Source organism: Dyella sp. 05T440, from assembly GCF_056395965.1.
Window position 1 is genome coordinate 112,526 of record NZ_JBFTKN010000007.1, and the last position, 55,243, is coordinate 167,768.

Annotated in this window: 56 protein-coding genes (2 of these 56 cut by a window edge); 33 read left to right on the forward strand and 23 right to left on the reverse strand. The window is 64.8% G+C overall.

The window, feature by feature from the left end; all coding sequences use genetic code 11:
- Nucleotides 1-573, forward strand: the end of a protein-coding gene (locus AC1DE1_RS11310; protein WP_477176064.1) for a carboxyl transferase domain-containing protein. Its footprint begins 1,035 nt before the window's first position; the window shows 573 of its 1,608 coding nt (coding positions 1,036-1,608); the start codon falls outside the window, past its left edge; its stop codon occupies nt 571-573.
- A 60-nt stretch (nt 574-633) separates the two neighbouring features.
- Here the strand turns inward: AC1DE1_RS11310 and AC1DE1_RS11315 are convergent, their stop codons facing one another.
- Complete coding sequence (locus AC1DE1_RS11315) at nt 634-819, reverse strand: hypothetical protein (RefSeq protein ID WP_441604264.1); 186 nt, start codon at nt 817-819, stop codon at nt 634-636.
- 134 nt (nt 820-953) lie between these two features.
- Here AC1DE1_RS11315 and AC1DE1_RS11320 point away from each other — a divergent pair, with 134 nt between their 5' ends.
- The 3 genes from AC1DE1_RS11320 (at nt 954) to AC1DE1_RS11330 (ending at nt 3,307) form a co-directional block, all read left to right on the forward strand.
- Nucleotides 954-1,301 (forward strand): ArsR/SmtB family transcription factor, encoded by a 348-nt coding sequence (locus AC1DE1_RS11320; RefSeq protein WP_477176063.1) that lies wholly within the window; start codon nt 954-956, stop codon nt 1,299-1,301.
- Nucleotides 1,302-1,307: 6 nt separating this feature from the next.
- Nucleotides 1,308-2,261 (forward strand): SRPBCC domain-containing protein, encoded by a 954-nt coding sequence (locus AC1DE1_RS11325; protein ID WP_477176062.1) that lies wholly within the window; start codon nt 1,308-1,310, stop codon nt 2,259-2,261.
- 137 nt (nt 2,262-2,398) lie between these two features.
- The gene (locus tag AC1DE1_RS11330) at nt 2,399-3,307 is read left to right on the forward strand and encodes a tetratricopeptide repeat protein (RefSeq protein ID WP_441604267.1); all 909 of its coding nucleotides are present in this window, start codon (nt 2,399-2,401) and stop codon (nt 3,305-3,307) included.
- Nucleotides 3,308-3,311: 4 nt separating this feature from the next.
- Here the strand turns inward: AC1DE1_RS11330 and AC1DE1_RS11335 are convergent, their stop codons facing one another.
- The 3 genes from AC1DE1_RS11335 to AC1DE1_RS11345 are packed head-to-tail and all read right to left on the reverse strand — an operon-like array spanning nt 3,312 to nt 5,694.
- Nucleotides 3,312-3,611, reverse strand: coding sequence for a DUF6587 family protein (locus AC1DE1_RS11335; RefSeq protein WP_477176061.1), 300 nt, complete (start codon nt 3,609-3,611; stop codon nt 3,312-3,314).
- Nucleotides 3,608-5,452, reverse strand: coding sequence for a ferrous iron transporter B (gene feoB / locus AC1DE1_RS11340; RefSeq protein WP_477176060.1), 1,845 nt, complete (start codon nt 5,450-5,452; stop codon nt 3,608-3,610). Before feoB ends, AC1DE1_RS11335 begins: the two co-directional genes overlap by 4 nt.
- The gene (locus AC1DE1_RS11345; protein ID WP_441604270.1) at nt 5,449-5,694 is read right to left on the reverse strand and encodes a FeoA family protein; all 246 of its coding nucleotides are present in this window, start codon (nt 5,692-5,694) and stop codon (nt 5,449-5,451) included. The genes feoB and AC1DE1_RS11345 overlap by 4 nt, the downstream gene beginning before the upstream one ends.
- A gap of 266 nt (nt 5,695-5,960) precedes the next feature.
- On the opposite strand from AC1DE1_RS11345, the gene AC1DE1_RS11350 reads away from it, so the two are divergent.
- The 15 genes from AC1DE1_RS11350 (at nt 5,961) to AC1DE1_RS11420 (ending at nt 18,834) form a co-directional block, all read left to right on the forward strand.
- Nucleotides 5,961-7,007, forward strand: coding sequence for an MBL fold metallo-hydrolase (locus tag AC1DE1_RS11350; RefSeq protein ID WP_477176059.1), 1,047 nt, complete (start codon nt 5,961-5,963; stop codon nt 7,005-7,007).
- A 74-nt stretch (nt 7,008-7,081) separates the two neighbouring features.
- On the forward strand, nt 7,082-7,876 hold the full coding sequence (locus tag AC1DE1_RS11355; RefSeq protein ID WP_477176058.1) for an enoyl-CoA hydratase-related protein: 795 nt from the start codon (nt 7,082-7,084) through the stop codon (nt 7,874-7,876).
- Between the two features lie 43 nt (nt 7,877-7,919).
- Nucleotides 7,920-8,312: a VOC family protein gene (locus tag AC1DE1_RS11360; RefSeq protein ID WP_477176057.1), complete on the forward strand. Its 393-nt coding sequence runs from the start codon at nt 7,920-7,922 to the stop codon at nt 8,310-8,312.
- 36 nt (nt 8,313-8,348) lie between these two features.
- Complete coding sequence (locus tag AC1DE1_RS11365) at nt 8,349-8,867, forward strand: cupin domain-containing protein (protein ID WP_441604274.1); 519 nt, start codon at nt 8,349-8,351, stop codon at nt 8,865-8,867.
- A 174-nt stretch (nt 8,868-9,041) separates the two neighbouring features.
- Nucleotides 9,042-11,030, forward strand: a complete 1,989-nt coding sequence (locus AC1DE1_RS11370; RefSeq protein WP_477176056.1) for an ATP-binding protein — start codon at nt 9,042-9,044, stop codon at nt 11,028-11,030.
- An 84-nt stretch (nt 11,031-11,114) separates the two neighbouring features.
- Complete coding sequence (locus AC1DE1_RS11375) at nt 11,115-11,825, forward strand: hypothetical protein (RefSeq protein ID WP_477176055.1); 711 nt, start codon at nt 11,115-11,117, stop codon at nt 11,823-11,825.
- 37 nt (nt 11,826-11,862) lie between these two features.
- A complete protein-coding gene (locus AC1DE1_RS11380; protein WP_477176054.1) occupies nt 11,863-12,759 on the forward strand; it encodes a hydroxymethylglutaryl-CoA lyase in 897 nt (298 codons plus the stop codon).
- Nucleotides 12,760-12,900: 141 nt separating this feature from the next.
- Entirely contained in the window at nt 12,901-14,157 is a 1,257-nt protein-coding gene (locus tag AC1DE1_RS11385) for a sensor histidine kinase (protein ID WP_477176053.1), read from the forward strand.
- Complete coding sequence (locus AC1DE1_RS11390; RefSeq protein ID WP_477176052.1) at nt 14,154-14,918, forward strand: LytR/AlgR family response regulator transcription factor; 765 nt, start codon at nt 14,154-14,156, stop codon at nt 14,916-14,918. Before AC1DE1_RS11385 ends, AC1DE1_RS11390 begins: the two co-directional genes overlap by 4 nt.
- Nucleotides 14,919-14,960: 42 nt before the next feature.
- Nucleotides 14,961-15,335 carry a hypothetical protein gene (locus AC1DE1_RS11395; protein WP_477176051.1) on the forward strand — a complete coding sequence of 125 codons (375 nt, stop codon included), beginning with the start codon at nt 14,961-14,963 and terminating at the stop codon, nt 15,333-15,335.
- Nucleotides 15,336-15,447: 112 nt separating this feature from the next.
- Nucleotides 15,448-16,722: a metal-dependent hydrolase family protein gene (locus AC1DE1_RS11400; RefSeq protein WP_477176191.1), complete on the forward strand. Its 1,275-nt coding sequence runs from the start codon at nt 15,448-15,450 to the stop codon at nt 16,720-16,722.
- Entirely contained in the window at nt 16,719-17,204 is a 486-nt protein-coding gene (locus tag AC1DE1_RS11405; protein WP_477176050.1) for a GNAT family N-acetyltransferase, read from the forward strand. The genes AC1DE1_RS11400 and AC1DE1_RS11405 overlap by 4 nt, the downstream gene beginning before the upstream one ends.
- A 9-nt stretch (nt 17,205-17,213) precedes the next feature.
- The gene (locus AC1DE1_RS11410; RefSeq protein WP_477176049.1) at nt 17,214-17,813 is read left to right on the forward strand and encodes a YdeI/OmpD-associated family protein; all 600 of its coding nucleotides are present in this window, start codon (nt 17,214-17,216) and stop codon (nt 17,811-17,813) included.
- Nucleotides 17,807-18,271: a GNAT family N-acetyltransferase gene (locus AC1DE1_RS11415; protein ID WP_477176048.1), complete on the forward strand. Its 465-nt coding sequence runs from the start codon at nt 17,807-17,809 to the stop codon at nt 18,269-18,271. Before AC1DE1_RS11410 ends, AC1DE1_RS11415 begins: the two co-directional genes overlap by 7 nt.
- Entirely contained in the window at nt 18,271-18,834 is a 564-nt protein-coding gene (locus tag AC1DE1_RS11420) for an N-acetyltransferase family protein (protein WP_477176047.1), read from the forward strand. The genes AC1DE1_RS11415 and AC1DE1_RS11420 overlap by 1 nt, the downstream gene beginning before the upstream one ends.
- A gap of 31 nt (nt 18,835-18,865) precedes the next feature.
- On the opposite strand, the gene AC1DE1_RS11425 is transcribed toward AC1DE1_RS11420, so the two are convergent.
- On the reverse strand, nt 18,866-21,961 hold the full coding sequence (locus tag AC1DE1_RS11425; protein WP_477179088.1) for a hypothetical protein: 3,096 nt from the start codon (nt 21,959-21,961) through the stop codon (nt 18,866-18,868).
- Here AC1DE1_RS11425 and AC1DE1_RS11430 point away from each other — a divergent pair.
- From AC1DE1_RS11430 to AC1DE1_RS11450, 5 genes are all read left to right on the forward strand, one after another.
- Nucleotides 21,960-22,367 (forward strand): hypothetical protein, encoded by a 408-nt coding sequence (locus tag AC1DE1_RS11430; RefSeq protein ID WP_477179089.1) that lies wholly within the window; start codon nt 21,960-21,962, stop codon nt 22,365-22,367. The two genes, AC1DE1_RS11425 and AC1DE1_RS11430, sit on opposite strands and share 2 nt — an antisense overlap.
- Before the next feature lie 194 nt (nt 22,368-22,561).
- Entirely contained in the window at nt 22,562-23,323 is a 762-nt protein-coding gene (locus AC1DE1_RS11435; RefSeq protein ID WP_477176045.1) for an SDR family NAD(P)-dependent oxidoreductase, read from the forward strand.
- Nucleotides 23,324-23,495: 172 nt separating this feature from the next.
- Nucleotides 23,496-24,059, forward strand: a complete 564-nt coding sequence (gene efpL, locus AC1DE1_RS11440; protein ID WP_121878629.1) for an elongation factor P-like protein EfpL — start codon at nt 23,496-23,498, stop codon at nt 24,057-24,059.
- 114 nt (nt 24,060-24,173) lie between these two features.
- Entirely contained in the window at nt 24,174-24,971 is a 798-nt protein-coding gene (locus AC1DE1_RS11445; protein ID WP_477176044.1) for an N-acetylmuramoyl-L-alanine amidase, read from the forward strand.
- A gap of 808 nt (nt 24,972-25,779) precedes the next feature.
- Nucleotides 25,780-27,864: an FUSC family protein gene (locus AC1DE1_RS11450; protein ID WP_477176043.1), complete on the forward strand. Its 2,085-nt coding sequence runs from the start codon at nt 25,780-25,782 to the stop codon at nt 27,862-27,864.
- 581 nt (nt 27,865-28,445) lie between these two features.
- Here the strand turns inward: AC1DE1_RS11450 and AC1DE1_RS11455 are convergent.
- A complete protein-coding gene (locus AC1DE1_RS11455; protein WP_477177221.1) occupies nt 28,446-28,820 on the reverse strand; it encodes a YciI family protein in 375 nt (124 codons plus the stop codon).
- A gap of 196 nt (nt 28,821-29,016) precedes the next feature.
- Between AC1DE1_RS11455 and AC1DE1_RS11460 the strand changes: the two genes are divergently transcribed.
- Genes AC1DE1_RS11460 through kynU form a run of 3 tightly spaced genes read left to right on the forward strand, consistent with a single transcriptional unit; the run spans nt 29,017 to nt 31,890 of the window.
- Entirely contained in the window at nt 29,017-30,051 is a 1,035-nt protein-coding gene (locus AC1DE1_RS11460; protein ID WP_477177222.1) for an amidohydrolase family protein, read from the forward strand.
- Nucleotides 30,048-30,554, forward strand: a complete 507-nt coding sequence (locus AC1DE1_RS11465) for a hypothetical protein (RefSeq protein ID WP_477177223.1) — start codon at nt 30,048-30,050, stop codon at nt 30,552-30,554. The genes AC1DE1_RS11460 and AC1DE1_RS11465 overlap by 4 nt, the downstream gene beginning before the upstream one ends.
- A gap of 55 nt (nt 30,555-30,609) precedes the next feature.
- Nucleotides 30,610-31,890 carry a kynureninase gene (gene kynU, locus AC1DE1_RS11470; RefSeq protein WP_477177224.1) on the forward strand — a complete coding sequence of 427 codons (1,281 nt, stop codon included), beginning with the start codon at nt 30,610-30,612 and terminating at the stop codon, nt 31,888-31,890.
- On the opposite strand, the gene AC1DE1_RS11475 is transcribed toward kynU, so the two are convergent.
- On the reverse strand, nt 31,891-33,150 hold the full coding sequence (locus AC1DE1_RS11475; protein WP_477179090.1) for an MFS transporter: 1,260 nt from the start codon (nt 33,148-33,150) through the stop codon (nt 31,891-31,893).
- Between the two features lie 116 nt (nt 33,151-33,266).
- Between AC1DE1_RS11475 and AC1DE1_RS11480 the strand changes: the two genes are divergently transcribed.
- The gene (locus tag AC1DE1_RS11480; protein ID WP_477177226.1) at nt 33,267-34,238 is read left to right on the forward strand and encodes a LysR family transcriptional regulator; all 972 of its coding nucleotides are present in this window, start codon (nt 33,267-33,269) and stop codon (nt 34,236-34,238) included.
- A gap of 27 nt (nt 34,239-34,265) precedes the next feature.
- The gene (locus tag AC1DE1_RS11485; RefSeq protein ID WP_441604295.1) at nt 34,266-34,757 is read left to right on the forward strand and encodes a nuclear transport factor 2 family protein; all 492 of its coding nucleotides are present in this window, start codon (nt 34,266-34,268) and stop codon (nt 34,755-34,757) included.
- Between the two features lie 92 nt (nt 34,758-34,849).
- Here AC1DE1_RS11485 and AC1DE1_RS11490 read toward each other — a convergent pair whose 3' ends face one another.
- The 11 genes from AC1DE1_RS11490 to AC1DE1_RS11540 form a co-directional block, all read right to left on the reverse strand.
- The gene (locus tag AC1DE1_RS11490; RefSeq protein ID WP_477177227.1) at nt 34,850-36,115 is read right to left on the reverse strand and encodes a glutamate-5-semialdehyde dehydrogenase; all 1,266 of its coding nucleotides are present in this window, start codon (nt 36,113-36,115) and stop codon (nt 34,850-34,852) included.
- Nucleotides 36,112-37,284, reverse strand: a complete 1,173-nt coding sequence (gene proB / locus AC1DE1_RS11495) for a glutamate 5-kinase (protein ID WP_477179091.1) — start codon at nt 37,282-37,284, stop codon at nt 36,112-36,114. The genes AC1DE1_RS11490 and proB overlap by 4 nt, the downstream gene beginning before the upstream one ends.
- Nucleotides 37,285-37,328: 44 nt before the next feature.
- Nucleotides 37,329-38,624 carry an argininosuccinate lyase gene (gene argH / locus AC1DE1_RS11500; RefSeq protein WP_477177229.1) on the reverse strand — a complete coding sequence of 432 codons (1,296 nt, stop codon included), beginning with the start codon at nt 38,622-38,624 and terminating at the stop codon, nt 37,329-37,331.
- A gap of 65 nt (nt 38,625-38,689) precedes the next feature.
- A complete protein-coding gene (gene argC, locus AC1DE1_RS11505; protein WP_477177230.1) occupies nt 38,690-39,646 on the reverse strand; it encodes an N-acetyl-gamma-glutamyl-phosphate reductase in 957 nt (318 codons plus the stop codon).
- Nucleotides 39,647-39,649: 3 nt separating this feature from the next.
- Nucleotides 39,650-40,966, reverse strand: a complete 1,317-nt coding sequence (locus AC1DE1_RS11510; protein WP_441604300.1) for an acetylglutamate kinase — start codon at nt 40,964-40,966, stop codon at nt 39,650-39,652.
- 7 nt (nt 40,967-40,973) lie between these two features.
- On the reverse strand, nt 40,974-42,068 hold the full coding sequence (locus tag AC1DE1_RS11515; protein WP_441604301.1) for an acetylornithine deacetylase: 1,095 nt from the start codon (nt 42,066-42,068) through the stop codon (nt 40,974-40,976).
- A 77-nt stretch (nt 42,069-42,145) separates the two neighbouring features.
- The gene (locus AC1DE1_RS11520; protein ID WP_477177231.1) at nt 42,146-43,339 is read right to left on the reverse strand and encodes an argininosuccinate synthase; all 1,194 of its coding nucleotides are present in this window, start codon (nt 43,337-43,339) and stop codon (nt 42,146-42,148) included.
- Nucleotides 43,340-43,380: 41 nt separating this feature from the next.
- Nucleotides 43,381-43,860 carry an OsmC family protein gene (locus AC1DE1_RS11525; protein ID WP_477177232.1) on the reverse strand — a complete coding sequence of 160 codons (480 nt, stop codon included), beginning with the start codon at nt 43,858-43,860 and terminating at the stop codon, nt 43,381-43,383.
- Nucleotides 43,857-44,480 carry an FMN-binding negative transcriptional regulator gene (locus AC1DE1_RS11530; protein ID WP_477177233.1) on the reverse strand — a complete coding sequence of 208 codons (624 nt, stop codon included), beginning with the start codon at nt 44,478-44,480 and terminating at the stop codon, nt 43,857-43,859. The genes AC1DE1_RS11525 and AC1DE1_RS11530 overlap by 4 nt, the downstream gene beginning before the upstream one ends.
- A 2-nt stretch (nt 44,481-44,482) precedes the next feature.
- Entirely contained in the window at nt 44,483-45,490 is a 1,008-nt protein-coding gene (locus tag AC1DE1_RS11535) for an N-acetylornithine carbamoyltransferase (protein ID WP_477179092.1), read from the reverse strand.
- Between the two features lie 326 nt (nt 45,491-45,816).
- Nucleotides 45,817-46,353 carry a glycine zipper 2TM domain-containing protein gene (locus AC1DE1_RS11540; RefSeq protein WP_441604306.1) on the reverse strand — a complete coding sequence of 179 codons (537 nt, stop codon included), beginning with the start codon at nt 46,351-46,353 and terminating at the stop codon, nt 45,817-45,819.
- 231 nt (nt 46,354-46,584) lie between these two features.
- Between AC1DE1_RS11540 and cysS the strand changes: the two genes are divergently transcribed.
- Both cysS and AC1DE1_RS11550 read left to right on the forward strand, forming a co-directional pair.
- On the forward strand, nt 46,585-47,973 hold the full coding sequence (cysS, locus tag AC1DE1_RS11545) for a cysteine--tRNA ligase (RefSeq protein WP_477179093.1): 1,389 nt from the start codon (nt 46,585-46,587) through the stop codon (nt 47,971-47,973).
- A gap of 682 nt (nt 47,974-48,655) precedes the next feature.
- Entirely contained in the window at nt 48,656-49,096 is a 441-nt protein-coding gene (locus AC1DE1_RS11550) for a SufE family protein (protein WP_441604308.1), read from the forward strand.
- Nucleotides 49,097-49,207: 111 nt separating this feature from the next.
- Here AC1DE1_RS11550 and dksA read toward each other — a convergent pair whose 3' ends face one another.
- On the reverse strand, nt 49,208-50,314 hold the full coding sequence (gene dksA, locus AC1DE1_RS11555; protein WP_477177236.1) for an RNA polymerase-binding protein DksA: 1,107 nt from the start codon (nt 50,312-50,314) through the stop codon (nt 49,208-49,210).
- Between the two features lie 125 nt (nt 50,315-50,439).
- Here dksA and yidD point away from each other — a divergent pair, with 125 nt between their 5' ends.
- Nucleotides 50,440-50,700, forward strand: a complete 261-nt coding sequence (gene yidD, locus AC1DE1_RS11560) for a membrane protein insertion efficiency factor YidD (RefSeq protein ID WP_441604310.1) — start codon at nt 50,440-50,442, stop codon at nt 50,698-50,700.
- Entirely contained in the window at nt 50,690-52,027 is a 1,338-nt protein-coding gene (locus AC1DE1_RS11565) for a dihydroorotase (protein ID WP_477177237.1), read from the forward strand. The genes yidD and AC1DE1_RS11565 overlap by 11 nt, the downstream gene beginning before the upstream one ends.
- 162 nt (nt 52,028-52,189) lie before the next feature.
- On the opposite strand, the gene AC1DE1_RS11570 is transcribed toward AC1DE1_RS11565, so the two are convergent.
- The 4 genes from AC1DE1_RS11570 to gph all read right to left on the reverse strand — a co-directional run.
- Nucleotides 52,190-52,651, reverse strand: a complete 462-nt coding sequence (locus AC1DE1_RS11570; protein WP_477177238.1) for a YbaY family lipoprotein — start codon at nt 52,649-52,651, stop codon at nt 52,190-52,192.
- A 70-nt stretch (nt 52,652-52,721) separates the two neighbouring features.
- Nucleotides 52,722-53,675, reverse strand: coding sequence for a GTP cyclohydrolase FolE2 (gene folE2 / locus AC1DE1_RS11575; protein WP_477177239.1), 954 nt, complete (start codon nt 53,673-53,675; stop codon nt 52,722-52,724).
- A gap of 117 nt (nt 53,676-53,792) precedes the next feature.
- Complete coding sequence (locus AC1DE1_RS11580) at nt 53,793-54,632, reverse strand: squalene/phytoene synthase family protein (protein ID WP_477177240.1); 840 nt, start codon at nt 54,630-54,632, stop codon at nt 53,793-53,795.
- On the reverse strand, nt 54,629-55,243 hold the 3' portion of the coding sequence (gene gph, locus AC1DE1_RS11585) for a phosphoglycolate phosphatase (protein ID WP_477177241.1). Its footprint extends 57 nt past the window's final position; 615 of the gene's 672 nt are visible here — the last part of the coding sequence; its start codon lies beyond the right edge, outside the window; it ends in the stop codon at nt 54,629-54,631. The genes AC1DE1_RS11580 and gph overlap by 4 nt, the downstream gene beginning before the upstream one ends.

A 55,243-nucleotide genomic window follows, 5' to 3' on the forward strand; every position in this document is an offset into this window, starting at 1 on the left:
GGCATCCTGTTCTCCGAGTCGGCGCTCAAGGGCGCGCACTTCATCGAACTGTGCAACCAGCGCAACGTGCCGCTGGTATTCCTGCAGAACATCACCGGCTTCATGGTCGGCAAGAAATACGAGAACGCGGGCATCGCCAAGGACGGCGCCAAGATGGTGACCGCGGTGGCGTGCTCGCACGTGCCCAAGTTCACCGTGGTGATCGGTGGCAGCTTCGGCGCCGGCAATTACGCCATGTGCGGCCGCGCGTACGGCGCACGCTTCCTGTGGATGTGGCCAAACGCGCGCATCAGCGTGATGGGCGGCGAGCAGGCCGCCTCGGTGCTGGCGACGGTGCGCCGTGACGGCATCGAAGCGAGCGGCAAAAGCTGGAGCGCGGAGGAAGAAGAAGCGTTCAAGGCGCCGATCCGCGACCAGTACGAACGCCAGGGCCACCCCTACTACGCCAGCGCGCGCCTGTGGGATGACGGCATCATCGATCCAGCTGATACCCGCCGCGTGCTCGGCCTGGCGATTTCCGCCTCGCTCAATGCGCCGATCGAACCGCAGCGCTACGGCGTGTTCCGCATGTAAGCGTCAACGTTCGCCTGGCCACAAGGGCAGGCGAACGAGTTTAGGTCACGCTTGAGGCATTCAGCGCGGAACGCGCAACGAGGACTCGCGCAAGGCGGTCTCGTGATCCACTTCGTCGTGTCCGGCGATGTCCAAGGTGTCGACCACGTTGTGGCCGGCCGGATGGTGGACATGCGTCGGCGAAATGATCACATCGGAGAGATCGCCGTCGGGCACGGCCGTCTCGGTGTTGGGCGTGTGCTGCATGGGTGGCTCCTGAGTAACCGCGCGAGTTTAGCGATCTGTCGTCTCATCCGCACCGAGGGCACGCACAAGGCCTGGTCGGCCCACATTCAACCAAACGGTTGACATTCGACTGAGCGAGGTGGATATTCAACTCCATGGTTGAATATCCGATGCCCACCCTGGACACCGTCTTCCAGGCCCTCACCGACGGCACCCGCCGCGCCATGTTGCGCAGCCTGGCCAACGGCGACCGCAATATCGGCGAACTGGCCGCGCCGTTCGCGATGTCGCTGGCCGCAGCCTCCAAGCATGTGAAGGTGCTGGAGCGCGCGGGCCTGGTGCGCCGTCTGGTCAAGGGTCGCACCCATATCTGTCGTCTGGAACCGGGGCCGCTCGCTGCCGCCGATGAATGGCTGCGCTTCTACGAGCAGTTCTGGAACCGCAAACTCGATGCGCTCGAGGCCTTGCTCAAGGCCGAGGACAGCGCCCTGCCCAAAAGGTAATTGTCGATGAGCACGCTACGAACCCTGCGCATCTCCCGCCATTTCGACGCCAGCCCGGAACGCGTCTTCGATGCATGGCTCGATCCCGCCACCGCTGGCCGCTGGCTCTATTCCGCGCCAAACGGCGAGATGGTGAAAGTGGATATCGACGCGCGCGTCGGTGGCCATTTCAGTTTTATCGACAGGCGCGATGGCGAAGACGTCGAGCATGTCGGCGAGTATCTGGAAATCGATCGGCCGCGGCGGCTCGTCTTCACCTTTGCCGTGCCCAAGTATTCCCAGGCCACTACGAAGGTCAGCATCGACATCGTCCCGTCCGGGTCCGGTTGCGAACTGCGCATGCTGCATGAAGGCGTGCTGCCGGAATGGGCCGAAGCGACGCAGGAAGGCTGGGGTGGCATCCTCGCGAAGCTCGCACAAAAGCTGCAGCGCGATCCCCCGCGCCAGTTGCTTGCCGCAGACACGGCGCGTTTCGAACGCCTGCTGCCGGGACCGATCGAGCGCGTGTGGTCCTACCTCACCGAATCGGACAAGCGCGCGCAATGGCTGGGCAGCGGCACGATGGAACAACGCGTGGGCAGCGAATTCCAGCTGCGCTTCGATCACGCCCAACTGTCGCAGACGCCGCTGCCGCCGCCAGCCCGATTCGCATCGATCGCTGCTGGCAAGACCACCCATCACCGCGTCATCGCCTGCGAGCCGCCAACCCTGCTGGCGATCTCCTGGGGCGATGCACAGGAGCCTTCGGAAGTCAGCTTCGAGCTCGCACCCGCTGGTGAACAGGTTCGCCTCACGGTGACGCACAGCAAACTCAAGGCCGCCGATATCGCCGGCGTCAGCGGCGGCTGGCATACCCACCTCAATATCCTGGAGGATCGTCTGGACGGCCATTTGCCGCAGCCGTTCTGGCCGGTCTTCAGCCATCTGCTGGCGCGCTACGAACAACTCCCCCATCGCTGACGGGGTGGGCGATCGAGCAGGTTGCCGGCGCGCATTCCTGCGATGCGCCACCGGCAACCATGCGATTGAATGGCGCCACGGTTGGGAGTAATTTCGACTCGCTGCTCCACCCCAGGCAGACGATGCGAGGTGTCGCCATGACCGTGCGAAATCACCTGTTGCAAGCGCCGTTCTCCGCCATCCTGCTGGCCGGGTTATGGCTCTCCCCTGCCCTGCATGCCACGGACACTGCGCTGCCCACCATCCCCATCGACACGAAGGCGCCGCCGCCGAAAGTGGTGAGCTACCGGGCCACGCCGGACGTTCCCACCAGCCGCACCGATCCGTTCAATCGGCCCGAGGACGATGGCCGTCCGGGCGAATACTTCTTCTACCTGGGCGCGCTGGCCAACCAGAAACATGACTACGAGCACGCCATCGCGATGTACAAGGTGTCGGCCTCTTGGGCGTACAAGCCGGCCGAATACAACCTTGGCGTGATGTATCTCAACGGCCACGGCTCGCCGGTCGACCTGCCGCGTGCCATGGCCTGGTTCGCACTGGCCGCCGAGCGCAACGAAACGCAGTACGTCTACGCCAAGCAATTGCTCTACGCGAACATGACGCCGGAGCAGTTCGAACAGGCGAATGTGATATGGCGCGAACTGTTGCCGACTTATGGCGACGCCACCGCACTGGTGCGGGCCAAGGCGCGCTGGCGTGAGGTGCTGATGTCGGCGACCGGCTCGCGCGTGGGCTCGGCAGCGCCACATCTGGTCGTGGGCGGCACCACCGGCAGAAACAGTCACGAGTCGCCGATCAGCTATGACGTTGGCAACGGTGGCATGCAAGCCTTCACCGCCGGTGAAGTCACCGGCGTGCATCAGACGGATGGCGTCATCGCCTATGAACAGTTGCGCGCCAGCGATGACCCGTACGATCCGAAGTTCGCCTCTTACCTGCTCTCGGGCACGGTGACGGTGGGCATTCTTACGCCGGTCAAGTCGGACGACCCGGCAACGCACAAGATCAATCCGCCGATGGAGCTGCCGGGGAACCGTCAGTAAGTTGCTACTTGCCGCGCGGACGGAAATGAAGAGGCTGCACGTCGCGCGCGGCAGCCGGCGGCTTGGGACCGCAAGAGCCACAGGTATCGCAACCATCGCTGCAATTGCCGCTGGACTGCTTGGGCTGCAGGCGGTGTGCCAGCGCACGCTGCCATGCCGCGCTGCCCTGCCGGTCAAGACGCAGCGCCAGCGATGCCAGCCAGCGGCTGGTCAACTTCGGCGCCAGTTTACGTAGCGTGATCCATGCGCTGATCAGCACGATCGCGCCGATGATCACGTATTGCACGAGCAACCCAGTACTCATGTCAGCCAGCTTGTGATCTGGTAAGTGAGGAACGAGGCGATATACGCCACCACGAACATGTAGCCAAACGAGATGCCCACGTTGCGCCACGAGTTGGTCTCGCGGCGGATCACCGCCAGCGTGGACATGCACTGCGGCGCAAACGCGAACCACACCAGCAAGGACAACGCGCTGGCCAGCGAGAAGTTGGCCGCCAGCGCCTGCGCCAGGCCGGCGCCATCGGCACCGTCGCCACCGACCGCATACACCGTGGCGAGCGCGGCCACGGCGGTTTCACGCGCGGCAAATGCGGGAATCAACGACACGCTGATCTGCCAGTTGAAACCCAGCGGCGCAAAGATGAATTGCAGGCCGCGACCCATGTAACCAGCGAAGCTGTAGTCGATCGCGGGACCGGTGGCGCCTGCCGGCGGCGACGGGAACGTGGACAGAAACCACATCAGCACGGTCAGGCCGAGGATGATGCCGGTGAGTCGCTTGAGAAAGATCGTGCCGCGCTCCCACAAGCCCAGTCCCACATCGCGCAGCTTGGGCAGCCGATACGACGGCAGCTCCATCAGCAATGCGTGCTCACTGCGATCGCGGCGCAGCTTCTTCATCACCCAGCCCACCAGCATCGCGCCAAGAATGCCTGCCGCATACAACGCGAACAGCACCAGGCCCTGCAGGTTGAAGATGCCCAGCACGCGATGAGTGGGTATGAACGCACCGATCAACAGCGCATAGACGGGAAGACGCGCGGAACACGTCATCAACGGCGCGACGAGGATCGTCGACAGGCGATCGCGTGGGTCGGTGATGCTGCGCGTGCCCATAATGCCGGGAATGGCGCAGGCGAAGCTGGAAAGCAGCGGAATAAAGGAACGCCCGGTCAGCCCCACCGACACCATCAGGCGATCGAGCAGGAAGGCTGCGCGCGGCAGGTAGCCGGACTCCTCCAGCACCAGGATGAAGAAAAACAGCACCAGGATTTCCGGCAGGAAGCCGATCACCGTGCCGAGGCCGCCGAACACGCCGTCGACCAGCAGGCTCTGCAGCGGACCGGCCGGCATCCACGCGGTGGCGTGCTCGCCCAGCCAGCCGAAGCCGTCGCCGATCAGATCGGTCATCGGCTTGCCGGCGGCATACACCGCCTGGAACACCAGGAACATCACCAGGGCAAGAATGGCCAGGCCGAACACGGGATGCAGCGCCCAGCGGTCGAGCGCGTCGTCGATCTCCGCCGTGGCGCGCGGCATGGTCACGGTGGCTGTCATCAGCTCGCGCACCTGCACATGCAGATCGGCGCGGCTTTCGGCGTCATCGGACTGCGCGGGCGCGGCCTGCGGAATCTCACCGTCCACCTGGGCGATCAGCGCTCTTACGCCGTCGCGTTTCACCGCAACGGTTTCCACCACGGGAATGCCCAGGCGTCGCGCCAGTTCCGGCACGTCGATGACGATGCCGCGACGACGCGCGGCATCCATCATGTTGAGCGCCAGCACCACAGGGCGACCGAGCCGCTTTACTTCCAGCACGAAGCGCAGGTGCAGGCGCAGGTTGGTGGCATCGGCCACGCAGACGATCAGATCGGGAACGGCCTCGCCCGGATAATTGCCTTCCAGCACGTCGCGCGTGATCTGCTCATCGGGGCTGGTGGCGTCAAAGCTGTAGGTGCCGGGCAGGTCGAGCAGCTGCAGCACGCGGCCGGAAGGCGCCGTGAATCGGCCTTCCTTGCGTTCCACCGTGACGCCAGCGTAGTTGGCCACCTTCTGGCGACCGCCGGTGAGCTGGTTGAACAGTGCGGTCTTGCCGCAGTTGGGATTGCCGACCAGGGCGATACGCAGCGTGCCCGCACTCATCCAGCGTTCTCCGACTGGACCTGCACGCGCTCCGCCTCTTTGCGGCGCAACGCGAAGCGCGTCGAGCCGATCTGGATCAGCAAGGGATCTGCCCCCAGCGGGCCCTGCGCCACCACGCGAACCGGCTCGCCCGCCACGAAGCCCAGGTCGCGCAGGCGCTGCGCAATCGGGTCGGAAGCGTGAGCATCATCCACTCGGTCCACCACGGCAGTAGCCCCTTTCGGAAGATCGGACAGGCGCACTGGTCACCAACTTAAATAAGAATGGTTCGCATTGTACATGAGCCATCCGGGTACTGCAGCGCGGCCGGATGCCGCCTATAGGCCCGTTAAGCCGCAAGAACATGGGGCTGAACCGCCACCATCGCGGCCGCCTTGGAACTGGCAGCCACCGCCCCGATAGCAGTGAGGCAGGCCATCGCAAGCCACTGCGACGCCGCTACCCCATGGATACCGAGGTTCACATGGCTCTATTCGCCAGACACGCAAGCGGGTTACGTCTCGAACGCATGCAAGCTTCCTCGCAGTACGCCGGCGAAGCCTTTGCCAATACCTATCCGTCCAGCACACCGCGCGTGGCCGACGACAAGCCTTCGCTGGTCGATTTCATTTTCCACGGCGAAGGACGCACGCCACCCCGGCCACTGCCCTCGCTCGATCCGCGTGCCGCGTGGACGCGCCCGGTGGAAACCGGCCTGCGCAGCACCTGGCTTGGCCATTCCACCGTGCTGCTGGAAATCGACGGCGCGCGCGTGCTCACCGATCCGGTCTGGGGTGAGCGTGCCTCGCCGTTTTCATTCATGGGCCCAAAGCGCTTCCAGCCCGTGCCGGTGGCGATCGACAAGCTGCCGCCGCTGGATGCCGTGCTGATCTCGCACGATCACTACGACCATCTCGATTACCCGAGCATCCGCGCGCTGGCGAAGCTGGACGTGCCCTTCATCACCTCGCTGGGCGTGGGCGTGCACCTGGAAGCCTGGGGCGTGCCGGCCGCGCGCATCACCGAGCTGGACTGGTGGGAAAGCACCACGCTGCCGTGCGGACTGACGCTCACTGCCGCGCCCTCGCACCACTTCTCTGGCCGCAGCCTGCACGACCGCAACGCCACGCTGTGGTCGTCCTTCGTGTTGCGCGGCGAACGCCATGCGGTGTTCTTCAGCGGCGACACGGGCCTGTCGCCGCATTTCAGCGAGATCGGCGAGCGCCTCGGGCCCTTCGACCTGGTGATGATCGAAGTGGGCGCGTTCCATCCTTCGTGGGGCAGCGTGCACCTGGGTCCCGACAATGCCATCAGCGCGTGGCGCCAATTGGGCAGCGGCCGCTTTCTGCCGGTGCACTGGGGCACCTTCAATCTGGCCATGCATCCATGGGCCGAGCCGGCCGAGGTCTTGCTGGCCCGGGTCCCGGAGGGCCTGGTGATGCCCCGCCTGGGCGAGGCGATCGAACCTGCGCAGTTTGAAACGGTGCAACCGTGGTGGCGCGAACTGAGCGCCGAACACTCCAAGGGATGCGCACGGCAAGCCGCCGAATTCCTGGTGCTGCCGGCCAAGGACTAAGCCCCGCATCCCCGGCCCACGAGATGGTCGGGGATGGTTCGGTTTACGATAGCGCTCCCCAGCAGGAGCTTTCCATGGCCAGCAGCATCCAGATCGCCGATCACGGCAGCGTGCGCCGCATCGCACTGAATCGCCCGCAGGTGCACAACGCCTTTGACGATGGCCTGATTGCGGAGCTTACCGACGCGCTGCAGCAGGCCGGCGCAGACAGCGCGGTGCGCACGGTGATTCTGACCGGCGAAGGCGCCAGCTTTTCCGCCGGCGCGGATCTCAACTGGATGCGCGGCATGGCGAGCGCGAGCGAAGCGGAGAATCGCGAAGACTCGCTGCGCCTCGCAGCGCTTATGCGCACGCTGCAATACCTGCCCAAACCCACCATCGCCCGCGTCAACGGCGCGGCGTATGGCGGCGGCGTGGGCCTGGTGGCGTGCTGCGATATCGCCATCGGCGTGGACAGCGCGCGCTTCGGCCTTACCGAAGTGAAACTCGGCCTGGTGCCGGCGGTGATTTCGCCGTACGTCATTCACGCGATCGGCTTGCGACAGGCGCGTCGCCTGTTTGTCACGGGCGAGTTGTTTGATGCCGCCACGGCGCTGCAGATCGGCCTGCTTCATCAGTGCGTGCCAACCGATCAACTGGATAGCGCGGTCGACGCTGCGCTTGCGTTGCTTTCAAAGGCCGGACCGGTGGCGCAGGCGCAAGCCAAGCAGCTGGCATTGCGCATGGCCGGCGCCGATGAGGCGCAAGCGGAAACCACCGATCGCGAAAACGCTGCACTGATCGCACGCCTGCGTGTATCGGCAGAAGGTCAGGAAGGGTTGGGCGCGTTCCTGGCCAAACGTGCTGCTGCATGGTGTGCGGCAGACTGATACGTCATCCCCGTTGACCGATTCTTTCGTCAGGAGCGACACGATGATCGACCATGTCGGATTGCAGGTTTCCGGCTACGAACGCAGCCGCGAGTTCTACCGCAAGGTGCTCGCCACGCTGGGCGGCGACTTGGTGATGGAGGTAACCGAGGAGCAGACGGGCGACGGTTCGCACGCCGGATTCGGCATCGCCGGGCGCCCGACGTTCTGGATTGGCACCTCGCAGACCGCCCACGCCAGCGGCGCCGTGCACGTGGCATTCACGGCCCCCGACCGCGCTGCCGTGATGGCTTTTCATCGCACCGCCATTGAGGCGGGCGCCACCGACAACGGCGCGCCGGGCCTGCGTCCGCATTATCACGAGCACTACTACGGCGCCTTCGTACTCGACCCCGATGGCCACAATATCGAAGCGGTCTGCCACCAGCCGGGCTGACGCCGCAGACAACGACCACTCCATGGAGACCACGCCATGACGCATCCGATCATCAATATCGCCGACGTCCAGCTGCAGCCGTTTCCGCCGGGCATGGGTCCCACCGGCGACACCGCCGAGCGTTTCGAAGCGCGCATGGGTCGCTTCGGTCCACAGATCGGCGCAAAAAAACTGGGCTATAACATCACCGCGGTGCCGCCCGGCAAGCGTGCGTTTCCGCTTCACTGTCATCGCGTCAACGAGGAAATGTTCTTCATCATCGAAGGCAGTGGCGAAGTGCGCTTCGGCGAGGAGCGCTATCCGATCCGCGCTGGCGACGTCATCGCCTGCCCGCCCGGGGGCCCGGAGAAAGCGCATCAGATCATCAATACCGGCGCGACCGAGATGCGCTATCTCGCAGTGAGCACCAAGGAGTCGCCGGAGATTTGCGAATACCCCGATACCGGCAAGATCGGCATCCTGGCGGAATATCCGCCGGCGGCCGATGGCACGCCGCAGGGCTTTCGCATGGTGACGCGGGCCGATATGCAGGTGGGGTACTGGGACGGGGAGTAAACCCCTCAGTCCTGTGGGAGCGCACCCTGTGCGCGACGGGCGAACGGTGAGGTGACGGCCGTCGCGCACAGGGTGCGCTCCCACAAGGGTTTTGGCGGACATGTTGCGCCGCGCATCGGCTCCCGCGCCCCAATCTGGTAGTTTTGGCGGCTCCCAGCCTCCCCCGGAAGCCGCATGTTCGAGCGCGTACTCATTGCCAACCGTGGCGAGATCGCCTGCCGTGTCATCCGCACCTGCCGACGCCTGGGGATCCATACCATCGCGGTGTATTCGCAGGCCGATGCCAATGCGCAGCATGTGCGCCTGGCGGACGAGGCCTGGCCGATCGGCGGCCCGCGCCCGACGGAATCCTATCTGCGTGGCGATGCCATCCTCGAGGTGGCGCGCAAGAGCGGTGCGCAGGCCATTCACCCGGGTTACGGCTTTCTTTCCGAAAACACCGCGTTTGCGCGCGCCTGTGCCGATGCCGGCATCGCTTTTATCGGCCCGCGCCCGGAAAGCATCGACGCGATGGGTTCCAAGGCAGCCGCCAAGGCGCTGATGGAACGACATCAGGTGCCCCTGGTGCCGGGTTATCACGGTGACGACCAATCTGCCGACGTGCTCGCCGAGCAGGCGCGTCGCACCGGCTTCCCGTTGATGATCAAGGCCGCGGCCGGTGGCGGCGGCAAGGGCATGCGCATCGTCCGCAGCGAGGCGGAGTTCGTCGATGCCTTGGCGTCCGCGCAGCGCGAGGCGGCCAGTTCGTTCGGCGACACGCGCGTCATCCTCGAACGTTATGTGGAGCATCCGCGCCATATCGAATTCCAGGTGTTCGGCGACACGCAAGGCAACGTCATCCATCTCAACGAGCGCGAATGCTCGGCGCAGCGCCGCTACCAGAAGGTGCTGGAGGAAACGCCCTCGCCCTTCCTCGACGACGCACGCCGCGCTGCCATGGGCGCTGCCGCTGTCGCCGCGGCGAAGGCGGTGAACTATGTCGGCGCGGGCACGGTGGAATTCATCGTCGCCCAGGACGGCGAGTTCTTCTTCATGGAGATGAATACGCGCCTGCAGGTCGAGCATCCCGTCACCGAAGAAACCCTGGGCCTGGACCTGGTGGAATGGCAGCTGCTCATCGCCGCCGGCCACCCGCTGCCTCTCGCGCAGGAACAAATCAAGGCGCATGGCCATGCCATCGAAGTGCGCCTGTATGCCGAAGATCCGGACCAGAACTTCCTCCCCGGCTCCGGCAAGCTGGTGAAGTTGCGTCTGCCTGCGCCGTCGCGCCACGTGCGTCTGGATGGCGGCGTGATTGAAGGCGACACGGTCACCATCTTCTACGACCCGATGATCGCCAAGCTCATCGTGTGGGACGTCGATCGCCCGCAAGCCCTGCAGCGCTTGCGCGATGCGCTGATGGCCAGCGAAATCGTGGGGCCGAAATCCAATATCGCCTTCCTCGAACGACTCTCGCGCCACCCGGTGGTGGTCGAAGGACGCATCGACACCGGCTATCTCGACCGTCACCTGGACCAATTCCTGGCGGGTGATGTGGCGCCGGCGGCATCCGTGCTGTTTGCCGCGGCCGTGGCCGCACTGATGCACGAAGAGACCAGCGTGACCTCCAACGCCAGCGATCCGCATTCGCCCTGGTCGCGCGCTGACGCATGGCGCGTCGGTCATGCCGGCAAGCGCATCGTTGCCTTGTCGCTGCATGGCCAGCGCCATGAAGTGGAAGCGCATGGCCATGACGGCAACTATCAGCTGCGCTATGCCGACGCATCCTGCGACGTGCAAGGCGCTCGCCTTGATGCGGACGCATTGAGCGCACGTTTCGACGGTGAGGCCATGCGCGTACCGGTACGCGCGGACGCCTCCCGCGTGACCGTGCACGACACGCAAGGCTATCGCTATGCGTTCGAGCGCGCGCCCGCCTTCGCCTGGGAATCGAAGGAAGCCGCCGGCGGCAACCAGATCACCGCACCGATGCCAGGCCGTATCGTGCTGGTGAAGGCCAATGCGGGCGATACCGTCGAAGAAGGCCAGGAATTGCTGGTGATGGAGGCGATGAAGATGGAGCTTGCCTTGAAGGCGCCGCGCAGTGGCAGCATCGCCAGCGTGCACGCGACCCAGGGCGACTTCGTCGAAGCGGATACGGTGTTGCTGCGCTTCGCCGACTGAAAGCGCGGATTGACGCCGCGTCGACAACACAATCTCGACGCTTGCCCCATCGCCCGGGTCCTTGCCCGGGGCTGGGGAGAATCCATGCTCGCGCCTTTTCGTTGCTTGCGGTCGACGTTGTTGCTTACCCTGATCGCCATCCCGCTGCTGGCTGCCTGCGGCAAACACGAAGGTGAGGCCACATCCGGCGCCGAGAACAGCCAGGCAGACGCCGCGAAGCAGGCACGGGAAGACGCTGCTTCCACGGCCAAATGCGCCGACAATCCCCTCGCCCCGTCGCTACCGCCCAAGGACGAGATCGGCGGCCTGCCGTTCCGCTTGTGGGATTGCACGCCCACCAGCATTCGCGCGGTCTACGGCAAGAACGGAAGCAAGCAGGTTGAAATCTCGGTGACCGACACTCGCCCCGCCGATACCGGCGCTCCCGCGGGTACGGAAGACGTCAACGGGCGCACGCGCGACATGCAACGCTCGGTGACGCGGCAGGCCGTCGAAATGCTCACCGTCATGACCGATCCGATGCAGACCAACGCCGAATCTTTTCGCGCCCTGGGCGGCCCGGACTACGCGCCCGTGCTGGTGCGTACCTCGACGCCGGACTCGTTCGTCATCCACGTCACGGCGCAGTCGGAAGTCGGCCCCGCCCAAGCCATCGCGCTGTTCAGCGATCGGTACGTAGTCACATTGCAGTCCACCGACCACGGCAGCGCCCTGACCGGCCTGACCACACCGCAGGCGCAGGCGTTGTATCTGCCCTTTATCCAGCCATTCCACCCCGAGCGACTGCCACATTGATGCGCCGCCCCGGCGCCAACGCGCTATGCTGATCGGCATGAGCACGAACCATGTCCGCATTGTCGAAGTCGGCGCACGCGACGGCCTGCAGAACGAGAAAACCCTGCTGCCCGCCGACGTGAAGATCGCGTTGATCGATCGCCTGTCCAGCACCGGCCTGAAGACCATCGAAGCCACCAGTTTTGTCAGCCCCAAGTGGGTGCCGCAACTGGCTGACGCCGCCGAGGTGTTCCAGGGCATCCGCAAGGTCCCCGGCGTGAGCTATCCGGTGCTGGTGCCCAACGAGCAGGGCTACGAGCGCGCCCGCGCCGTGGGTGTCACCGAGATCGCGATCTTCACTGCCGCTTCCGAAGCGTTCAACCGCAAGAACATCAACGCCTCGATCGATGAATCGATCGAGCGTTTCCTGCCAGTGATGGCTCGCGCGAAGCAGGACGGCGTGAAAGTGCGCGGCTATGTCTCCACCGTGCTGGGCTGCCCGTATCAGGGCGATGTGCCGGTCAGCGAGGTGGTACGCGTGGCGCGTCGACTGCACGAGGTGGGCTGCTACGAAGTCTCGCTGGGCGACACCATCGGCGTCGGCACGCCGGCCAAGGCACGCGCCATGCTGAAGGCAGTGGCACAGGAGGTACCGATGTCGGCCCTCGCCGTGCATTTCCACGACACCTATGGGCAGGCGCTGGCCAATATCCTCGCCTGCCTGGAAGAAGGCGTGCGCGTGGTCGACAGCGCGGTATCGGGTACGGGCGGCTGTCCCTACGCCAAGGGAGCCACCGGCAACGTCGCCAGCGAGGACGTGGTCTACATGCTGCACGGCCTGGGCATGGAAACCGGCATCGATCTGGACATCCTGGTGGCCACCGGCGCCTGGCTGGCTGGCCAGCTGCACAAGGAAACCGCCAGCCGCGTGACGCGGGCGCGCACCGCGGCCTGATCCGTCGGCGCCTGCGCGGCGCCCTGCTTCATCCCGGCCCCGGCCCGTTTCGTCGCCCCAAGGGCCGGTTCCGTCGAAAACCACGCGCCAGCGCCAAAGCAGCTGGTTATGCTCCGACGCATCCCAATCAAGGACGTCGTGATGAAGAGCGTTTTCTTCGTAGCCCGCCTGGTCGTGTTCTGGTTCTTCGTGCTGCTGTTTGTGGCCTTGTTGCTCGCCAACAGTCCGCCGCTGCGCTACAGAGATACCGGGGCCATGTTCGTCCTGCTTATCTTCCTCACCCTGGTGATGGTAGTGACCAGCGCAGTGACCCATCTGCGCCGCGTGCGTCTGATCGCCGGGCATCTCGACGACAGCACCATGGGCAACCGCCAGCGGCGGCAGATCGAGATACCGCTGGAAGCCGGCGAAGCCTTCGACCTGCTCGACGCCGCCATCCGCGAACTGCCGCGCAGCGAAGACGTGGAAAGCGCCCGCGACAGCCTGCAGATCCGCGCCAAGGTACAGCGCCCCAAGGCCTATGGAACCAATCCGTTCGAACGTCTCGACCCGTCGCTGTGGTTCGGCCATGTGCGCAACCAGATCTTCGCCACGGTCACGCCGCGCGAGGGTTCGGGCAGCGTCACGCTGATCTGCGAGCCGGAAGCCGGCGCATGGACCGACTGGTTCCGCGTGGACGACGGCACCAACCTGGAGAACGCCGAGGCCATCACCCGCGCCATCACCCGCCGCATCGCCGAGAAGCGTCGCCAGGAACAACGCCGCGCCACCCAGACTGAAAACGAGAAGGAACGCACCGTGGCCCGCCTCAACCTGCTGCATGCGCAGGTGGAGCCGCACTTTCTCTACAACACGCTGGCCAGCGCGCAATACCTCACGCGCACCGATCCGCTGCAGGCCGATCACATGCTCGGGCATCTGATCCACTATCTGCGCCACTCCCTGCCGCAGCGCGACGATGCGCTGTCCCTGCTGGGCGATGAGCTGGAACGCACCCGTGCTTATCTGGAAATCATGCGGCTGCGCATGGGGCCGCGACTGTCCCTGCAGATCGACGTGCCCGATGCGCTGCGCGCCATCGCCATGCCGCCGATGATGCTGCAGACGCTGGTGGAGAACGCGATCAAGCACGGCCTGGAGCCCAAGCCCGGCGGCGGCACGGTGTGGATCCTGGCGCGCCGCGACGACAACACAGTGTCCATCACGGTCGCCGACGATGGCCGCGGTTTCAGCGACGCCAGCGGCGGCACCGGCATCGGCCTGAAGAATGTGCGCGAACGTCTGCGCCTGATCTATGGCACGGACGCTTCGCTCTCGGTGGTCAGCAATGCGCCCGAAGGCGTGGCCGCCACCATCACCCTGCCCCTGCGCAACGAGACCACGGAACACGCGTCGTGACCACTGCCATTCTTGCCGAAGACGAAACCCTGTTGCGCACGGCGCTGCGCGATCTGCTCGCGCGCGTCTGGCCGGAATTGGAGATCGTCGCCGACTGCGAAGACGGCGCCAGCGCCCTGGAAGCGATCAGCGAGCATCAACCCGACATCGCCTTCCTCGATATCCGCATGCCGGGGCTCAGCGGACTGGAAGTCGCCGAGGCTGCCGCCGAGGCAAGCCCGCAAACGCAGGTGGTGTTCACCACCGCCTACGACCAGTACGCGATCGATGCATTCGAACGCGGCGCCGTGGACTATCTGCTCAAGCCCATCACCGAGGCCCGGCTCACCGCCACCATGCAGCGCCTGCAGACGCGCGCTGCGCCCCGCGCGACGGATGCAGCCGCGCTATCGCAGCTGCTGCGCGATGTGATGCTGCAACCTGGCACGCGCGCCGAGCCGCTCACCTGGATCACCGCCAGCAACGGACGCGAAACGCGCCTGGTCATGGTGGACGACGTCGCCTATTTTCGCGCCGACAGCAAATACACCATCGCCATGACGGCCGACGGCGAGGCGCTGCTGCGCAAGCCCATCCGCGAACTGGCGGCGGTACTCGACCCCGCCGTGTTCAAGCAGATCCACCGCTCCACCATCGTCAACCTGCGCGCGGTCGCCTCGATCGTCCGCGACGACACGGGCAAGGGCACGCTGCGGCTCAAGCAGCGACCCGAAACACTGGTGGTGAGCCAGCCTTTCATGACGCTGTTCCGAAACATGTAAGTACCGGAAACCTTCCCCTGCCGAGCATCACAAGAGGTCACCATGGAAAAGCTGATCCTTTTGTTCTATCTGGTGTTATCCCTCACCGGTTTCGAACCCACACGCACCGTCGTCACCCACGAACTGACCCACGGGATCGACCTGGTCTACAGCAAGATCCAGATCTCCGGCGAGCTGGCCACGTTCCGCTGCCTGCGCAGCCAGAGCGGCCTGTGCCACTTCACCGTACTGCCCGGCTCGTGCAGCACCAGCCACGTCGCCTGCGAACCACCGATCACCGTCTTCACCATGCGCCAGGGCGATACGTTGTTGTTGACGCGTCTTCCCGACGATTTCGCCAGCTGCGTCACCTCGGCACCGACCGCCGAAGGCGCCTGCGCGCAGCAGCTCGCCAGCGCGGGTCGCCCCGCCCTCTGAACCGCGGTCTCGCGGCGCAGTGCCCAGCCTCGCTAGAATCGGCAGGAGCGACGGGCGGGAGCGAGCAATGCGGTGCAAACAGCGTCAAGGTTGGATCGGCCTGCTGACGGCCATGGCCATGGCCAGCGCCACGGCGGCGACCGCGGTGCCACCCAAGGGCGATGTGCTGCTGGTGCCTGATCGCGTCTGGACCGCTGACGGCGACGCTGCGCATGCGGGATGGGCCGTGCTGGTGCATGACGGCGCCATCGCCGCCGTGGGACCGGTGGACAGCCTGAAGGCACCGGCCAGCGCCCAACGCATCGCCCTGCCCGGCGCCACGCTCACGCCCGGCCTGATCGACCTGCACTCGCATGTCTTCCTGCATCCGTACAACGAGACACTGTGGAACGACCAGGTCCTGAAAGAACCGCAGGACTACCGCACACTCGAAGCCGCCGCCCATGCGCGCGCCACCCTGATGGCGGGCTTCACCACGCTGCGCGATCTGGGCACCGAAGGCGCAGGCTTCGCCGATGTGTCGATCAAGCGAGCGATTGACGAAGGCATGATTCCGGGCCCGCGCATGTTCGTCGCCACGCGTGCCATCGTAGCGACGGACAGCTATGGCCCCGGCCCACGCGGCTTTCGCCCCGATATCGATCTGCCCGGCGGCGCGCAGGAAATCAGCGGCGTGGACGAGGCCATCCGCGCCACCCGCGAACAGGCCGGCCATGGTGCCGACTGGATCAAGCTCTACGCCGACTACCGCGTGGGCGCCGACGGCAGCACGCAGCCCACGCTGTCGCTGGCCGAAATGAAAGCCATCGTGGATACCGCACATCTGTCGGGAAGGCCGGTGGCTGCGCATGCGTCCAGCGACGAAGGCGTACGCCTCGCGGTGGAAGCGGGCGTGGACAGCATCGAGCACGGCTATGGCGCGAGCGAGGCTACGTTCCGCCTGCTCAAGCAGCACGGCACCGCGTACGAACCCACGCTTACCGCGGTGGAAGCCACTGCGCAGTATTTCGAGCACTACGTGCCCGGCCAGAGTGAACCCACCGCGCGCATGAAGGAAGCCGAGCGCGCCTTCCGCACCGCGCTCAAGCTGGGCGTCACCATCGGCAACGGCAGCGACGTGGGCGTATTCACCCATGGCGACAACTGGCGCGAGCCGGCCAATATGGTGCGCGACGGCATGACGGCGCCGCAGGCTTTGCATGCCGCCACCAATATCGCGGCACGCATTCTGCGTCAGCAGGACAAGTTCGGCCGCATCGCGCCCGGCCTGCGTGCGGACCTCGTCGCTTTCACGGGCGATCCGAGCACGCATATCGACGATCTCCAGCATCCCGTCTTCGTGATGAAAGACGGCAGCCTCTACCGCACACCACAAGCCACGCCATGACCGACTTCCTGATCCGCCCCATCGAAGCACGCGACAACGCCGCGGTCGCCGACATCATCCGCACCGTGATGCCGGAATTCGGCGCCGACGGCCCGGGCTTCGCCATTCACGATGCCGAAGTGGGCACCATGTACGAAGCCTATACGCGCCCACGCAGCGCCTACTTCGTGGTGGAACGCGATGGCAAGGTGATTGGCGGCGGTGGCGTCGCGCCGCTGGAGGGCGGCGAAGCGGATGTGTGCGAGCTGCGCAAGATGTATTTTCTACCCGAGGCGCGCGGCATCGGCGCCGGCAGCGCCATGATGCTGCGCTGCCTGGATGCCGCCCGCGAACGCGGCTTTCATCGCTGCTACCTGGAAACGCTCACCGGCATGGATGCGGCCCAGGCGCTGTATCGTCGGCACGGCTTCCGCACGATCTGCGCGCCGATGGGCGGCACCGGACACTTCAGCTGCGACCAGTTCTATCTGCGCGATTTGTAGGAGTACCTCATGGCCCACGATCACCGCATCGATGCCTACATCCTTCAGGCGCCGCCGTTCGCCCAGCCCATCCTTGAGCATCTGCGCGACGTGGTGCACGAGGCCTGCCCGGAGGTCGAGGAAGGCATCAAATGGAGCATGCCGTTCTTCAGCCTCAACGGCTCGCCGATGTGCCAGATGGCGGCGTTCAAGCAGCACTGCGCGTTCGGCTTCTGGCGGCACAAGGAGGTCACCGGCAGCGATCGGGCGGATGGCATGGGCCAATTCGGCAAACTGACCTCGCTGAAGGATCTGCCCGCGAAGAAGACCCTGATCGCGCTGATCCGCAAGGCCAGGGCCTTGAACGAAACCGGTGTAAAGGTCTCCCGTCCCAAGGCCGCACCCAAACCCGCACCGACACTCCCGGATGATGTCGCCGCGCTGCTGGCGATGAAGAAGCACGCTGCCGCCCGCAAGACCTACGAGGGCTTTCCGCCCAACGCGCAACGCGACTACGTCGAGTGGATCACCGAGGCGAAGACCGAGGCCACGCGCCAGAAACGCATCGCCAGCACGCTGGAGTGGCTCGCCGAAGGCAAGCGGCGCAACTGGAAGTACGAAGCATGCTGAAGGCGCCGCTACTGCATTTTGAGCTCGACGACCCCACGTCGCCGGACGTCGCCCTGTTGATCCGTGAATTGGACGGCTATCTGGCCGAGCTCTATCCCTCGGGCAATATCCGCCACATGACGACCGAGGAACTGAGCCAACCCAATGTCAGCTTCCTCACCGCCCGCGTGGATGGCACGCCGGTGGCATGCGGTGCCTTCGTGGCGCACGAGGACTACGTGGAAGTAAAGCGCATGTACGTGCTGCCCGCCTGCCGTGGATTGGGGCTTGGCAAGCAATTGCTCGAAGCACTGGAAGTGGAAGTCGCGCGCTCCGGAGGACGCATCCTGCGCCTGGAAACCGGCACGGCGCAAACCGAGGCGCTGGAACTCTACGCACGCGCCGGCTATCGTCGCTGCCCACCGTTCGGCGAACACCAGTCCAACCCGCGCAGCATCTGTATGGAGAAGGTTCTCTGATGATCCGCATTGCCCACGCCGACGATGCGGCGGCTGTCCACGACATCTATATGCCCTCGGTTCTCCATGGAGTAGAAACCTTCGAGACCGAACTGCCCGGCATCGACACGATGCGCGAGCGCATCCTCACTCGCCTTCGCCACTACCCGTGGATCGTCTGGGAAGAGGAAGGCCGCGTGTTGGCCTATGCCTATGCCAGCCGCTTCCGCGAACGCGCCGCCTACGACTGGATCGCGGAGACCTCGATCTACGTACACGCCGATGCACGGCGTCGCGGCATCGCGCGCAAGCTCTACGGCACGCTGCTCGACGTGATGCGCCTGCAAGGCATCAACCAGGCTGTCGGGGTGATCACCCTGCCCGGCCAAAGCAGCGTGACCATGCACGAAGCCATGGGCTTCACGCCGGCTGGCGTGTGGCGTAGCTCCGGTTACAAGCTCGAGCAATGGTGGGATGTGGGCGTATGGCAAAAGGAACTGCAACCGACGCAGACGCCGCCGCAGCCCGTGACGCCATTCCCCGCGGTAGACGCTGAGCAACTGAAGGCTCTTTTCACGGCATAAGCCGTCGGCCAGTACCGGGCCCGTTTTGCGCTCATCGCAGCGAGTTGATCGCCTTCACCGCGCTGTTCAGCCAATCCCAGGCATCGGGCAGAAACACGGTGATCAGAATGGACCCCATCGCCAGCAGCTTTGGCCACAAGGCGGACAACGCCCCGCCAAAGGTCAAATGGTCCTCATCGTTGGTGAACATGCGTCCCAGCAAATAGTCCTTCTCCAGCGTCAGCACGCCGTAGGTGATGGCGGCAAAGCCGAGCACCATCAAAATGGCCGCCGCCGTCGTCTGCAAACGCTCGTAAACCGGTGGATAGACCTGGATCAACATCAGCGTCACGGTGGCGCCCAGCACCGCGCACCACGCACTGGACCTTACCGCCGTACCGGCCAGTTTCATCTGCGCTACCAGGACGGCCTGCCATTGGCGAAGCTTTTCCTTGTCAAACAAGGGATCGATCGTGCCGTCGAGCAAGGCATTCGTCTGCCGCACCCAGGCGGCAAAATCTGGCCTGCGCAGCGCGTTGTAGTTGTCGATGCGCATGACAGCGTTGAACGGGCTGCGCGGTCGCTCATCCAGCAGCTTGGGCGTTGGCCATTCCTTGACTGTCGTGGATTCCTGCACGGCAGTCACCGTCCTGCTGAGCTCCAGGCTCATGCAGCGCCAGCGGTCCAGGCCTTCCAGGTAGAGAACCAGGAAGAAGCCACTGCTGCCCAGCACGAACGCGCCGGCAAACGCGGAGAGCCAGACCGAATGGGCCCCGCTTGGCCGGTAGTCGTTGACGCAAAGCACCAGCACGAGCAACAGCAGTGCCGTGGCGATCGAAGCGCGGTAGTACGGGCGGTGCCGGAGGCGAACCTTGAGACGCGACGAGGGGTTCACATGCTCAGCGATAGCAAGGCAATAGGCATTCCACACCCTCATCCGAACGCAACAGAACGCCATGAAACACGCATAGGCAAGACACAGGCAGATCAACGCCCAGCCATCCGTGCCATGCGCCAGGTCCGTGTCGCCGGGCGTCGCCGGAGGAAACATCACGATGATCTTGTACGCGGCAATGAGGATGCCGAACGCGGCAAAAGCGATCCAGGGCACCAGCCAGATCCAGCTTGTCCTTGGCTCGCCTGCCAGCTTCGATGATGCTTGCGCGCCGTTTTGCGTCTTCAACATGTCCATCCAGCGCATGGCGTGGCGGCTGAGCGGGAGCGTCGCCAGTTCGGGCGTGCGCCCGTTGCGAACCAGCCATATGGCCGTGACCAGCAGGATGCCAAGCACGATGCCCATCGACAGGTAGACCGGCTGCTGCAGTTGCATGCGGGTATCGGCAACGATGGGAATGTCGCCGAATCTCCTGCTTGTCCGCTGGGCTTTACTCTCGTTTTGTTGCTTGCCCTGGACTTTGCTCTCGGTTACTTCATCGCCCTGGACTTTGCCCGCGTTTTGTTCGTCGCCACGGCCCAGACCCGACTCGTCGACACGCTGGAAGCCTGCCAATGTCGCCACCAGCATATTGGGTCGGTTGGGCGAGGCGTCACTGGGGCAAATCAGACCCACGACCGCGCGAAACATGTTGGCCGCGTAATCCGTCGGAAACGAGAAGAAGCGTCGATTGCCAGACTGGCTGCATTCGTTCGAAGACACCCCTGGCGCGTTGCCCACTGAACGATGCGCCGCCTGCTCGAGCGGCGGCGCATCGGGGTCATCCTTGGGGAAGCAGTCCAGCCCTGAAGCGTTCAGGCAAAGCAGGCTCTTGCCGGCCGGCATGATGATGCTCCCGCGGCTCATGGCGCGGTAGTCGGGATGCACCATCAGGTTGTCCTGCTCCAGCACCACCGGGAGCGCGCCAGGAAATGCATTGCGTATCTCGCTCAGCAGGAACAGGCGATCGCGCACATCGGTGGCCACGATGACGACCGCCGCAGGCGTGACATAGCGCTGCAGGGCGTCGAAGGTCTGGTAAAGCATCAGCTCGTCCGAACGCGAGCTCAAGCTGGGCTGGTACGTCGGCGGTTGATCGACTCCGGTTTCCACACCGGTCAGATCCAGCTCGAGCAACCGCTCGGGGAGCAAGCTGCGACGTTGCTTGCTCTCTTCCTGTTTGAGCTGGACATGCTCGGAGCGAATAGCGGCGATGTTCGGCGGAAACTGCACGCTGATGAACTGCACCTCGCCTTTCTTCGCCGATGAGGACGCCGGCGCCGGCGATGACGAGGGCGGCGATGGCGATGACGGCGAAGCCGATGAGGACGGCGGCGATGGCGATGATGACGGCATCGCCAGCTTGGAAGCGCCCAGGCCAAAACTGGATTCTTCGCTGAGTATGACTACTTTGTCGTTGTCGTGAATCCGGCTTTCCAGATAGCGCTTCACGCGTTTCAACTGATCCCCGACGCTGTAGGCCAGCGGCGTATAGGCCAGCGTGACGAATGGTTTCAAATCGTTCGTGGCGAGGTAAGCGTTCTGTACGATCTGATCGTTGCTGTCGACGCTTGCGGAAGGTGCCCTGAGGAGGATGTTCAGGTGGCCGACGCCCTGGCATCCGGCCGTCGCCGTTTTCGCGGCCTCCATCGCATGTTCCCTTGCGTCCGTGGCGACCTTGCTCAGTGCCGATGCCATCGATTCCATGGCCCCGGAAAAGGTGGGACCGATCACGGCAAGGTTCGCATCGCACGACCAGGAGACGCCCTTGGTCGGCGCCTTCCAGGCAATCTGGTCGCAATCGATCTGGTTAAGCGCCTCGGGCAGCGAGTTCGTCTCCTGGCGATTGCTCGCGTCCAATGCCATCGCACAACGTGCAGCGCGAATGAATGACTCCGGATGAATGCCAAAGCTCGGTGTCTCGCCTACCAAAAACAGCGCGTAATAGGTCGACTCACAGGCATCGGCGTTTGCTTGCGTGTCCGTTCTGGATTTGCAGTTGCGCCAGTTGTCCTTGCGAAAAAGCATCACGCTGGGCAGCGTGCGGCGGCTCGCCTCCGTTTCATTGGCAGTGGACTTGCCGTCGGGTGATCGGGGCGCCCAGGTGAAAGCAAAACCGTCCAGCACGAATTCCTTGGCCTGAAACGCAGCCACGAGTGCGGTCAGCTCGGTGTCAAAGGACCGGCCAAGCCGCGTCTCCACGGGATCGGGCATGGTCACCACGGCGGCGTGCACATTGATGGCGGCATTGCTGGGCAGATGTTCGAAAGGCCGCAATGGATGCGGGAGCTCGGACGCCGCCACGAAATACGATGACGAAGTCACTGCGGGCGGCGCGACCGACGAAGCGGCCGCGGCAACGACGCTGGCTTCCCCCGAAGCTTTCGCTCCGATGGCCGGTGCAGCGCCGATCAATGTGGCGACGAGCAGCCATCGCGCCAACAGCGCCACGAAAGAGCCCTTCGACACCGCTGCCGAGGCCACCGGTATTCCCACTGATACAGCAGCTCCCTGGGCGGGATGGATCATGGCGACTCTCCCTTTTGCGATCGCGCCACTCATCTCACTGCGCTTGTTCTACGCCACAAATCAGCCAAAAACCCTTGGAAGCATGGCTTAAGCCGCGGCACCAAAGGACATACGTATAACCAACTACGTACCGTGTCGAAGCGACGCGGTGGCTCCTGCAGGCATTGCCCGGCACGCACCGCCCGGGGTCTCTCTATGGCCAAAAAGCGCCACGGAGCAAGGGGTGGCGTCTGATGCGGCCTGCTGCGCTACCATTGGCGTTTTCCACCGCGTTTTGGACTCCCTATGCAGCTCAATCAGGTCAAGGCGATCATCACCGGCGGCGCCTCCGGTCTCGGCTACGCCGTAGCCCAGCATCTGGTCGCCAATGGCGCCAAGGTGGCCCTGTTCGACGTCAACGAGGAAAAGGGCCAGGAAGCCGCCACGGCGCTGAAGGGCCACTTCTTCCGCACCGACGTCACCTCGGAGGACGGCGTGTCCGCCAACGTCGCCGCTGCGCGTGATGCGATGGGTGGACTGAACGTGCTGGTCAACTGCGCCGGCATCCTGGGCGCGGGCCGCATGCTCGGCAAGGAAGGCCCGATGCCGCTCAATACGTTTGCCACCACCGTGATGGTGAACCTGGTGGGCAGCTTCAACGTCGCCAAGGCTGCCGCCTCGCTGATGCAGAACAACGATACCGGCGAAGACGGCGAGCGCGGCGTGATCATCAACACCGCTTCCGTCGCTGCGTTCGAGGGTCAGATCGGCCAGGCCGCGTACTCGGCCTCCAAGGGCGGCGTGGTCGGCATGACGCTGCCGATGGCGCGCGAACTGTCGCGCTTCGGCATCCGCGTGGCCACGATTGCCCCGGGTATCTTCTGGACGCCAATGGTCGACGGCATGCCGCCGCAGGTGCAGGAATCGCTGTCGGCCTCGATCCCGTTCCCGTCGCGCCTGGGCAAGCCGGACGAATTCGCCAGCACGGTGGCCTTCATTCTCGGCAACCGTTATATCAATGGCGAAACGATCCGCCTTGATGGCGCGGTGCGTTTGCAGCCGAAGTAACCCTACCAAACCGTCATTCCGGCGCAGGCCGGAATCCAGTGACTGTATGGCGCGGTTGTCGCGAATGGCGTGGGCGTATACGTTGGGCCGCGCGATAACCTGACACCACGCAACTGGATTCCGGCCTGCGCCGGAATGGCGATCAAGAACTCACCCATCCGGTCCTGCATCCATGAAAGCTTCCGACGTCAAGAAAGGCAACGTAGTCGAACACGACGGCACCGTTTACCAGGTGCGCGACATCGAGCGCAGCTCGCCGACCGCGCGTGGCGGCAACGTCACGTTCCGTTTCACCATGTATTCGATCCCCGGCGGTCGCAAGTTCGACCTGAGCCTGCGCGCCGATGACGATCTCAAGGAAATGGAGCTGGTGCGCCGCGAGGCGAACTTCTCGTACATGGACGGTGAGGCATTCGTCTTCATGGACAATGAAGACTTCACCCAGTACCTGCTTTCCACCGAACTGGTTGGCGATAACGCCGGCTATATCGTGGAAGGCGTCGAAGGCTACTACGTGCAGCTGATCGACGATGCACCGGTGGGCCTGCAGGTGCCGACCAGCGTGACGCTGACCGTGGTCGACACCGCCCCGGAAATGAAGGGCGCCAGCGCCACCAAGCGCACCAAGCCAGCCAAGCTCAATACCGGCATCGAAATCCAGGTGCCCGAGTACATCAGCAACGACGAAAAGGTGTGGGTGAACACGCTGACGGGCGAGTTCGCCGGCCGCGCCTGATCGGCGCTGCAGGTTGGACACGAAAGCGCCGGGGAAACCCGGCGCTTTTTGTTTGGCTTGACGCGGTGGCGCAGCTGCGGCACGTTCGCCTCTTCCCGCCCAGGAATGAATGCCGTGTCGCGTCCCCACGCTCCGCATGCTCGTTTCTTTCGTACTCGCCATCTGCTGACGCTGGTGCTGCTGGCGCTGGCGCTTTCGGCGTGTGCACCGGCGCCCGTGCGCAATCCCATCGCACAGTGGGTGCCCTCGCCCAATTTCGATGCGCGCCGTCCGGTGCTCATCGTGATTCATTTCACCAACGAGCATTCTGCCGAGCAGGCGCTGCACACGTTGCGCACGGCCAACAGCGGCGGACCGGTGAGTTCGCACTATCTGATCGGCAACGACGGCCACCTCTATCAACTGGTCGCCGATAGCGAGCGCGCGTGGCACGCCGGCGCGGGACGCTGGGGCACGATTACCGACGTCAATTCCGCCTCCCTCGGCATCGAGCTGGACAATGATGGCGACTCGCCGTTCACCCAGGTGCAGATCGACAGCCTGCTGCGCCTGCTGGCCGACCTCACCGATCGCTTCCGTATTCCACGCACGCAGATCATCGGCCACGAGGATCTCGCGCCCGGTCGCAAGGACGATCCCGGTCCGCGTTTTCCGTGGCAGCAGCTGGCGCAGGCGGGCTTTGGGCTGTGGCCGCGGGGCACGCTGGTGGACCCGCCGGCGGGGTTTGATCCGTGGGCGGCGTTGGGGTTGATTGGGTATCCGCTGGACGACCGGGCGTCCACGGTGCGCTCGTTCCATCATCATTTTCGGGGGATGGATGGGGATGCGTTGGACGCGCAGGATCTGCGCATTTTGTACAACTTGTCGCAGCAGCTTGGGGCTGGTGGTGGGGTGATGCCGGTGGCGGGGTAAGCGCCCGCGCGCGACACTTCGCGCCCTCTCCCCGGAGGGGAGGGGGTTGGGGCATTGCCACCTTTACGGTGGTGAGGGGCGGGTGGTCGCGGGAACGTTTCTATCTGGTCATTCCGGCGCCGGCCGAGATCCAGAGCCTCGGTGATTGGCTGTTGCCTCTCCGCCAGCGTGCCGCCTACGCGGCGGGCGTTTCGATCGGCTGCCGCCGCTCGAGTCACTTTTCTTTTGCTGGCCCAAAAGAAAAGTAACCCAAAGAAAATGGCCTGATGACGCCCGCAGCATCGTGTTGGGATAAGCCCGAACGCTCGATGCGTCTGATGGGACAACCTCCGAGGGTACACAGGGGATACTACCAAGCGCTGCGCAACGCGCCCGAATCGCTGAGGACTTAAAGCGGGGCCTCGCTGCGCATCGGCTTTAGTCATCCCTTCTTCTGTCTGCCGTGCTGCTTGTCTGTGGGAGCGCACCCTGTGCGCGACAGCCACGCTAGGGTGTACCGCTCCGTAGGCTCGTCGCGCACAGGGTGCGCTCCCACAAAGAGCCGATCGGAACCAGCCTGCGCGATCCCTTGTAGGAGCGCACTTGTGCGCGACCGCAGCGCCGGGATGTACCGCTCCGTAGGTTTGTCGCGCACAAGTGCGCTCCTACAACAGATCCCGGCAACGCCAGTGCACTTCACTTTCCCCTCCGCCGGGAAGCTGCCCAGCCCGTGCGCCCTACCCGACCAGCCACGAATCCCTGGCCCGTCGCGTTCGCTTCAGGCTGTTTGAGGCAGAATCACTGCATTGACTAGGAGTCTTGTCGCGTCATGTCTTCGACGGGTTATTCGCTGCGCGCCACGGTCGTCGACAGCCTGCTCACGGCCAAGCGACCTGACGTGCCGGTGCGTGTGGTCGTGCGCAACACCGCGGCCGTGGTGCTGCCGCTGGCGATTGGCATCCTGACAGGGCATCCGGGCATCGGGCTGGGTATCGGCGCCGGCGCGCTGGACACCATGTTCTCGGACCAGCCGGGGCCTTATCGCCAGCGCATGACGCGGCTGCTGCTGGCGTCGCTGGCGGCCGGGCTGGCCTCTTTGATCGGCTTTCTGATCGGCGACCAGTTGATACCCATCCTGGTCGCCACGGCGGCGTTCGGATTTTTCGGCGGCCTGCTGGTGGTGTTTGGTCCGGACATGGCGCGCGTGGGCATGACCAGCATGATCCTGCTGGTGGTCACGGCGGCCACGCCACGACCCTTGGCCGAAGCGCTGGGCGCCTCGGCCCTGATCTTTGCCGGCGGCCTGCTGCTGACTCTGTTTTCCGTGGCGGCCTGGCCGCTGCAGCGCTATCGCCCTGAGCGGCACGCGCTGGCCGCGGTCTATCGCGGCTTGTCGACGCTGGCGCGCCAGCAGGAACACGACGACGCCGACGTACCCGCGCTCACCGACGCCATGACCACGCTGCAGCACACGCTGCTGGGGCGACACCACGCGCGTGGCCGCGCGATGGAGGCGTTCGGCGTGCTGCTGGAACTTGCCGAACGCATCCGCCTGGAACTCACCGCGATGGCGGAGTTGCGCGCCAATGCCACCATCCACGCCATGTTCCGGGGCGACGCCGCGCGCGTGCTCGCAGCCATTGCAGACGCCCTGGAGCTTGCCGAATCGCCGCGCCAGGCCGAGCACGCCCTGCAGACCTTGCAGGCGAGCGAGAACGCTCTGCTTGGCAACGGCGGCGACGCCGATGGCCTGGCCACGCATATCCATGCCTTGTCCGGTCAGCTGGCTGCCGCGGTGCGTAATGCCAACTGGGCGGGCAGTCGTGGCGAATTGCGTGCAGCCGCGGCGGAAACGCCGCTGCCGACGGCACTGCGCAGCAGTTCGGCGCGCGCCACGCTGCGTGCCAATCTCACGCCGCATTCGGTGGCATTCCGGCATGCCGTGCGCACCGCCGTCACGCTCACCGCCACGCTGTTCGTCTCGCGCGAGCTCGGCCTGCCGCATGGCTATTGGCTGCCGATGACCGCGGCCATCGTGCTGCGTCCGGATTTCGCCGCCACTTTCAACTTTGGCCTGTTGCGCGTGGTCGGCACCATCCTGGGCCTGTTGCTCACCACCGCCCTGCTGCATTTCACGCCGCATGACATGTGGGCGCATCTGCTGTTGATGGCTGTGCTGTGCATGGGTTTTCGCTATCTGGCCACCGCGCACTACGGCATTGCCGTGGCAGCGCTTACCGGCACGGTGGTGATCCTGCTGTCGTTCGAGGGCGTCAACTCCAGTGATGCGGTGCTGGATCGCGTGATCAACACCGCGCTCGGCAGCGGCATGGCCTTGCTCGCCTATGTGCTGTGGCCCACCTGGGAACGCGCGCGTGCGCGTGCGGCGCTATCGGACATGCTCGATGCCTATGCCGATTACCTCAACGCGCTCGCCCATCCCGAACGCCGCGATCACCGCCGGGAAGCACGCACTGCCGCACGCACGGCACGCAGCAATGCGCAGGCCTCACTGGACCGCATGCGCGCGGAACCCGCCACACCGGCGACCCTGCTGGAACTGGCCAACGCGCTGTTCGCCAACGGCAATCGCCTGGCGCGCACGGCGATGACGCTGGAGGCGCTGATCGATGATCACCACAGCCTGCCGGAAACGGCGGAAATGTGCGCGTTCGTCGACCACAGCGCCAAGGCCTTGCATGAAGTCGCTTCGGCCTTGCGCACACAGCGCGCGCCGGAACAGCTACCGGATCTGCGCGGCCTGCAACGCACCCTGGCGGCGCTGCTCAGCATGGCGGAAGACCGTCAGGCCGCCGAGCTGCTCGCGCGCATCAGTGATCGGCTGGTGGATAACGTGAATACGGTGGCGCATATCACCGGGCGGAGCCATAGCAAGTCGACGGCGACGGCCTGATCGCGCGAACCACCTCTTGTGGGAGCGCACCCTGTGCGCGACGACCCAGCGAAGAGGTAGCGGCGCAGCTCCGCGGTCGCGCACAGGGTGCGCTCCTACAAGGGCTCCGTAAACGCCAGGCGCCACGCTTTCATTGTGGGAGCGCACCCTGTGCGCGACGGCCCAGCGAAGAGGTAGCGGCGAGGCTCCGCGGTCGCGCACARGGTGCGCTCCTACAAGGGCTCCGTAAACGCCAGGCGCCACGCTTTCATTGTGGGAGCGCACCCTGTGCGCGACGGCCCAACGAAGAGGTAGCGGCGCAGCTCCGCGGTCGCGCACAAGGTGCGCTCCTACAAGGGCTCCATAAACGCCAGGCGCCACGCTTTCATTGTGGGAGCGCACCCTGTGCGCGACGGCCCAGCGAAGAGGTAGCGGCGCAGCTCCGCGGTCGCGCACAAGGTGCGCTCCTACAAGGGCTCCGTAAACGCCAGGCGCCACGCTTTCCTTGTGGGAGTGCACCCTGTGCGCGACGGCCCAGCGAAGAGGTAGCGGCGAGGCTCAGCGGTCGCGCACAGGGTGCGCTCCCACACGGGTTACGCTTTTTACGCCCCGACGCGCCGGCGCACGGCATCGATATCCCGCACCGGCCGCACTTCGATGCGACCCGTGCGCGCCCACGGAAATTCCGCGGCGATGCGCACAGCCTCGGCCATGTCGGCCGCTTCGATCAGGTTGAAGCCGCCGAGGTATTCCTTCGCTTCGGCAAACGGGCCGTCCACCACACTCATGATGTTGTCGCGCATGCGCAGCGATTTCGCCTGGGCCGGCGGTTCAAGCTGCATGGAATCGAGCAGATGGCCCTCGGCGCGCAGTTCGTCGGCGTGGACGAAGCAGCCGTGCATCATCGTGTCGAACTCACCCGGCGGCAGGGCCTCGAGCAGGCTGTCGTCGTTATAGATCATGACCAGAAACTTCATGTTGCCTCCGATGGCTGCGGACGTCGTCGCGCTCGCCATCATGCCGCCAGCCGTGACGGCTTGCATGTGCAATCGGGCCTAAGTTCAGCTGGCAGGAATCTCGCCACAGCTGAGTCGGGCCGCCCGAACCCCCCGGACGGCATTTACGCTGCACCGCGCCGAGACGGCACCGCGCCCCTGACTTACACTCGGCGGCATGCTCAAAATCGACACGCACGCCCATATCCTCCCCCGCGACTGGCCCAACCTCGCCGCCAAGTTCGGCGACGAGCGCTTTCCGGTGATGATCCACAACGACGGGCGCCATCGCATCTACAAGGATGGCAAGTTCTTCAGAGAGGTATGGGACTCGGCGTTCGACGCACAACAGCGCATCGACGACTACGCCCGCTTCGACGTCAGCGTGCAGGTGGTCTCCACCGTACCCGTGCTGTTCTCGTACTGGGCGCCCGGCTATCAGGCGCTGGAACTGCACCGTCATCTGAACGACGAGACGGCGCGCATCTGCAACGACCATCCGCGTCACTACGCCGGCATCGGCACGGTGCCGCTGCAGTCGCCCGACCTGGCCATCCGCGAGCTCGAGCGTTGCATCGACGAACTGGGCCTGCAGGGCGTGCAGGTCGGTTCGCACTGCAACGATTGGAACCTGGACGCCCCCGAACTGTTTCCCTTCTTCGAGGCAGCCGCCGACCTGGGCGCCGCGGTGATGGTGCATCCCTGGGACATGATGGGCGCTGCCAGCATGCCCAAGTACTGGCTGCCCTGGCTGGTGGGCATGCCGGCCGAACAGTCGCGCGCGGCCTGCTGCCTGGTATTTGGCGGCGTGCTGGAGCGCCTGCCGCGGCTGCGTGTGATGCTGGCCCATGGCGGCGGCAGCTTCCCGTGGACCATCGGCCGCATCGAGCACGGCTTCCGCATGCGCCCCGACCTGGTCGCCACGGACAACCCGCGCAATCCTCGCGAATACCTGCAACGCCTGTATTTCGACTCCTGCGTGCACGACCCGGCCGCCCTGCGCTATCTCCTGGATGTGACCGGGGTCGATCGCGTGATGCTGGGGACCGACTATCCTTTCCCGCTGGGGGAGCAGCATCCGGGCAGCGGCATCGAGTCACTCGGGCTCGACGACCACGACCGCGCACGACTCTTCCACGGCACCGCCCTGGAATGGCTGGGGCTGCCGCTGCAGCGTTTCGAACCTCACCCTCACGCACAGGAAAAGGCATGAGCTTGTTCCGCACTTTGGTTATCGCCGGCGCCCTCGTGTTGGCCGGAACCGCCCACGCCGCTGATGTCAGCATGGCCGGCGGCAGCGTCACCTTCAGCACGCCCGACCAGTGGATGGGCATCATGGAAACGCAGGGCGATCCGGAAGTACGTGTGTTCCAGGTACCCGATCCCTCGCCCAACGGCAGCAGCAGCCTCGCCCGCATCAGCGTCACGGTGAAGCAGGTGGGCAACGCCGGCGAATTCCAGCAATACGTGAGTGGCGCCATGGGCAAGGCCAAGGCCCTGACCGGCTACCAGGCTGCCAGCGGCGGCACGCCGGACGACTTCGTCTATACGGCGCAGGAAAACGGCGCGCCGTACAGCTATAGCGAGCGCTACTGGTTCAAGGACAGCCACGCCATCCAGCTGCGTTGCGTGCGTCCCGCGCAAGGCCAGGCCGGCGCCGCGTGGCGCGCTGCGTTCGACAAGGGCTGCGACGCCATCGCCGCACGCATGAAGTAAGTCGTCATCCACGTCGTGCCCGCGCTGGGCACGACGCCTCTGCAAGAGATTCCCGATGTCCGCTCCGTTTGAAGCCACCCTTGCCTGGGCGCAGTCCCAGGATGCCGCCGATCCGCTGCGCGGCTTCCGCGACGAATTCCTGATACCCCGGCACGAGGGCCGCGACGGCCATTATTTCTGCGGCAATTCGCTGGGCCTGCAGCCGCGCGCCGTGCGCCCCGCGCTGAGCGCCGAACTCGACTCGTGGGCCGATCAGGCGGTGGAAGGCCACTTCCGCGGCGACTTGCCGTGGATGGATTATCACGAGTTCGTGCGCGACGACCTCGCCAGCGTCGTGGGTGCGCAGCCGTCCGAAGTGGTGGCGATGAACACCCTGGGCGTGAACCTGCACCTGATGATGGTGAGCTTCTATCGGCCCACACCGGAGCGGCACGCCATCCTGATCGAAGCGGGCTCGTTTCCCACCGATCGTTATGCGGTGGAATCGCAGGTGCGTTTCCATGGCTACGATCCGGCCACCTCGCTGATCGAGCTGCAGGGCGACGAAGCCAACGGCGTGATCTCGATGGACGCCATCGAACGCGTGCTGGCCGAACATGGTTCGCGCATTGCGCTGGTGATGCTGCCGGGCGTGCAGTACCGCACGGGCCAGGCCTTCGACCTCGCTGCGATCACGCGCCTGGCCAATCGCCACGGCTGCATGGTGGGTTTCGACCTGGCGCATGCCGTGGGCAATCTGCCGCTGCAGTTGCACGACAGCGGCGCGGATTTTGCCATCTGGTGCAGCTACAAATACCTCAACAGCGGCCCGGGCGCGGTCGGCGGCGCGTTCGTGCATGAGCGCCACGCGCGCACCACCCTGCCGCGCTTCGCCGGCTGGTGGGGGCACGACAAGATATCGCGCTTCCAGATGGGTCCGCAGTTCGTGCCCACTTATGGTGCGGACGGCTGGCAGCTGAGCAATCCGCCGATCCTCGCGCTGGCGCCGCTGCGCGTGTCGCTGGAAATTTTCCGTCGCGCCGGCATGGGCAGGCTGCGCGAAAAATCGCTGCGGCTTACCGCTTATCTGGAATGGCTGGTGCAATCCCAGTTGAGCGACGTGCTGGAAGTGGTGACGCCGAGCGATCCGTCGCGTCGCGGGTCGCAGCTGTCCATCCGCGTGCTCGGTGGCCGCGCGCGTGGTCGCGCACTGTTCGATGATCTGGTGGAGCACGGCATCATCGGCGACTGGCGCGAGCCCGATGTGATCCGCATTTCGCCGACGCCGCTGTACAACCAGTTTGCCGACTGCGTGGCGTTCGCCGAAGCCACGCGCCGCTGGGCGCAGCGCGGCTGATCAGGCGGCGCGGCGCATGCCGCGCCATGTCGTCGCGTCGAGCGCAAAGGCCAGCGCGCACAGGACCAGGGCGACGCAGCACACGCCTGTCCATCCCGCCGCAGCCCATGCGCTGCCAGCAACGACTGCGCCCCCGCCACCACCGATGAAGAACACGCCGACGAACAAGCCATTGAGTCGGCTGCGCGCGGCCGGATCAAGCATGTTGATCGCACGCCGCCCCAGCGTCTGATCACCGATGGCGCCGGCATCGATGACGATGGCGGCAAGCACCAACAGGCCCAACGCCAACAGCGGATGTTGCATCACATCCATGCCGAACCAGCCCGCGCCAGCGATCCCCGCAAGCACAAAGCCTGCTGTCGCCACGGCATGGGAAATCGGCATGCCCACCACGCTATGACCGCGATCGCCCGCCTTGCCTGCCAACGGTGCCACCACCGTGCCGGCCACACCGGCGAGAGCGAACCACGCCAGGCTGCGGCTATCGAGTAGAAACGGTGCCTGCACCAGGCGCAACGCAATGCCGGTCCAGAATGCACTGAAGGCCGCCATCATGATCGCCGCCGAGACAGCGTAGCGACGCAACACCGGTTCATCGCGCCACAGCGTCCACAGCGACGCGATCAGCCCGCGATACGAGGTATGCACCGGCGGCTGTCGCCGCGGCAGCGCGAACCACAGCGCCAGGGCGAGCAAGCCGTCGAACACGCCTAGCAAGCCGTAGCACGCACGCCAGCCCCACGCGCCTTCCACCAGGCTGGCGAACGGACGCGACAACAGAATGCCGAGCATCACGCCGATCATTACATTGCCCACGGCGCTGCCGCGATGCTCAGGCCTCGCCATCGCTGCGGCCAGCGGGACCAGAATCTGGATCGCGCACGACGTGGCCCCGGCCAGGCACACGGCCAGCAACAACCACCACGCCTGCTGCGCCAGCGCCGCAGCGCCCAGCGCCAGCGCGCAGGCCAGCAGCGTGATCGTGGTCAGGCGACGGTTCTCGAACAGATCCGCCAAGGGCACCAGGAACAACATGCCGACGGCGTAACCCAGCTGCGGCAGCATCGCGACCAGGCCGGTGAGCGACGGGCGCAGGTGCATCGCGCGCGCCACCGGGCCAGCCAGGGGCTGCGCCGCCGTGAGGTTGATGATGATCACGCCCACCGCGAAGGCGAACAGCAGGGTCAAGGGCGTGGTGAGCTCGGCCGGCACCTCGTTCGGTACGGCATCGATACGGCGTCGGGAGAGGTATTGCATGTCTGGGCCTTGCCAATCGATAGGCCTGCGATGCTAAATACCCTGGCATCATGATGACAGTGAATAATCATCATATTTTTCATGCGCAATTCGCATACTAGGCAAGATCATCGGGCATGAACACGCGGGATGTCAGGGCGTTTATCGCGGTCGTGGACACCGGCTCCATTGTCCAGGCGGCAGCACAACTGCACCTCACCCAACCCGGCGTGACGCGTCGCGTGCAAAGCCTGGAGGCCTTGCTGGGCATCGAGTTGCTGGATCGCCAGTCCAAGCCGCTGCGCCCCACTGCGGCGGGACGCGAGATCTACCAGAAGGGTCGCGACCTGCTGCACGCCGAAGCCGACCTGCTCGCGCTGGCACGCGCCGACACCGAGCCTTCCGGCGAATTGCGGCTGGGCATGCCACCGTTCCTGGCGGAGCGCGCACTCACCACGCCCATCGACCTGCTCCGCTCGCGCTATCCCGGCCTCGCGCTGCGCATACATTCGGCCTGGTCGCCCGGCCTGGTTGAGCAGGTGGAAACAGGCTTGCTGGATGCTGCTGCCGTGGTGCTGTCCGAGCACACGCCGCCACCGGCGAGCATGACCACCCACGCCTTCGATCGCCAACCCTTGCGCATCGTCGCCGCACCTTCGCTGGGCCTGCGTGCGCGCGCCACGCTCAAGGATCTCGCTGAGTTTCCCTGGGTGCTGAGCCAGAACGGTTGCGGCATGCGCTCCACCCTGCGGCGAGCCATGGAAGAACGCGGACTGCCGTGCAACGTGGGTGTGGAAGCATTCGGGGCGGATCTGCAGCTATCCCTGGTCGCGCGTGGCGCAGGTATCGGCATCATCACGCCCGATCTGCTGGCCGCGAGCAGTTATCGCAGTCAATTGAAGCTCGTCACCGTGACCGACTTCCAGCTGGACATGATCGCCTGGCTGGTTCACCGCGCCCTGCCGCCCCGCCTGGAAGCCCCCGTTGCCCTGTTGCTGGAGCAGCTCAAGGCGGTGATGTCGCGGCGGCCGAAATCGCGTCGAACGCCAAGGGCAGACGGACGTCCATCCATAAGGCATGGATGCGAGGACTGGCTGGTTGGTCCATGATGGCCGCATCCACGACAAGGAATGGCCATGCGCAACGCACTGCTTGTCCGTCTGATCGGCCTGATCGCCCTACCGATGGCCGCTTGCCTGGCCTATGCCCAAACACCAGCCGCCATCCCCTCTGGCGACGAACTGACCCGCACCATCGCTTCGCTCGACAGCAAGGTCTTCGACGCCTACAACCACTGCGACCTGAAGACCTTTGGCGAGTACTTCAGCGATGACGTCGAGTTTTACCACGACAAGGGTGGGCTGATGACCTCGCGCGACGCCATCGTCGATGCGACCCGGCGCAATATCTGCCACAAGGTGCGCCGAGAACTGGTCGGCAGCATCGAGGTGTATCCGATCAAGGATTACGGCGCGATCGAGATCGGCACCCACAAGTTCTGCCAACTTGAGTCCGGCAAGTGCGAAGGCATGGGCAAGTTCTTCCATATCTGGCGCTACCAGAATGGTCGGTGGCAGCTGACGCGCGTGGTGAGTTACGACCATCGGCCAATCGAGCCGGCGAAGTAAGCGCCCCCTCTCCCCTCCCCTGTGGGAGCGCACCCTGTGCGCGACTGACCTTGCCTCAAGTCCCAGTCGCGCACAGGGCGCGCTCCCACAATTTAAGGGATACGGCTCTCCGGGTGCCGCACCTGCCCTTCCCCACGCACCACAAATCGCTCGATCGTGAGCGACTCCGCGCCCATCGGCCCGTACGCATGCAGGCGCGTGGTGGAGATGCCGATCTCCGCCCCCAGCCCCAGCTGCCCGCCATCGGAAAAACGCGACGACGCATTGACCATCACCACCGCCGAACGCAGCGACTGCACGAAACGCTGCGCCGTCGACGCATCGCTGGTGGCAATGACCTCGGTGTGATCGGAGCCGTAGCGGTGAATATGCGCGATCGCCTCATCGAGACTGTCCACCACGCGTAGCGCGATGATCAGGTCGAGAAATTCGGCCGCGTAATCGTCTTCGCCGGCAGGATTCGCTTCGGGCACCAGCGCGCGGGTCGCTTGATCGCCGCGCAATTCAACGCCACGTTCGCGCAGAGCGGCTGCAGCGCGAGGCAGGAAGGCGTCTGCCACATCGCGATGCACCAGCACCGTCTCCAGCGCATTGCACACGCCGGGACGCGACGTCTTGCCATCGATCAGCAGATTCAAGGCCAGCGCCAGATCGGCAAGGCGATCCACATACAGGTGACACACGCCCTTGTAGTGCTTGATCACCGGCACGCGCGCGTGCTCGGTCACGAAGCGGATCAGGCCCTCGCCGCCGCGCGGGATGGCGAGATCGACCAGATCGCTCAACTGCAGCAGCGACACCATCGTCTCGCGGCTGAGATCTTCCACCAAGGTGACGGCCGCCGTCGGCAAGCCGTGCGCGCCGAGCGCCTCGTGCAACGCGGCAGCGATGGCGCGATTGGAATGGATGGCTTCGGAACCGCCGCGCAGAATCACCGCGTTGCCAGCCATCAGGCACAACGCCGCAGCATCGGCGGTGACGTTGGGACGCGCTTCGTAGATCATCGCGATCACGCCAAGCGGTATGCGCACGCGCTCCACGGTGACGCCATTGGCAAGCGTCTCCTGTCGCGTGATGACGCCCACCGGATCGGGCAGCTGCGCCACGTCGCGCAAGGCCTGGGCGATACCGGCAACGCGGGCCGGGTCGAGCCGCAGGCGATCCAGCATGGCACCCTGCAGGCCTTTGTCGGCGGCGTGTTGCATGTCCTGCGCATTCGCGCCAAGCACCTCGTCGATGCGGCGCTCAAGCGCACCCGCCATGTCATTCAACAGTGCGCGCTTGGTTGGCGTATCGAGCATGGCCAACGCCGGCACCGCGTCGCGGCAGGCCAGCGCCAACGAACGGATGTCGCTCATGCGTCGATATCTCCGGTGGTCTCGATGTCTGCCGTGGTGGCGAGATCATCACGATGCACGATTTCTGCGCCGTAGCTGTAGCCCAGTACGGTTTCGATGTCGCGGCTATGTCGCCCTGCCAGACGCTTCACTTCGCCGGCGCCGTACTGGCTCAGCCCGCGCGCAATCGCACGCCCCTGCTCGTCGACGATCTCGACCAAGTCACCCCGATGGAAATCGCCGTCCACAGCACGCACTCCGCCGGGCAAAAGGGACGCTCGCCCACCCGCAAGAGCACGTACAGCACCGGCGTCCACCTGGATGCCTCCCGGGGCCGCGGGTGCATGGCGCAGCCAGTATTTGCGCGCCTGCATGCGACTGCGCCCAGCGGCAAAGAAAGTACCGTGCAGCTCACCGTTGGCGAGCGCCTGCACCGCGACCGGGTTGCGGCCACTGAACAGCGCCGTGGGGATGCCGGCAGCGCCGGCCTTGGACGCCGCCTCAAGCTTGGTGTGCATGCCACCCGTACCGACCGCACTACCGCTGCCGCCCGCCATGGCCAGGATCTCGGGGGTTAGCGCTTCCACTCTCAGGACGGGCAACGCTGCGGGATCGCGGCGCGGATCGGCCGTATAAAGCGCATCGATATCGGAAGCAATCAGCAGCAGGTCGGCGTCGACCAGGGCAGCAACGATGGCGGCAAGATTGTCGTTGTCGCCCAGCTTCAACTCATCGACCGCGACCGTGTCGTTCTCGTTCACCACCGGCAATACGTCGAGCGCCAGAAGCTCGCGTAGCGTGGTGCGCGCATTGAGATAGCGGCGACGGCTACGCAGGTCGTCATGGGTCAGCAGCACCTGCGCCACCGGCCGCGTGCTGAGCGATTGCCACAACGCAATCATGGGCGCCTGGCCCAACGCGGCAAGCGCCTGGCGCGCCGCCAGATCACCGCCACTGGGCGCATGCGCCCGCAGCTGCGCCCGCCCCGCCGCCACCGCGCCGGACGACACCAGCACCACCTGACGGCCCGCCTCGCGGCTCGCCTGGATGAAATCCGCCAGCGTTGCGGCATAGGCCGCAGTGAGACCGCCGCCATCGGCTGCGAGCAGATTGCTGCCGACCTTCAACACGGCACGACGCCAGGAAGGCAGCGCCTGCGGAGAAACCTGCGTGCGCTGCCCCTCGTTCATGGTTCGGCACTTCCCGTACTGTCGGTCTTCATGCCGCTCACCGTTTAGCCGTCCAGATGGCTGAGTCTAGCGCGCAATTCGTCCAGGCGCAGGTCATTGCCGGAACCGGGCGACACGCGAGCGGCCAGGCTGCCCTCGGGCGTGCGCCCTTCACCTGCCGAGGCGGCGGCATCGGCCGCTGCCCGATAGGCATCACGGAACGGCACACCGGCGGCGGCCTGCTCGATCGCCACGTCAGTGGCGTACATGGCCGGCTCGATCGCGGCACGCATGGCCGGCTCGTTCCACTCCATGCGGGCCAGCAGATCCGGCACCAGCTCCAAAGCGGCCAGGCCGTGACGGCAGCCATGGAACAGCGAGCCCTTGGAGAACTGCAGGTCGCGCTGGTAGCCCGACGGCAGCGAGAGCAGCTGCTCGATCTCGGTGCGCGCAGCAGCCACGCTGGCATAGCTGGCGCGCAACAGCTCGACGACGTCCGGATTGCGCTTGTTCGGCATGATCGAGCTGCCGGTGGTGTATTCGGACGGCAGCTTGACGAAGTTGAACTCGGCGGTGGTGAACAGCGACAGGTCCCACGCCATGCGGCGCACATCCAGCAGCGCACCGGCAATCGCCTCAAGCACGGCCATCTCGAACTTGCCTCGCGAGAGCTGCGCATAGATCGGCGACACCTGCATGCGGGCAAAGCCCAGCGCCTGCGTGGTGTGTTCGCGATCCAGCTTGAGGTTGACGCCATAGCCCGCGGCGGTACCGAGCGGATTCGCATCGATCAGCAGCGAGGTCTGCTTCGCACGCAGCGCGTTGTCGATAAAACCCTCGGCAAAACCGGCAAACCACATGCCGGTGGACGACACGACCGCGCGCTGCAGATGCGTATAGCCCGGCAGCGGGACCGCCGGCTGCGCGGCGCGATCGAGGCAGACGTGCGCAATGGCGCGGCAATGCTGCTCAAGCGCGGCCAGCTGTTCCTTCAGCCACAGGCGCGTGGCGACCAGGATCTGATCGTTGCGGCTGCGGCCGGTGTGTACGCGGCGGCCGGCATCGCCGAGGCGCTCGGTAAGGCGTGCCTCGATCGCCGAATGGCCATCCTCATAGCGATCGTCCAGCACGAACGACCCGGTACGGAAATCCTCAGCCAGAGCATCCAACTCACGCTTGAGCGCGGCAGCTTCGTCAGCGCTGACCACACCGATATTGGCGAGACCTTCGACATGCGCCTTGCTGGCAGTGATGTCGTGCAGGAAAAACTCGCGGTCCAGCAGCACGTCGTCGCCGGCAAGAAACGCCATGATGCGGGCGTCGATCTTGATGTTGGATTTTTGCCAGAGGGGTTGGGTCATCGGGGAATCCTGCAATCGTTGTGTGACGCTATCTTTTGCACGTCCGGAGCAAGCCGGAATGACGATCAAGTGGTCGGAATCGCGGTGTACTCATCCACGCCAATGGCGCGATTGATGTTCTGCATGGCCTGCGTCGCCGCACCCTTCAACAGGTTGTCCAGCGTCGCCACCACCACCACGCGCTTGCCGTCGTTGGACACCGCGAAACCGCCAATATCCACATGATGCTTGTTGGCGATCTGGCTGACCCAGGGCGCCTCGTCCACCACGTGCACCAGCTTCTCTTCCTCATAGGCGCCATTGAAGCGTTTGACGATGTCCTCACGCGTCACCGGACGCGCCAGGTACAGATTGGTGGTGACAGTCAGGCCACGGAAGTGCGGCGCCACGTGCGGCATGAACTCCACCGGCACGTTGAGATGGCGGCTCGCCTCCTTCTCGTGCATATGGCCGGTAAGCGAGTACGGCATCAGGTTGTCGCGCAGCTTTTCCGGATTGTTCTTGTCCGAAGGCGTGGTGCCCGCGCCGGAATAGCCGGAAACACCAAAGCTCACCGGCGGCGCAGCGAGCAAGTCCTTCAAGGGCGCGATGGAAAGCTGGATGGCGGTGGCATAGCAGCCCGGATTGCTGATGCGCTTCTCGCCACGCCACAGCTGGCGGGTGAGTTCGGGCAAGCCGTAGTACCACTTCTCGTTGAAGCGATAATCGGCCGAGAGGTCGACGATCAGCGTATCGGGCTTGGCCTTGTCGATCGCCTCCACATAAGGCGCCGCCTTGCCGTTGGGCAAGGCAAGCACCACCACGTCCGCGTTCTGCGCCGCCACGGCCTCGGCATCGAGGTTGGTGTAGCGCAACTCGCTGGTGTAGCCGTCCACATGATCGGCCACGCGCTGGCCATCCAGCTCGCGCGAAGAAACGAAGGCCAGCTCCAGCGACGGATGCGCCGCCACCAGGCGGATCAGTTCGGCGCCGGTATGGCCGCGCGCGCCCACGATGCCTATGCGATGTCGAGTCGTGCTCATGATTCAGTCCACCAGGGTCGGCAGGCGCTGCGCGCAATGCGCCACGCAGCGGGCGATCGTGTCGAAGTCGTCGAGGCCGTACCAGAACACTTTCCAGCTCGGCTGCTTGAGGCAACCGTCCGATTCGGCGTAGTAGAAATGATTCACGCTGTTGCCGTGGCGCGAGCGCCAAAACAGCTGCGGATTCTCCTCGCGCATCACCTGCCACACCGCGCGACCCAGGCCTTCGCCCTGCGCATCGTCGAGCACGGCGAACTTGTCCAGGTACGGCAGACCCTCTTCCATGGTGAGTATCATCGCGGTGCGATAGTTTTCACTCACATAGACACGGAAAGGCTTCGTGCGCTCGAAATAATCGGGCACCAGCGTGCGGCCGAAGCTCGACTCGATCAGCTCGCGCATGCGACCCAGATCGATGCCCTCCCACGACTCGAAACGCTTCACCTTTTCGCCGCGGCGGACCAGGGTGCCCGAACCCTTGTGGGTGAACAGTTCCTTGGCCAGCTCGGACGGCTTGGTGATCGACACCGAGGAGGTCAGCGGCAGATCGTTCAACAGGTCAGCGATCTGTTCGATCTTCAGACGCATGCCACCGTTGATCCACGGCTGCGACATCAGGTGTTCGAATTCCGTGCTCAGGTTGATCGAGTCGATGATCTTGCCCTGATCGTCCAGCAGACCGCCCGTGCCGGTAAGGAACACGATCTTGTACGGCTGCAGCACGCGCACCAGTTCATTGGCGGCGAAGTCGGCGTTGACGTTGAGGATCTGGCCCTCTTCGGTTTCGCCAAGGCTGGCGATCACCGGAATCGAACCGGCACGCAGGCTCGCCTCGATCGGCGCCAGATTGATCTGACTGACCTTGCCGACCAGCCCATAGGTATCGCGATCGATATAGCTGGCCGTGAACACGCCCGACGGCACCGAAGTGGCGCGCGTGTCCATGGTCTGCAGGGCTTCGACCAAGCGCAGGTTCTGCTCCTGGAACACCTTGCGCACGATGGACAAGGCCTTGGGCGTGGTCACGCGCAAGCCGTTCACGGTGTGCTTCTCGATGCCCGCGGCCGACAGCTCTTCGTCCAGCTGCGGGCCGGCGCCGTGCAGCACGATCGGCGTCAGGCCTACCTGCTGCAGGAAGGTGAGCGACGAGGTAAGCGCGGGTAGATCATCGCGCAGCACCGCGCCGCCAACCTTCACCACGGCGAAGCGCTTGGCGTCCAACTGCGAGAAACGCTTGAGGTATTGCTGGATTTCCTTCGCGCTACCCATGCTGGAAAGCAGGCGGACGATGGTTTTCCGTGTGTGCTTGTGGGCTTCCACTTCGGTCTTAGCTCTTATCGATGATGCGGTAAATGGTGTCGGCGTAATGCTGCAATTGATCCAGTGCAACCCACTCGTCAGCGGTATGCGCCTGGGCGATGTCCCCTGGGCCGTACACAAAGCTGATGTAGCCGGCCGCGGAGAACAGCGCCGCTTCGGTCCAGAAGTCCACGGCATTGCCGATCGGGATATTCAGCTCGTCCGCCAGATCGCGTGCGGCCAGGCGGCGTGCTTCGGCCGTGGCTGTGTCGCCTGCAGGCAACGAGTCGCCGCGAAACAGTTCCTGAAACTCCACCGGCTGCGGCTCCACCAGCGTGCGGAAGGTCTCCAGCAGCTGGTCAGGCGCCATGGTCGGCAACGGACGGAAGCCGAAACGCACATCGGCGGACGGCGCAATCATGTTGGCCTTGATGCCGCCGTCGACGCGACCGATGTTGAAGCGCAGACCCGTGAGGCCGCCAAAGCGCTCGTGCGCCTGCTTTTCCACGTAGTCCAGCGCAGCAGCACCCCAGCGCACCGCCTGGTGCACCGCGCTGTCGCTGGGCTTCTGCTCGCCCGAGGCATGGCCGGCACTGCCCTTGAAACGCATCTGCACCGAATGGATGCCACGATGCGCGAGCACGGCTTCGCCCTTGGTCGGCTCGGCCACGATGATGGCGTCGTAAGCCGGCTTGTCCTTGAGGAAGCCGGCGATGCAACGCGGGTCGTTCGCTTCTTCATCGGTGGACAACAGCAAGGCCATATCGCCGCGGGTGACGTTCGCGACCGCAACGAGCGCAGCAGCAGCGCCCTTGATATCGCAAGCACCCAGCCCGATCGCCCGGTCTTCAGTCAAGCGCAGCTCATGCGGGCTCGCCGTCCAGTGCGGCGAATCGGGCACGGTATCGAGGTGCACGTTGAACAGCACCTTCGGCTTGCCGCGCACGGCGTAAAGCGTGACGGCGCCAGCGCCGTAGTCAGTCACGGATACGTCGAAGCCCGGCAGGTTTTCCCGCAGATAATCGAAAATGCCGCCCGTGCCGATCTCGCGCGGCGGATTGCGCGTGTCGTAGCCGACCAGCGCGCGTAGATGTCGAAGAGTGTCGTCCAGTAGTGCGCTCATGCGATCCGCCTGGTGGTGTCTGGAATGTCACGACGAAACCGTCACCCTGGCACATGCCGGGACGACGCGTCGCACGATCAGCTACGGTTGATCTCAGCCCACAGCGTGCTGCTCATGCCGAACAGCTTGATGAAGCCTTCGGCTTCCTCCACACCCCAATCCGCAGACTGCGCATAGGTGGCGCCCTTGGCGTTGAGGATGTGCGGCGAGCGCACTTCCACCGCCGTCACCTGAGCGCCGGAAGTCTCCAGCACCACTTCGCCATTGACCTGGCTCTGGCTGGACGAAAGGAACGCCTCCAGATCGGTCTTGATCGGATCGTGGAAGAAGCCTTCGTACACCACTTCCACCCACTTGCGCGCCACTTCCGGCTTGAAGCGGTTCTGCTGCTTGGTCAGCACGGCTTCTTCCAGTGCGCGGTGCGCGGCGAGCAGCGAGATCAGGCCCGGCGCTTCATACACGATGCGACCCTTCAGGCCGATGGTGGTGTCGCCGGTGTACATGCCGCGGCCCACGCCGTAGGGCGCGAACAGCTCGTTGAGCTTGGCCAGCAGCTTGTCGCCCGGCAGTTTCTGGCCATTGAGCGACACCGCCTCACCCTTTTCGAAACCAAGGGTGACGGTGAGCTTTTCAGTAGGCCATTCGGCGCGCGGCTTGCACCAGCCACGGGCACCCTCGCCCGGCGTCTTCCAATGGTCGATCTCGCCGCCGGACAGCGTCACGCCCAGCAGGTTCTCGTTGATGGTGTAGCTCTTCTGCTTGGCGCGCACTTCGAAGCCGCGCTCCTCCAGGTACGCCTGCTCATAGGCGCGCGTCTGGGTGTGTTCCTTCTGGATCTCGCGGATCGGCGCCACGATCTGGTAGTCACCCAGCGCCTTCACGGCCAGATCGAAGCGGACCTGATCGTTACCCATGCCGGTGCAACCATGCGCGATCGCCTTGGTGCCCAGTTCCTTGGCGCGCGCAATGGCAGCGTCCACGATCAGGTAGCGATCGGACACCAGCAGCGGATATTGGCCCTGGTAGGCCTCACCCGCCTGCACGAACGGCTTCACGAAACCGTTCCAGATCGCCGGACCGCCGTCGACGGTGACATGGCTGGCCACGCCCAGCTCCTTGGCGCGCTGCTCGATATAGGCGCGCTCCTCGGCATCCACGCCGCCGGTATCGGCGAACACGGTATGCACGGCCCAGCCGCGCTCCTTGAGGTAAGGCACGCAGAAGCTGGTGTCGAGGCCACCGGAGAAGGCGAGAACGATGTCTTTGCTCATGACTTGCGAATCCTGAGATGGAAGGCTAAACGGATAAAGGATTACTTGGATTCAATCACGATGCGCGGTTCCACGCGCACCGGAAAATTCACTGAATTGGCAATAAAACAGCCGTGGTGTGCAGCATCGTGCGCCGCCTCGGCCTTGGCCGGATCGCTGTCGGCGGTGATGGTGACCACCGGATGGAGCACCACCTCGGTGAAGTGACCGCCATGCGTGTCGGTCTCCATCGTGCCTTCGGCGCTATCGGTGTATGCCGTCACCACTACGCCGGCCAACACCGCCTGATGCAGGTAGGACAGCATGTGACAGGTAGACAGTGCCGTCACCAGCATGTCTTCCGGGTTGACCTTGCTGGCATCGCCGCGAAACATCGGATCGGACGAGCCCTCGATGGTCGGCTTGCCCTCGATGCGAATCTCGTGATCGCGACCATAGCCCTGGTAAGTCTTGGTGCCGGTGCCCTGATTGCCAGTCCAGGTCACATCGACCTTGTAGTGGTGCTGATGCGTGTGGCTCACGAGCTTCCCTCTTCCTGTTTGGACATGAGTGCGGCCAGCTCCGCATCGCCGCGGCCGGCGCGCTGCCCGAGGCCAGCCACCACACCGGCGCGATTCGCCGCCGGGTGGTTCTGGTTCAACTTGAACTTGCCTTCGATGCGCTCGATGGAAATTTCCAGCCCGGAGATGGCGCGCAGCATCTTTTCGATGTGATCTTCGGGCGCGTCGGAGACATGCCAAGGCGCAGGAAGACCGGCCTCGTGACGATCGGTCAGACGCTCCAGCAACTCGCGCAGCCAAGTAGTGTCTTCGATCACGCGCAGGCGGCCATGCACATGCACCACGGCGTAGTTCCAGGTGGGCACTTCGCGATGGGTTTCCTGCTTGCTCGGATACCAGTTGGGACTGATATAGCCGTCCGGACCGCGAAAGATCACCAGCACTTCGGCCCCGTCCAAGCGCGCCAGTTCATTGCCGCGCGCGACATGGCCGTGCAATTTTCCATCCACCAGTTCAATCGGCAGATGATTCGCTGCGAGGCCGTCCTCGCCCTCCACCACCACGGTCGCGAACGGATAGGCACGCATCAGCGCGTGCAGCGCCTCGCTGTCCGTCTGCTTGAAGTACGCGGGCTGGTACATGCTCAGGCCTGGCCGATCAGCGAGGCCATCACTGCCTTCTGCACGTGCAGGCGGTTTTCGGCTTCATCGATCGCGATGCACGCGGGCGAATCCATCACCGCGTCAGTAGCCTTGATATTGCGGCGCAGCGGCAGGCAATGGCTGAAGAGGCCGTTGTTGGTCAAGGCCATCTTCTGCTCGTCCACGATGAAGTGCTTGTGTGCATCGCGGATCGGCTTTTCCTGCTCCCAGCGACCGAAGAACGGAAGCGCACCCCAGCTCTTGGCGTAGACCACGTCAGCACCGCTATAAGCCTCTTCGATGTTGTGGCTCACCTTCAGCGAACCGCCGTTTTCCTTGGCGTTCTGATAGCCGAATTCCATGTAGCGCTCATCGAGCACGTAGTCCGGCGTGGGGCAGAGCAAGGTCACGTCCATGCCCAACTTGGTGGCGATCAGCAGCGCGGAATTGGCCACCGCCGTGTTGAGCGGCTTGGGGTGATAAGTCCAGGTGAGCACGTACTTCTTGTTCTGCAGGCTGCCCAGGTGTTCCTTCATCGCCAGCGCGTGCGCGAGCTCCTGGCACGGGTGGGTGATGGTTTCCATATTGATCACCGGCACCGTCGCGTACTTGGCGAACGCCTTGATCACGTTGTCCTGGCGATCCACCTGCCAGTCCTGGAATTTCGGGAAGGCGCGCACGGCGATCAGGTCCACATAGCGCGACAGCACGCGCGCCACTTCGGCAATGTGCTCTTCGGTATCACCGTCCATCACCGTGCCTACTTCAAACTCGATCGGCCACGCGTCTTTGCCCGGCGCCAGCACGATGGCGTGGCCGCCCAGATGGAAGGCGCCGAGCTCGAAGCTCGTGCGCGTGCGCATCGACGGGTTGAAGAACATCAGCGCCACCGACTTGCCGGCCAGTTGCTGCCCGCGCGGCGAGCGCTTGAAGGCAGCAGCCTGCTCGAGCAGTGCGTCGATCTCGGCACGGCTGTAATCCTGGGTGGTCAGAAAGTGGCGAAGCGTCATGAGGGAGTTGCCTTTGTCCAATCGTCGGAATCCGGAAACAAAAAAACCCGGCTGCTAGCCGGGTTTTATCGTCGATACACGTGAAACGCGTGCGACAGCCTACCCGGCCATAGAGCGGCGCAGCGGTCGGCGAGCACGCGACGTCATCCCAGCGGCCATGCGGGCGCTAGTGAGGACAGTGGCGGTATAGACGGCTGCGGACATGGATGTTCCGGGAGGTTGAATCGTGATGATGACGGGATTTTCGCTGCCATGCAACAACGAATGCCCCTGATCGCGGCACCCGACACCAAATCGCCGCCCGGAGGCGGCGATAGACGGGGATCTCAGTCGGCGGGAGAAACGCTTACCCGCACGCGCAGGCGCTCGCCGGGGTCGTAATTGAGCCGGGACAGGTACACCTCGCCCCGATAACGATATTCCACGTCGTAGCCCATGATGCGGCGCTGCTCGCTCACCGCCGCCACCTGGCGGCAATGGGTTTCGGTGGACTCGTACTCGCCACCGCCGGACTGGGTGGCGCTGTTGCCCACCGCGCCGCCGGCGACCGCACCGGCCACCGTGGCCGCCGTGCGGCCATTGCCGTGACCCACCGTGCTGCCCAGCACGCCACCGACCACGGCACCCAGGATGGTGCCCGCCGCCGAGCCCTGGCTGGGCGCCTGGCGCACTACTTGCTGGTCATAGCATTCCTGGCGCGGCACTTCGGTACGGGCCACGCCATACACGGGATCGACGCGCAGCACATCCGCCCAACCGTAATGGGTGTTGTCGTCATTTTGATTCTGATAGCGCGCATCCTGCGCAAATACGCCAGTGGTCATTACGGACAGCACGAGCGCAGGGAACAACCACTTGGTCATTACGACCTCCGCAGGAAGCAATTCGGGCGCATCTCTGCACCTCATAGCATCCATTGCAGCAAATTCACGCTGAATCGACGCTTAGAGCTTTTCTTACGCTGCCTGCCCCTGTCCGGCCTACCGCTGCCAGAGCAGTCCCTATCCCCAGCGGAGGCCCCTGCGGCTTGTTAAGATGCGCGACCGGCTTGCGCCCGCCTGGCGCCTGCTCCCACCGTCCGGACCACCCGACCGATGCCGATTTCGCTCCACAACAGCCTGACGCGCCGCGTAGAAACGTTCACCCCGCTCGACCCGGAACGGGTCACCATGTATCTGTGCGGACCGACCGTCTACAACTACGTGCACATCGGCAACGCGCGTGGGCCGGTGGTGTTCGACGTGCTGGTGAAGCTGCTGCGGCGCCATTATCCGAAGGTGGTGTACGCCCGCAACATCACCGACGTCGACGACAAGATCAACACCGCCGCCCAACAACTGGGCGTGGGCATCGAAAGTATCACCACCCGCTACGCCCAGGCCTATCGGGAGGACATGGCGGCGCTGGGCATTGCGCCGCCGGACGTGGAGCCGCACGCCACCGCTCACATGCCGCAGATGATCGCGATGATCGAGCGCCTGATCGCCAGCGGGCATGCTTATGCCGCCGAAGGGCACGTGCTGTTCTCGGTGGATTCGTATGCCAGGTATGGCGAGCTCTCGGGCCGCGATCCGGAAGAATTGCTGGCCGGCGCCCGCGTCGAGATCGCCCCGTACAAGCAGAATCCGGGCGACTTCGTGCTGTGGAAGCCCTCCACCCCCGACCTCCCCGGCTGGGACAGCCCATGGGGCCGCGGCCGCCCTGGCTGGCATATCGAATGCTCGGCGATGAGCGAAGCCCACCTGGGCGACACCATCGATATCCATGCCGGCGGCGTCGACCTGCAATTTCCGCATCACGAGAACGAGATCGCCCAGAGCACCTGCGCCCATGGCGGCAAGGTGTTCGCACGCTACTGGCTGCACAACGGCATGCTCACCTTCAGCGGCCGCAAGATGTCCAAGTCGCTGGGCAACGTGATGCTGGTGCACGAACTGCTCAAGGAACACGCGCCCGAAGCCCTGCGCCTGCTGCTCCTGCGCGGCCACTATCGCCAGCCGCTGGACTGGTCCGACACCGCCATCGCCCAGGCCATCAGTACCCTGGATGGCTGGTACCGCGTCTTGCGCGACCTGGTCGATGTGGAAGTGGACACCAGCGCCCTCCCCATTCCCGCCACGGTGGAAGCCGCCCTGTGCGACGACCTCAACACTCCGCAGGCGCTCGCTGAGCTGTCCCAGCTCGCTGATACCGCGCGCCAGGCTGGCAGCGAGGAAGAACGCCGCAACGCCAAGTCCGCCCTGCTCGGCGCCGGCGCCGTACTCGGCCTGCTGCAGCAGGATCCCGAGGCGTGGTTCAAGCAGACCAGCGGCGCCACCGAAGTGGATGCATCACGCGTCGAAGCCCTGCTGGAAGAACGCCGCACTGCGCGCGCCAGCAAGGATTTCAAGCGCGCCGACGCTATTCGTGAAGAGCTCACGGCAATGGGCGTGGCCATTGAAGATGGCGCGCAGGGGACGCGGTGGAGTGTGGTGAAGGGGTGAGGTGAAGGGTCAATTCTTCGCTCTTTGCCCCAAACCCTCTCCTAGAACCCCCTCGCGAACACCCGGCGGAGCGGTAAACCCCAGCGCTGCGGTCGCGCACAAGTGCGCTCCTACAAGGGAGGGCGCAGGTTCGTGGATGGCGGATCAATCTTGCCGGTCGGCTTCTTTGTGGGAGCGCACCCTGTGCGCGACAAACCTACGGAGCGGCACACCGCAGCGTGGCTGTCGCGCACAGGGTGCGCTCCCACAGACAAGCGCTAGGCGCGGCACCAAGTGCGGCACGTGCGAGCCCAAGCCAAAGCGAAGCGAGGCCCCGCTTTAAGTCCTCAGCGATTCGGGCGCGTTGCGCAGCGCTTGGCAGTACCCGCTGTGTACCCTCGGAGGTTGTCCCACGACGGCGCACCTCGAGCGTTCGGGCTTATCCCAACACGATGCTGCGGGCGTCATCAGGCCATTTTCTTTGGGTTACTTTTCTTTTGGGCCAGCAAAAGAAAAGTGACTCGGTCGGCGGCAGCCGATCGAAACGCCCGCCGCGTCCCACAGGGACTAGCTTCGCGTCGTAGGCGGCACGCTGGCGGAGAGGCGACAACCGGAGACTGACGAAACTGGATCCCGGCCTGCGCCGGGATGACGAGCGAGGCTCAAAACAGCGAGAAACCCCCAAAAGCGCGATAATCCCCCTATGAGTGCCCTCGCCCCCTCCAGCGCCCAACAAGCGCAACAAGAAATCGTCGACGAATTTGCCTTCTTCAGTGATTGGACCGAGCGCTACCAATACCTGATCGACCTGGGCAAACAACTCCCCGCCTTCCCCGAAGCGCTGAAAATCGAGGAATACCGCGTGCACGGCTGCCAGTCGATGGTGTGGCTGGTCCCCAGCGGCGATGCGAACAACCTGCATTTCCAGGCCACCAGCGATTCGGCCATCGTGTCGGGCCTGATCGCCCTGGTGCTGCGCGTGTATTCGGACCGCTCCGCGCGCGACATCGTCGCCACCGAACCGCGCTATATCGAAGCGATCGGCCTGGCCAAGCATCTTTCGCCCACGCGCTCCAACGGCCTCGCCGCGATGCTGGCCAAGATCAAGGCGTACGCGGCGGCCAGTCTGGGCGACAACAAGTAGCCACCACGGCGCGCACCAAGGCACAGCCGACACTGGCCGGCCTGTGGCCAAACAACAAAGCCCCGCACGAAGCGGGGCTTTGTCTATGACATCAACGTCGAGCGCGCGACCTCAGTCGCCCATCTGCTTCTGCAGATGTTCGCGGCGTTCCTGCGCATCCAGCGACAGGGTGGCGATCGGGCGGGCGTCGAGGCGCTCCAGGCCGATCTCTTCGTCGGTTTCCTCGCAGTAGCCATATCGACCTTCTTCGATACGGCGCAGCGCCTTGTCGATCTTGGAGATCAGCTTGCGGTAGCGGTCGCGCGTGCGCAGTTCCAGCGAGTTTTCGGTCTCGCGGGTGGCACGCTCGGCCTCGTCGCCCACGTCACGCACCTCGTCACGCAGGTTTTCCATCGTCTGACGCGACTCTTCCACGAGTTGCTCACGCCATTCGCGCAACTTGTTGCGGAAGTACGCGAGGTGCTTGGGGCTCATGTACTCCTCGTTGTCGTTGTTCGAGGGGCGATAACCCTTGGGCAGGTCGATCAGGGTCGTGGAAGGCAGCGCATAGCGACCGTCTTCGCGGGTGATGCCATTGTCGAGAGTTGCGGTTTTATTCATCGAGGACTGCTGGGCTTTCTGAGTTTTGATAGGGGTATGACGAGCGGTTGCGCTGGCCACTTTGCCCGAGAAGGGCGACGTCGCCGGCTTGCTCGGCTCCTTGTGGGTCACTGCAACCGCCTTCGGAGCCAGCGCTGACTGCCTGGCAGCGGGAGGCTGCTTGGCAGGGGCGGCGCTGGCAGCCGGCTTGGCGGGTGCTGGCTTGGCGGCCGTCTTGGCCGGTGCGGGAGCCGGCTTCACCGGCTTGGTCACCGACCTGGGCGGCTGCTTCTTGGCGGGCGCCGCAACCTTCTTGGCGACCGGCTTTTCAGTTTTCTTGGCGACGACCGGCTTTTTGACCGGAGCCGCCTTCTTGGCTACTGGCTTGGGGGCGGGCTTCTTGGCGACGCTCTTGGCCGGAGCCTTGGCGACCGCCTTCTTGACGGCAGGCTTGCTGGCGGCGACCACCTTCTTCGCCGGCGCTGTCTTGGCAGCCGGTTTCTTGGCAGCAGCGGCCTTGGCCGGTGTCGAACTTCGCCCGGCGGCTGGCTTCTTGCCGGCCTTGGCGTCTTTCACCTTGCCGGCAGGCTTTCCCTTCTGCGGCTTGGTGGCTGAAGCACTACGCGTCGTTTTCGCCATTTCCCTTCACCATTTTAGCCTTGGCGGCCGGGTGTTATAGCCCATGCGGCTTACACCAGCAACCGTGCTTCTGGAATACTTGCGACACTACAAGCCGCAAGCTGTTTCGGCAGCGTCAAACCGTCGTGACCCGACTGATACTTTTACTGCTCAGCTTCTACAAGCGCTGGCTAAGCCCCCTGCTGGGTCAGCGCTGCCGCTTCCATCCCAGCTGTTCCGATTATGCACGGATTGCGGTTGTGCGCTTCGGTCCGCTCAAGGGTGGCGCACTTACCGGCTGGCGTCTATTGCGCTGTCAACCTTTGTGCGAGGGCGGTGAAGATCCCGTGCCGGAGCACTTTACTTTCCGTCGTTGCCGCACCCCAGGAGATAACCATGTCCACTGACTGGCTGATCAAGAACGCCGAACTGGTCAATGAAGGCCGCCGTTTCCACGCCGACGTCCGCGTGAAGCAAGGCCGCATCGAGGCCATAGCCGGCGATCTGGATGCCCGCCCCGGCGAAAAAGTGGTCGATGCCAGCGGCCTGTGGCTGTTTCCCGGCATGATCGACGACCAGGTGCACTTTCGCGAACCGGGCCTGACCCAGAAGGCCGATATCGCCCACGAGTCGCGCGCCTGCGCCGCCGGCGGCATCACCAGCTTCATGGAGATGCCCAACACCAAGCCGCCTGCGCTCGATCGCGAGACGCTGGAGGCCAAATACGCACTGGGCGCGCAAAACTCGGCCGTGAACTACGCCTTCTACATGGGCGCCAGCAACGACAACCTCGAAGCCATCAAGAGCCTGGACCCGCTCGCCGCGCCGGGCATCAAGGTGTTCATGGGCGCTTCCACCGGCAACATGCTGGTGGACAACCCCGAGGTGCTGGATGGCATCTTCAAGTACGCCCCCACGCCGATCATCACGCACTGTGAAGACACGCCGATGATCGACGCCAACCTAGCCAAGGCGCACGAGAAATACGGCGACGACATCCCGGCCTGGGAACACCCGCTGATCCGTTCGCGCGAGGCCTGCATCAAGTCCACCCGCCTGGCCATCGAGCTGGCCAGGCGGCACAACAGCCGGCTGCATGTGCTGCATATTTCCACGGCGGACGAACTGGCGCTGTTCCAGCCGGGTCCGCTCAAGGGCAAGCGCATCACCGCGGAAACCTGCGTGCACTTCCTGCATTTCGATGATCGCGACTACGAGCGTCTGGGCTTCCTGATCAAGTGCAACCCGGCGATCAAGACCTCGGCCGACCGCGAGGCCATCATCAAGGCGCTGGCCGAAGGCCGCCTTGACGTGCTGGCCACCGACCACGCGCCGCACCTGCTGGAAGAGAAGCACCAGCTCTACGACAAGGCGCCGAGCGGCCTGCCCTTGGTGCAGTACGCGCTACAGGCGGCACTGCAGCGCGTGTTCGAAGGCAAGCTGACGCTGGAGCGTGTGGTGGAAGCGGTGACGCATGCGCCGGCCACCTTGTTCGACGTGAAGGAGCGCGGCTATCTGCGCGAAGGCTATGCGGCGGACCTGGTTCTGGTCGATCCGAACAAGCCGCACACCGTCACCCGCGAGGAAGTGCTGTCCAAGTGCGGCTGGACGCCGTTCGAGGGCTACACCTTCAACAGCTCGATTGCGGCCACGTTTGTGAACGGCCAGCGCGTTTGGGATGGCAGCAGCGTCGACCAGAGCGTGCGCGGACAGCGACTGAGTTTTAGCCGCTAATCTCCTCGAGCGTCCATCTCCCTCACCGTCATTCCGGCGCAGGCCGGAATCCAGTAGCGAACCCGTTGAGTTATCGCGATAGCCCACATTCTTGAAAGGCTTCGCGAAAACCTGATACAGCGGCCACTGGATTCCGGCCTGCGCCGGAATGACGAGCCAGGGTTACGGCATGGCCTTGAGCGTGATGCTCACGGGACCATTCTCGCCGGAGCGGCCCAGCACGCTGGTGCGCGTGTCGTTGATGGCGAGCAGCTTGTCGCCCTGCTGCAGGCGAACGCCAATCGCGAAATCCACGCCGTCCTTCAGTTCAGCCGGGTCATAGCTCAGCATGAAATCCACCGGCGATGCCCCGACCGGCTGGATGCGATCTTCCGCCACCACCCGTGCCGCCACATCCTGACGGCTCACATCGGCCAGCGTCACGATCAACACCGCGTCCACAGGTATCGCCTGCGGCAGGTCGTAGCGCACGTCGCCCACCAGGGTTTTCATCAATGCCTGGTGCACGGGAGCCGCAGGTGCGGCGGTCGCCGTCGGCGCGTCTTCCTTGTGGTGGTGCGAGAACATCGAGCAGGCGGACAGCGCGAGCACGCTGACGGCCAGCAAGGGAAGACGAAACGACATGCGACTCTCCATGGGGGAAGGCCCGGTGACGGGCTCCCGCCATGCTATCAGGCCGCCGTTAAAGCAAGGCTCAGGCGCAGCCCTTGCCCGCGTAACCGCCTTCTACGCCCTTGCTGGCATAGGCGACGGCATCGTGCGGATGCAGGCTTTCCTGGTGCTCCACGCGGATATGGAAGTCGCTCAGCGCCTTGTCGACGTCCAGCGCCTTCTGGATGCGGCGCGCCGCGTCCTCGCAGAACATCAGGTTGCCGCCATTGGCGAGCGCGAACGCCTGCTCGTCTTCGCGCTTCACCGCGGTTTGCACGGGCGTGCCCAGCGATTGTTCGGTGACATCGATCAGGTCGATCAGGTTGAAGGCGGCGCCTGCCGCCGGACGCACGCGCAAGCGAGCGACGCTGCGCTGGGCGTGCGGCGTGGCCACGATACCTTTCTCACTGCCCAGCCAGGCCAGCACGGCGCTGTGATCGAGCGGCTTGCCCGCCTCGAAATCCTTGGCGAACTGGTCCTGGATCAGCTGGCGCGACAGCGCCGCAGAAGCCGGACAGGTCGACGAATAAACAATCTCGGTACCGAACTCCAGCAGGAATTCGTCGCCGATCATGCTCGCCTCGATGGTCACCGGATACGAACGCCAACCGCTGTTGGCGCTGCGCAAGGCGGGACGACGCACCAGGTGCTCAAAGCGGATGCTGAGGCAGGCGCGATCGGAGAGATCCTTGTGCGATTCCAGGAAACCGCGCAGCAGATCGCGCAGGGTATCGGTGCCGAGCGTCTTGCTGCTCAGCGCCTCCTCCACCTGCAGGTAGAGACGCGACATGTGGATGCCACGCTTGTCCGGGCGACGCAGATTGACGAAGGCGCCGACGCGCGCGCTGGCGCGCTGCACGTCGCCGTCGCCGGCATCGAAACGCACCGGCACCTCGATGCCATCCATTCCCACCCAGTCCAGCTCGCCGACGAGATGCGGCTGGGCATGGACTGCCACGTCGGGCAGCAGGCGGGCGGTGTTTTCCTCGGTGTACATGGGTGAATCCTATGTGGTCCGACTGGCGGTCTTAGCGCCTGGGAGACCTCAATTTTGGGGCACCATCGGTGCCTCGCAATAGTGGCGCACGGGAAACGCTGCGTCCGGAGCGTTCTCTCAACCTTTCGCGCGTTGCCAGGCACGCGCGGCCTGCCAGGCTTGCCAGGTCACGCCCAGCCCCTGCCTGCCTTGCCCCTTGCGCAGCACATCGAGCGGATCGGCGGCCTTGCGCGCCGTGGCGACCAGGGCACGTCCCTGGCGCGATTCCAGCCCGCGGAAGGCGCTCAATGGTCCCGGCAGGCGCTCGGCATCACGCCAGGCGGCTCCCAGATCGTCCAGCTGCGCGCGCACGGCGGCGTTGCGCAGATCGCTGGATTCACGCAATTGCTGGCGGCTCAGGCCGAATTTCGCCAGGCGCGACATCGGCAGTGCGAGGCGGTCGCGATCGACGTCCTCCTGCAGGCGCAGCAGCGAATACAGCAGATGCGACAGTGTTGCCACGCGCGTTGCCCGCGCGCTGGATGCCTGGTCGCCAAACCACCAGGCGGTTTCCAGATCGGCCAGGGCACCGTGCAACAGCGAGCCGGCCGCGATCTGAGCCGGGAAATCCGCTGCCGTGCCCTCTTCCAGTTGCCCCATCGCCGCCAGCACCGGAGCGACCCAGCGTTCCGCGGCAATCTCGTGCGCGCGGTCGCTGTCGAACAGCACCTGGGTCAAGGGATGACGCCCGCCACTGGCCGCCGCGCCGGATAGCTCCTCGGCCCACCAGTTGAGTTTGCTGGCCGCCACGTGCGGCTCGCGTATGCCGTAGGCCGCCGCGAGCAGTTCCTGCTCAAGCGCCGCCAGCGCGATATGGCCGGGATAGCTGTTCTGATCGACGAATGCCAAGGCAATGCGCTGCTGCGGCTGCACGGCCAGCCACTTGTCGATATAGCTCTGCAGCGCAGTGCTGCTCACGCAATCACCTTCAGGCGGCCAGTGAGCTCGGACGGATGATCGACCACCAGGTCCGCGTTCCACTCGGACGGATCGCCACCATCCAGATAACCCCAGCGCACGGCCACGGTGTATAGGCCCGCCGCCGCGCCCGCCAGCACATCGCGGCGATCATCGCCCACGAACAGGCAGCGCGACGGCTCAAGCCCTGCACGCTCGCACGCCAGCAACACGGGCGCGGGATCGGGCTTCTTCACCGGCAAGGTGTCGCCGGACACGACCGCCGCCGCGCGCGGCGCCCAGCCGATGCGCACCAGCAGATCGTCGGTAAGAAAACCTGGCTTGTTGGTCACCACGCCCCAGCGGATGCCCTGCGACTCCAGCGACGACAACAGCTCATCCACGCCCTCGAACGGACGCGTGTGCTCGGCCATCATCACCTGGTAAAGCTCGAGATAACGCGGCAGCAAGGCCGCCAGCGCGGCATCATCGATATCGGGAAACGCACAGCGCAGGATCGCCCGCGAGCCGCGCGAGACAACTTCGCGCACCATCGCATAGGGCGGCGCGGCCACCTGCATTTCCTCGCACTGTGCCTTCAGCGCGGCGTAGAGATCGGGAGCGCTGTCGAG

What these genes read in the sequence shown, in the direction of transcription:
- argH (WP_477177229.1), bottom strand. Translation starts at nt 38,624, where the DNA reads ATGACCCAACCCCTCTGGCAAAAATCCAACATCAAGATCGACGCCCGC.
- AC1DE1_RS11335 (WP_477176061.1), bottom strand. Translation starts at nt 3,611, where the DNA reads ATGAGTACTGGGTTGCTCGTGCAATACGTGATCATCGGCGCGATCGTG.
- AC1DE1_RS11405 (WP_477176050.1), top strand. Translation starts at nt 16,719, where the DNA reads ATGACCGACTTCCTGATCCGCCCCATCGAAGCACGCGACAACGCCGCG.
- AC1DE1_RS11565 (WP_477177237.1), top strand. Translation starts at nt 50,690, where the DNA reads ATGTCCACTGACTGGCTGATCAAGAACGCCGAACTGGTCAATGAAGGC.
- feoB (WP_477176060.1), bottom strand. Translation starts at nt 5,452, where the DNA reads ATGAGTGCGGGCACGCTGCGTATCGCCCTGGTCGGCAATCCCAACTGC.
- AC1DE1_RS11325 (WP_477176062.1), top strand. Translation starts at nt 1,308, where the DNA reads ATGAGCACGCTACGAACCCTGCGCATCTCCCGCCATTTCGACGCCAGC.
- efpL (WP_121878629.1), top strand. Translation starts at nt 23,496, where the DNA reads ATGAAAGCTTCCGACGTCAAGAAAGGCAACGTAGTCGAACACGACGGC.
- AC1DE1_RS11380 (WP_477176054.1), top strand. Translation starts at nt 11,863, where the DNA reads ATGAGCACGAACCATGTCCGCATTGTCGAAGTCGGCGCACGCGACGGC.
- AC1DE1_RS11395 (WP_477176051.1), top strand. Translation starts at nt 14,961, where the DNA reads ATGGAAAAGCTGATCCTTTTGTTCTATCTGGTGTTATCCCTCACCGGT.
- AC1DE1_RS11320 (WP_477176063.1), top strand. Translation starts at nt 954, where the DNA reads ATGGTTGAATATCCGATGCCCACCCTGGACACCGTCTTCCAGGCCCTC.
- AC1DE1_RS11410 (WP_477176049.1), top strand. Translation starts at nt 17,214, where the DNA reads ATGGCCCACGATCACCGCATCGATGCCTACATCCTTCAGGCGCCGCCG.
- AC1DE1_RS11485 (WP_441604295.1), top strand. Translation starts at nt 34,266, where the DNA reads ATGCGCAACGCACTGCTTGTCCGTCTGATCGGCCTGATCGCCCTACCG.
- AC1DE1_RS11570 (WP_477177238.1), bottom strand. Translation starts at nt 52,651, where the DNA reads ATGTCGTTTCGTCTTCCCTTGCTGGCCGTCAGCGTGCTCGCGCTGTCC.
- AC1DE1_RS11420 (WP_477176047.1), top strand. Translation starts at nt 18,271, where the DNA reads ATGATCCGCATTGCCCACGCCGACGATGCGGCGGCTGTCCACGACATC.
- AC1DE1_RS11400 (WP_477176191.1), top strand. Translation starts at nt 15,448, where the DNA reads ATGGCCATGGCCAGCGCCACGGCGGCGACCGCGGTGCCACCCAAGGGC.
- AC1DE1_RS11360 (WP_477176057.1), top strand. Translation starts at nt 7,920, where the DNA reads ATGATCGACCATGTCGGATTGCAGGTTTCCGGCTACGAACGCAGCCGC.
- AC1DE1_RS11490 (WP_477177227.1), bottom strand. Translation starts at nt 36,115, where the DNA reads ATGAGCGACATCCGTTCGTTGGCGCTGGCCTGCCGCGACGCGGTGCCG.
- AC1DE1_RS11365 (WP_441604274.1), top strand. Translation starts at nt 8,349, where the DNA reads ATGACGCATCCGATCATCAATATCGCCGACGTCCAGCTGCAGCCGTTT.
- AC1DE1_RS11465 (WP_477177223.1), top strand. Translation starts at nt 30,048, where the DNA reads ATGAGCTTGTTCCGCACTTTGGTTATCGCCGGCGCCCTCGTGTTGGCC.
- AC1DE1_RS11475 (WP_477179090.1), bottom strand. Translation starts at nt 33,150, where the DNA reads ATGCAATACCTCTCCCGACGCCGTATCGATGCCGTACCGAACGAGGTG.
- AC1DE1_RS11460 (WP_477177222.1), top strand. Translation starts at nt 29,017, where the DNA reads ATGCTCAAAATCGACACGCACGCCCATATCCTCCCCCGCGACTGGCCC.
- AC1DE1_RS11350 (WP_477176059.1), top strand. Translation starts at nt 5,961, where the DNA reads ATGCAAGCTTCCTCGCAGTACGCCGGCGAAGCCTTTGCCAATACCTAT.
- AC1DE1_RS11520 (WP_477177231.1), bottom strand. Translation starts at nt 43,339, where the DNA reads ATGAGCAAAGACATCGTTCTCGCCTTCTCCGGTGGCCTCGACACCAGC.
- argC (WP_477177230.1), bottom strand. Translation starts at nt 39,646, where the DNA reads ATGAGCACGACTCGACATCGCATAGGCATCGTGGGCGCGCGCGGCCAT.
- dksA (WP_477177236.1), bottom strand. Translation starts at nt 50,314, where the DNA reads ATGGCGAAAACGACGCGTAGTGCTTCAGCCACCAAGCCGCAGAAGGGA.
- AC1DE1_RS11480 (WP_477177226.1), top strand. Translation starts at nt 33,267, where the DNA reads ATGAACACGCGGGATGTCAGGGCGTTTATCGCGGTCGTGGACACCGGC.
- AC1DE1_RS11385 (WP_477176053.1), top strand. Translation starts at nt 12,901, where the DNA reads ATGAAGAGCGTTTTCTTCGTAGCCCGCCTGGTCGTGTTCTGGTTCTTC.
- AC1DE1_RS11425 (WP_477179088.1), bottom strand. Translation starts at nt 21,961, where the DNA reads ATGCCCGATCCCGTGGAGACGCGGCTTGGCCGGTCCTTTGACACCGAG.
- AC1DE1_RS11430 (WP_477179089.1), top strand. Translation starts at nt 21,960, where the DNA reads ATGGTCACCACGGCGGCGTGCACATTGATGGCGGCATTGCTGGGCAGA.
- cysS (WP_477179093.1), top strand. Translation starts at nt 46,585, where the DNA reads ATGCCGATTTCGCTCCACAACAGCCTGACGCGCCGCGTAGAAACGTTC.
- AC1DE1_RS11370 (WP_477176056.1), top strand. Translation starts at nt 9,042, where the DNA reads ATGTTCGAGCGCGTACTCATTGCCAACCGTGGCGAGATCGCCTGCCGT.
- AC1DE1_RS11550 (WP_441604308.1), top strand. Translation starts at nt 48,656, where the DNA reads ATGAGTGCCCTCGCCCCCTCCAGCGCCCAACAAGCGCAACAAGAAATC.
- AC1DE1_RS11355 (WP_477176058.1), top strand. Translation starts at nt 7,082, where the DNA reads ATGGCCAGCAGCATCCAGATCGCCGATCACGGCAGCGTGCGCCGCATC.
- kynU (WP_477177224.1), top strand. Translation starts at nt 30,610, where the DNA reads ATGTCCGCTCCGTTTGAAGCCACCCTTGCCTGGGCGCAGTCCCAGGAT.
- AC1DE1_RS11540 (WP_441604306.1), bottom strand. Translation starts at nt 46,353, where the DNA reads ATGACCAAGTGGTTGTTCCCTGCGCTCGTGCTGTCCGTAATGACCACT.
- AC1DE1_RS11450 (WP_477176043.1), top strand. Translation starts at nt 25,780, where the DNA reads ATGTCTTCGACGGGTTATTCGCTGCGCGCCACGGTCGTCGACAGCCTG.
- AC1DE1_RS11415 (WP_477176048.1), top strand. Translation starts at nt 17,807, where the DNA reads ATGCTGAAGGCGCCGCTACTGCATTTTGAGCTCGACGACCCCACGTCG.
- AC1DE1_RS11455 (WP_477177221.1), bottom strand. Translation starts at nt 28,820, where the DNA reads ATGAAGTTTCTGGTCATGATCTATAACGACGACAGCCTGCTCGAGGCC.
- AC1DE1_RS11515 (WP_441604301.1), bottom strand. Translation starts at nt 42,068, where the DNA reads ATGAGCGCACTACTGGACGACACTCTTCGACATCTACGCGCGCTGGTC.
- AC1DE1_RS11530 (WP_477177233.1), bottom strand. Translation starts at nt 44,480, where the DNA reads ATGTACCAGCCCGCGTACTTCAAGCAGACGGACAGCGAGGCGCTGCAC.
- AC1DE1_RS11315 (WP_441604264.1), bottom strand. Translation starts at nt 819, where the DNA reads ATGCAGCACACGCCCAACACCGAGACGGCCGTGCCCGACGGCGATCTC.
- AC1DE1_RS11435 (WP_477176045.1), top strand. Translation starts at nt 22,562, where the DNA reads ATGCAGCTCAATCAGGTCAAGGCGATCATCACCGGCGGCGCCTCCGGT.
- AC1DE1_RS11330 (WP_441604267.1), top strand. Translation starts at nt 2,399, where the DNA reads ATGACCGTGCGAAATCACCTGTTGCAAGCGCCGTTCTCCGCCATCCTG.
- folE2 (WP_477177239.1), bottom strand. Translation starts at nt 53,675, where the DNA reads ATGTACACCGAGGAAAACACCGCCCGCCTGCTGCCCGACGTGGCAGTC.
- proB (WP_477179091.1), bottom strand. Translation starts at nt 37,284, where the DNA reads ATGAACGAGGGGCAGCGCACGCAGGTTTCTCCGCAGGCGCTGCCTTCC.
- AC1DE1_RS11375 (WP_477176055.1), top strand. Translation starts at nt 11,115, where the DNA reads ATGCTCGCGCCTTTTCGTTGCTTGCGGTCGACGTTGTTGCTTACCCTG.
- AC1DE1_RS11535 (WP_477179092.1), bottom strand. Translation starts at nt 45,490, where the DNA reads ATGACGCTTCGCCACTTTCTGACCACCCAGGATTACAGCCGTGCCGAG.